This window comes from Prevotella sp. 885, assembly GCF_002265625.1.
Taxonomy (GTDB): Bacteria; Bacteroidota; Bacteroidia; order Bacteroidales; family Bacteroidaceae; genus Prevotella.
This window is the reverse complement of record NZ_NOVE01000004.1, coordinates 57672-115342: the sequence shown is the minus strand read 5'-3', so window position 1 is coordinate 115342 and position 57671 is coordinate 57672. Positions and strand designations below refer to the sequence as shown.

General features: G+C 50.2%; 34 protein-coding genes, 2 tRNA genes and 3 pseudogenes (2 of these 39 cut by a window edge). 14 read left to right on the top strand and 25 right to left on the bottom strand.

Features of this window, described 5'->3' with window-relative positions; genetic code table 11:
- From CHL74_RS03060 to CHL74_RS03040, 5 genes are all read right to left on the bottom strand, one after another.
- A tRNA-Leu gene (locus CHL74_RS03060) sits at nt 1–49 on the bottom strand; it reaches 36 nt to the left of the window's first position.
- Between the two features lie 16 nt (nt 50–65).
- Nucleotides 66–141: transfer RNA gene (locus CHL74_RS03055), tRNA-Gly, on the bottom strand.
- Between the two features lie 218 nt (nt 142–359).
- Nucleotides 360–2234 (bottom strand): Omp28-related outer membrane protein, encoded by a 1875-nt coding sequence (locus CHL74_RS03050; protein WP_094879653.1) that lies wholly within the window; start codon nt 2232–2234, stop codon nt 360–362.
- A gap of 131 nt (nt 2235–2365) precedes the next feature.
- The gene (locus CHL74_RS03045; RefSeq protein WP_141241221.1) at nt 2366–5524 is read right to left on the bottom strand and encodes a fibronectin type III domain-containing protein; all 3159 of its coding nucleotides are present in this window, start codon (nt 5522–5524) and stop codon (nt 2366–2368) included.
- A 38-nt stretch (nt 5525–5562) separates the two neighbouring features.
- Nucleotides 5563–8649: a T9SS-dependent choice-of-anchor J family protein gene (locus CHL74_RS03040; protein WP_141241220.1), complete on the bottom strand. Its 3087-nt coding sequence runs from the start codon at nt 8647–8649 to the stop codon at nt 5563–5565.
- A gap of 265 nt (nt 8650–8914) precedes the next feature.
- Between CHL74_RS03040 and CHL74_RS03035 the strand changes: the two genes are divergently transcribed.
- A complete protein-coding gene (locus CHL74_RS03035) occupies nt 8915–11023 on the top strand; it encodes a hypothetical protein (RefSeq protein WP_141241219.1) in 2109 nt (702 codons plus the stop codon).
- A 122-nt stretch (nt 11024–11145) separates the two neighbouring features.
- Here CHL74_RS03035 and CHL74_RS03030 read toward each other — a convergent pair whose 3' ends face one another.
- Nucleotides 11146–12624, bottom strand: coding sequence for a leucine-rich repeat domain-containing protein (locus CHL74_RS03030; RefSeq protein WP_094879648.1), 1479 nt, complete (start codon nt 12622–12624; stop codon nt 11146–11148).
- Nucleotides 12625–13686: 1062 nt separating this feature from the next.
- On the opposite strand from CHL74_RS03030, the gene CHL74_RS03025 reads away from it, so the two are divergent.
- The 8 genes and pseudogenes from CHL74_RS03025 to CHL74_RS02995 all read left to right on the top strand — a co-directional run bounded on the left by CHL74_RS03025 (nt 13687) and on the right by CHL74_RS02995 (nt 20946).
- Entirely contained in the window at nt 13687–14418 is a 732-nt protein-coding gene (locus CHL74_RS03025) for a hypothetical protein (RefSeq protein WP_141241218.1), read from the top strand.
- Between the two features lie 197 nt (nt 14419–14615).
- A pseudogene (locus tag CHL74_RS03020) lies at nt 14616–14861 on the top strand (transposase); the annotation flags it as partial.
- 446 nt (nt 14862–15307) lie between these two features.
- Complete coding sequence (locus CHL74_RS03015; RefSeq protein WP_094879645.1) at nt 15308–15994, top strand: hypothetical protein; 687 nt, start codon at nt 15308–15310, stop codon at nt 15992–15994.
- 21 nt (nt 15995–16015) lie between these two features.
- Nucleotides 16016–16249, top strand: coding sequence for a hypothetical protein (locus CHL74_RS15500; RefSeq protein ID WP_141241217.1), 234 nt, complete (start codon nt 16016–16018; stop codon nt 16247–16249).
- Nucleotides 16236–16979 (top strand): hypothetical protein, encoded by a 744-nt coding sequence (locus tag CHL74_RS03010; RefSeq protein WP_141241216.1) that lies wholly within the window; start codon nt 16236–16238, stop codon nt 16977–16979. Before CHL74_RS15500 ends, CHL74_RS03010 begins: the two co-directional genes overlap by 14 nt.
- A 468-nt stretch (nt 16980–17447) precedes the next feature.
- Nucleotides 17448–18737, top strand: coding sequence for an ATP-binding protein (locus CHL74_RS03005; protein WP_094879643.1), 1290 nt, complete (start codon nt 17448–17450; stop codon nt 18735–18737).
- A gap of 71 nt (nt 18738–18808) precedes the next feature.
- Nucleotides 18809–20083, top strand: a complete 1275-nt coding sequence (locus CHL74_RS03000; protein WP_094879642.1) for a glycosyltransferase family 4 protein — start codon at nt 18809–18811, stop codon at nt 20081–20083.
- 62 nt (nt 20084–20145) lie between these two features.
- Nucleotides 20146–20946 carry a glycosyltransferase family 2 protein gene (locus CHL74_RS02995; protein ID WP_094879641.1) on the top strand — a complete coding sequence of 267 codons (801 nt, stop codon included), beginning with the start codon at nt 20146–20148 and terminating at the stop codon, nt 20944–20946.
- A 204-nt stretch (nt 20947–21150) separates the two neighbouring features.
- Here CHL74_RS02995 and CHL74_RS02990 read toward each other — a convergent pair whose 3' ends face one another.
- The 12 genes and pseudogenes from CHL74_RS02990 to CHL74_RS02935 form a co-directional block, all read right to left on the bottom strand.
- Complete coding sequence (locus CHL74_RS02990) at nt 21151–21954, bottom strand: LicD family protein (RefSeq protein WP_094879640.1); 804 nt, start codon at nt 21952–21954, stop codon at nt 21151–21153.
- Between the two features lie 16 nt (nt 21955–21970).
- Nucleotides 21971–23341, bottom strand: coding sequence for a 2-C-methyl-D-erythritol 4-phosphate cytidylyltransferase (gene ispD / locus CHL74_RS02985; protein WP_094879639.1), 1371 nt, complete (start codon nt 23339–23341; stop codon nt 21971–21973).
- A 66-nt stretch (nt 23342–23407) separates the two neighbouring features.
- The gene (locus CHL74_RS02980; protein ID WP_094879638.1) at nt 23408–23980 is read right to left on the bottom strand and encodes a chromate transporter; all 573 of its coding nucleotides are present in this window, start codon (nt 23978–23980) and stop codon (nt 23408–23410) included.
- Nucleotides 23981–24036: 56 nt separating this feature from the next.
- Nucleotides 24037–25044, bottom strand: a complete 1008-nt coding sequence (locus CHL74_RS02975; RefSeq protein ID WP_094879637.1) for a DUF4369 domain-containing protein — start codon at nt 25042–25044, stop codon at nt 24037–24039.
- Between the two features lie 126 nt (nt 25045–25170).
- Nucleotides 25171–26844 (bottom strand): tetratricopeptide repeat protein, encoded by a 1674-nt coding sequence (locus tag CHL74_RS02970; RefSeq protein ID WP_094879636.1) that lies wholly within the window; start codon nt 26842–26844, stop codon nt 25171–25173.
- Between the two features lie 300 nt (nt 26845–27144).
- Entirely contained in the window at nt 27145–28857 is a 1713-nt protein-coding gene (locus CHL74_RS02965) for a hypothetical protein (RefSeq protein WP_094879635.1), read from the bottom strand.
- A gap of 31 nt (nt 28858–28888) precedes the next feature.
- On the bottom strand, nt 28889–30427 hold the full coding sequence (locus tag CHL74_RS02960; protein ID WP_094879634.1) for an alpha-L-fucosidase: 1539 nt from the start codon (nt 30425–30427) through the stop codon (nt 28889–28891).
- Between the two features lie 103 nt (nt 30428–30530).
- Nucleotides 30531–31430 carry an Rpn family recombination-promoting nuclease/putative transposase gene (locus tag CHL74_RS02955; RefSeq protein WP_094879633.1) on the bottom strand — a complete coding sequence of 300 codons (900 nt, stop codon included), beginning with the start codon at nt 31428–31430 and terminating at the stop codon, nt 30531–30533.
- A 1108-nt stretch (nt 31431–32538) separates the two neighbouring features.
- Nucleotides 32539–34113, bottom strand: coding sequence for a S41 family peptidase (locus tag CHL74_RS02950; protein ID WP_094879632.1), 1575 nt, complete (start codon nt 34111–34113; stop codon nt 32539–32541).
- Nucleotides 34114–34254: 141 nt separating this feature from the next.
- Nucleotides 34255–36204: a DNA topoisomerase IV subunit B gene (locus tag CHL74_RS02945; protein WP_094879631.1), complete on the bottom strand. Its 1950-nt coding sequence runs from the start codon at nt 36202–36204 to the stop codon at nt 34255–34257.
- 33 nt (nt 36205–36237) lie between these two features.
- Nucleotides 36238–37391: pseudogene (locus CHL74_RS02940) on the bottom strand (N-acetyltransferase).
- A gap of 202 nt (nt 37392–37593) precedes the next feature.
- Nucleotides 37594–38919: a class I SAM-dependent methyltransferase gene (locus tag CHL74_RS02935; RefSeq protein ID WP_094879630.1), complete on the bottom strand. Its 1326-nt coding sequence runs from the start codon at nt 38917–38919 to the stop codon at nt 37594–37596.
- Nucleotides 38920–39185: 266 nt separating this feature from the next.
- On the opposite strand from CHL74_RS02935, the gene CHL74_RS02930 reads away from it, so the two are divergent.
- Nucleotides 39186–40103 (top strand): phosphate acyltransferase, encoded by a 918-nt coding sequence (locus CHL74_RS02930; protein WP_094879629.1) that lies wholly within the window; start codon nt 39186–39188, stop codon nt 40101–40103.
- A 61-nt stretch (nt 40104–40164) separates the two neighbouring features.
- Entirely contained in the window at nt 40165–41226 is a 1062-nt protein-coding gene (gene buk, locus CHL74_RS02925) for a butyrate kinase (RefSeq protein WP_094879628.1), read from the top strand.
- A 150-nt stretch (nt 41227–41376) separates the two neighbouring features.
- On the opposite strand, the gene CHL74_RS02920 is transcribed toward buk, so the two are convergent.
- The 7 genes and pseudogenes from CHL74_RS02920 to CHL74_RS02890 form a co-directional block, all read right to left on the bottom strand.
- On the bottom strand, nt 41377–41718 hold the full coding sequence (locus CHL74_RS02920; protein ID WP_176452154.1) for a HigA family addiction module antitoxin: 342 nt from the start codon (nt 41716–41718) through the stop codon (nt 41377–41379).
- Between the two features lie 7 nt (nt 41719–41725).
- Nucleotides 41726–42040, bottom strand: a complete 315-nt coding sequence (locus tag CHL74_RS02915; RefSeq protein WP_094879626.1) for a type II toxin-antitoxin system RelE/ParE family toxin — start codon at nt 42038–42040, stop codon at nt 41726–41728.
- A 148-nt stretch (nt 42041–42188) separates the two neighbouring features.
- Nucleotides 42189–47843, bottom strand: coding sequence for an Ig-like domain-containing protein (locus CHL74_RS02910; protein ID WP_441339033.1), 5655 nt, complete (start codon nt 47841–47843; stop codon nt 42189–42191).
- Nucleotides 47844–48233: 390 nt separating this feature from the next.
- A pseudogene (locus CHL74_RS02905) lies at nt 48234–50002 on the bottom strand (S8 family serine peptidase); the annotation flags it as partial.
- Between the two features lie 316 nt (nt 50003–50318).
- Nucleotides 50319–52430, bottom strand: coding sequence for a S46 family peptidase (locus tag CHL74_RS02900; protein ID WP_094879623.1), 2112 nt, complete (start codon nt 52428–52430; stop codon nt 50319–50321).
- A 77-nt stretch (nt 52431–52507) separates the two neighbouring features.
- Nucleotides 52508–53998 (bottom strand): oligosaccharide flippase family protein, encoded by a 1491-nt coding sequence (locus CHL74_RS02895; RefSeq protein WP_094879622.1) that lies wholly within the window; start codon nt 53996–53998, stop codon nt 52508–52510.
- A gap of 21 nt (nt 53999–54019) precedes the next feature.
- A complete protein-coding gene (locus CHL74_RS02890) occupies nt 54020–55252 on the bottom strand; it encodes a nucleoside recognition domain-containing protein (protein WP_094879621.1) in 1233 nt (410 codons plus the stop codon).
- Nucleotides 55253–55348: 96 nt separating this feature from the next.
- On the opposite strand from CHL74_RS02890, the gene coaD reads away from it, so the two are divergent.
- The 3 genes from coaD to CHL74_RS02875 form a co-directional block, all read left to right on the top strand.
- Nucleotides 55349–55789, top strand: coding sequence for a pantetheine-phosphate adenylyltransferase (gene coaD, locus CHL74_RS02885; protein WP_094879620.1), 441 nt, complete (start codon nt 55349–55351; stop codon nt 55787–55789).
- 41 nt (nt 55790–55830) lie between these two features.
- Nucleotides 55831–56247 carry an rRNA maturation RNase YbeY gene (ybeY, locus tag CHL74_RS02880; protein ID WP_094879619.1) on the top strand — a complete coding sequence of 139 codons (417 nt, stop codon included), beginning with the start codon at nt 55831–55833 and terminating at the stop codon, nt 56245–56247.
- 303 nt (nt 56248–56550) lie between these two features.
- Nucleotides 56551–57671, top strand: partial view of an ATP-binding protein gene (locus tag CHL74_RS02875; protein ID WP_094879618.1) — the 5' portion only. The gene runs 169 nt beyond the window's last position; only the first 1121 of its 1290 coding nucleotides appear in the window; its start codon is at nt 56551–56553; its stop codon lies beyond the right edge, outside the window.

Here is a 57671-nt window from a genome sequence, read left to right as displayed (position 1 = left end):
GGCCAAGGGATTTTAAGTCCCTCGTGTCTACCAATTCCACCATTGCGGCGCCTGTTTCTTTAAATTGGAGCGGCAAACGGGACTTGAACCCGCGACCCCAACCTTGGCAAGGTTGTGCTCTACCAACTGAGCTATTGCCGCATATCTCGCTTTATTGCGGATGCAAAGTTAATAAAATTTTCAGAAGTGAGAAAGTTTTTAGGGCAGTAAGAGAGGATTTTTTAATAAAAAAGTTGAGAGTTGAGGGTTGAGAATTGAGAGTTATGATATGTCCTTTAAATAACATATATCTATAATATGATAATCATTGGTTATCATAACTCTCAACTTTCAACTCTCAACTCTCAACTAAATAAGCTTTACTTCACGCACAGCTTCTGTGTGGCTTCTGTCTTGCCGTTGGTCATGCGAACGATGTAGAGACCTGGGGCGAGGTTGGCGTTTGCCACTGCGCGACCAGACACGTCGTATACGCCCTCAACGCTGAAGCCTGAACCTGCAACGAGAACCTTGCCGTCCTGGCAATATGCCATAGGCTGGGCTGCGTCCTTAACGTCGGTGATGGCTGTAGCAGCATTTACGAAAGCCTGACCAGAGTTGTAGACCTGGCACTCCTTCTCGTTTGTGCTGTAGTTGCTGATGAAGGCAACCACGCGCATCTTGTCAGCGTTCCATCCCTCCTTGAGAGGAATCTGGTAAGTGCGGCTGTATTCGAGAGCGGTAAGGTCGAGTGACTCGCCCCATGCTGTATTGACGAGAGAACGGAGTACGCCGTCCTGGATGTATTCGTCACGACCTTCCTGCGTGGTGCTCTTGATGCCGTCCTCTACGAGCCATACAGTAAGACGGAGATCGGTCTGCTGCTGCAGTACGGTAGTGGTGGAAACGCCGCTTACGGTGGCGTCGAGCGACTTGCCGTCAGCCGACTTCTTAACGTCAACCTTCACGTTTACGAAGGCAGGGATGCTCTGTGCGCCACCTACCATGCCGGTAACGTCGCCAGATGTAGCGATGAAGTAAACCGGACCCGGGTCTTCCTGACCTACGAAGATACGACGGTCAGCGCATACGCCAGGCACGAACGGACGGGCAGAACCGAAGAGCTTGTCATACTCGGTCTCGCCTTCAGCAGTAAACTGGTCGGGTACTCCCTTGTAAGGACGGTGGTGCTTCACCCAAATAACGTCATTACGGTCAGCAATCTCCTTAGCGTAAAGCTCGTCAGCGGCAGGTGCTTCCTTATAATACTCGGCAGTGAACTGCTCGAAAAGTACGTTGTGCTTATACACCTTACCTCCCTCTGCATAAACAAAGACGGTATGAGTCTGAGCATTGTCAGCCATATCGGGGTCGTCCTTGCCATTCACCTTAGTGATGGTGAGCGTAACGTCTGCAGTGCCAAGGTCGGGGAATGAGAGACCAGCAATCTCCACGTCAGCAACCTCGCTACTTGCAATCTCGAAGTCGTCGTCGGTGTCAGCCTCGCTTACCACCTGACCGTTCACAGTGGCCTGAATGTGCAAAGACGTGATAGGCTCGCTACCGTAGTTGCGTACACGGAGAGTGGGCTTCCAAAGACCGTTCTTCTGCTCGATGTAGTCCTCTGTGGAGATGACCTTCTCGAGAGCGACGTCACAGTCAGGAGCGTTGCCGGTAAGGATGCCACGAACGCGGAAGTTGGCAGGCACCTGAGCGGGATTGAGCTTATACCACAGACCGTCAGCACCATACCAGTTGCGATCCGGCTCGCTTTCTATAGAGTTGTCGTACGTGATGGTGTTCATGCTTTCCTTCTCACCGATGAGCACCTCGTAGCCTACATAGAGGTCCTCAGTGCCCTTGATGGTGTAAGGGATCTCCAGTTGGCAGCGGTTCCATCCCTCTTCCCATTCCGTTGTGGACGATGCAGCCACCACAGCGTCCGGATTCTCGATATCGGTGGATACGAACACGCGTACAGACGAACCCTGCTTGGGCTCCACTCCGAAGTCGACATACTTGATCTGACATCCCTTATACTTCTTGGTGACGCTCGGTGTGAAGTGGGCGGCTGCGTGCACCTGATGAGCAGCGATGTCGTCTTTATCACGCTGCACCTGCATGGTCTGTCCCCACTGAGTCTTACACCATCCAAGGATGAAGTTGTTCTCCTTAGCCTGCTGCTGAGCCATCAGTCCGGTAAGCGGAGCTGCGGCAAGTGCTGCGGCAAGAGCGATTTTTCTAAATGATTTCATTGTTGCTTTATGATTTTGTTATTAGAGTCACTTTACGTAAAGAGAGGGATGGCCAAACGTAAGCCATAAGGAAGCGAAATCCCGCTGACTGCATTTTGCCACCCCTCCAGAGAGTGATAATTTATATCTAATTACTTAACTACAATCTTCTTTCCACCCTGGATGTAGATGCCAGCCTTGAGCAGCTTGGTGCTGTTGCCGACATACTGTCCGTTGAGGTTATATACAGGAGCATTCTCGTTATTCTCCTCAGATACGTTGATATCCTTAATGCCTACATACTTGTCGAATGCCATGTAGAGCACCGGAACCTGATCCTCTGCCCAGCAGTTGGTGCCGTTGTACGGAGTGTTCTGCGACTCGTGCATAGAGCGGTATGTACCTCCCTCTGCGTTGAATGTGCGCCATAAGCAACCGAACATTGCAGGACGTGTACCAGAACGGAATGTCACGATACAGAGGCTCTGAGTGTTGTCATACTCGAACGGTGTGTCAAGGTCGAACGAAATGATGTTCTTCTGACCAGGTACGAAGTAGTTGATGCCGTCGTAAACGAGAGTCATGTCGTCGGTAGAGATAGGACCGTCCTCGCACTCGCGCTCCTTAGTATTCTTCATATAGATCTGGATGCTCTGCTCCTCAGAAGTCTCGTCGAAGTTAGCGTCATACTCGAAGCCGATACGCATGAGCTTAGAACCCGGAGTGGCATTGATTTCCTCAGGATAGTAAAGCATGAGCGACTGGTCGTTGCTGCCGTAGCACTCGAACGGAGCGTGTGTGTTGACCCACTCTGTAGCAGGATCAGTAACCACGTTTGTCCAAGGAGTAGAAGCAGTAGCCTCACATGTTACGCTTACGGTGTTGGTCTTGTTGTTGCCCAACTCCTGGTCGCCTTCCATTTCCACAGTAGCGAAGATATCGAATGTACCCTCGAGAGTCGGAGTATACTTCATCTCTACGCTTACAATATCACCAGCAGCAATCTCCGGCACCCACTTGTTGTAGCCGATCTGTGTAAGACCGTTGCCGGTATCGAGCATTACACGTACCACGTAGCTATTCTCCTCAATCTTGTTCTTGCCGAGGTTAGCCACCTTAACAGTTGCCTTGTTCTCGTAGTCAGTAACAGCATCAGAAGATGCAGACAAAGAAACAGCAGCGATGTCGTTGTCGAAGATCTCCGAAACATTCAGATTATACAAGCAGAATACGTCAGCGTCCTCTGTCTTTACGTTGAAGCCGAAATGATAAACGCCGTCCTCTGTCGGAGTGAATGTATCGGTGTAAGTGCGCTTGTTGTAGTTGGTCTCTGAGTACATACACTCATGTGAGCCGATGGTCTGCACCACCTTATCCTTAGAAGCCTCTGTTGCGATGGCAGAATAATAGCTGAACTCTACCTTCGGATAACGATCCTCAACGGTGTAAGTGAAGCGATATGTCTTGCCCTTCTTCAGATTGAGCTTCGGAGAGAATGCCCAAGAGTCAGTCTCGCGAGAAGATGATGTCCAGAGAGTGTAGCCCTGGTAATCCAGCGGACCAGTGTAAGAGAAGTTAGCGCCGCTCTTACCAGCATCTTCTACAGTCCAGCGGTTAGCCTCGTTCTCCTCGAAGAGGTTGAACTTCTGCGGAGTGTCCCATCCGAGACCTGCGCGAACCTTCTCAGTAGTGGCTACGCCACCCTTACCACCTTCTTCGGTGTAAGCCTGTACCTGATAGTAGTAGTTGTCATCACCAGTGATGGTCTCGTCAACTAATGAGGTCTTGCCAGTATTAGCCACGCGCTTGTTGTCGGGCTGACGTGTTACGATATACTTAATGCTTGCCGGGTTTACATAACCGTTGTTTGCACCGATGTTAGGAGCTGTCCATTCCACCTTGATGCTCTGTTCGCCGAGCTTTGTAGCCTTAATGTCCACCGGAGCAGCGGGAGCGTCATTGCCGCTGAAGCAACGTACGCTGTCAGGCATACCGATTTCGCCGGCTACACGGCAAGGAACAACGTAGTATGTATTGATGCCGTTCAGAGGAGCTGCGTCCTCCCACTCCATCGTCTCGCCCTTCTTGCCAGCAGCAGGAAGTGTGGCGAGAAGCTCTGCGTTGTCGGCAGAAAGAAGCTCGGCTGTTGTGTTGGCCCCCTTAGCGTCAGCCTTCTTGCGGTAAACGCGTACCTCAGCGAGGTCAGAAAGTTCTGTGCGGTTCCAAGCGAGTGTCGGGTTGGTCCATGACACGGTGTTCTTGCTTACAGAGTTGTCAGCAGGGACGGCTGCGATGGAAGTAACGCGGCCGGCTGCCTCGCGGCTGTCTGCTGTAAGATAAGGAATGTACATACCGTTGAGCATTGTGCCGGTGGCAACACCACCCATATACTCAAGCTCGCATGACTTCTTCATCTCTGTGGGAACACGGAAGAGATAAGCATAAGCGTTAGGATAAGTTACGGCATACCAGTAGAGGTCGCCCGTAGAATAGTCGAATGCCATAGAACCGAATGTACCCTGGATGATCGGGTTCTTCTCTTTGAGGAGTTCCATAACAGACTCCACCTCGTAGTCCTGATTGAACTTAACGAGCTCTGTGCCCACTGCATTGAAATTCTTGTCTGCCTTTGCTCTTACAGCCCACATTGTGCCGTCGTAGTCGAAGCAGAAGTTGAAGTAGATGAAGTCGAGTGTTGTAACGAGTTCAAAGTTGCCGTTCTCGTCCACTGTATAGAGGTCAGTGTATGCCTGGTCTGTGTTCTCGAGGTTCTGACCGAAGACGTATGTCTGTCCGTCAGCGGGGTTGTATGCCATATCATACTGACTCTGCCACTCGCCGTTTTTTGCAGCGTTGGTCCAGTCACGCCATACACGTATCGAGTCGGTCACCTCACCGCTCTTCACGTCGATGGTACCATAGAAGTCAGGATACTCTGTGAGAGTGTAGATACGTGTGAAGAGAGCGTGATACTTCTCACCGTCAAAGGCACCACAGCGCATACCAAGAATCTGCTGGTCATCTGTGGGGTGATACACGTAAACCTTCTCCATTGAGTTGTAGGCGTCCTTCACCGGGAACTTCACCCATCCACGTTTCTTACTGGGGTCAGCTGTCTGACCGGCATAAGCTACGACGCCCTTCGACTTGTCGTCGATGCTACTTGTAGCATGCCATGGGTTTTCTGACTGTGCCGCTACCGGAGGAGCGACTGGAGCCTTAAACGCAGGAAACACGTTTGTCTTCTGTGCGGACGCCGGGAGCGCTGTCATTGCCGCAAGCAGAAAAGCTGATGCGTAAAATCTTTTCATGCGATTATTAATATTTAGTTGTTAGTAATAATTATTCTTTACTTTACTATCTTCTTCACTACGGTGTTCTGTCCCTTGCTTGCCTTCACGATGTAAGTGCCGTGGGGCAGCATGGATGTGCCGATGGCTGATGTGGCGCTTACGCTTACCACTGCAGCACCGTTGATGGTGAACACCTCAGCGCGATCTACCGGCTGTGAGAACACAATCTGCGAACCGTCGAAGCTTATCTTCACAGCGTCGTCAGCGTTGGCAAAGCCGATGCCTGACGTATTGTCGATGTAAGAGAAGAGCATGTACGGCATGTATTCGGCTGTGAATATCTCGTCCTGCGGAGCCTCTTCCTTGCTTCCACGATAGAACGCATAGCGGTTCTTGCCGGTGGTGTAAGAGAGGTGCCATACGGGCAGGTCGGCAGAAGGCATCACGTCGCCCTCGATGTCGATGTTGAAGCGGATGTTGACGTTGCCGCCAGCATAATGATATGGCTTGTCAAGCTTGACGTAGAAGTCCTCGTTGTCGCCGGCTCCCTGTACGGTAAGCTCGCCGTCGAACACCTTGGTCCATCCGTTCAGCTCGAACACGCCCATGATGCTACCCTCCTTGCGGATGAGGTTGTCCAGCTGTGTCTGCTTCATGAATATCTTAGCGGGGAAGGTGTAGGCGCCGTCCGTCTTGCCGTTGAACGCGAACTGCAGTCCGGTGATGTCGATGTCCTTCTTCTGCATCTCCTTCTCAAGGAAGAGAGCCTGTGCCTCCCAGTGCTTGTCGTTCATATAGAAAGCTCCGAGCCATCCCTCTGTCTCGTCCTTGTTGACGGTTATCCAACGGTCGGCATGTGCGGGAGCCACCTTCACGTCCAGTGTGGTCTGTGCTGTGTTGTCAGCAGGATAGGTGTCGCCGTCAAGCACCACGCGTGCCGTAACATTCACCTCGCCCTCTGCAGTGGGAGTCCACTCCACGGGCACGTCCATTGTCTCGTCCTTGCCTACCGGCTTGCTGGCAGTCTCAGCCAGCACCTCGCCCGTCTCGGCATTGATAATCTGTGCCTTGTATGACGATACGGCAGCCTTGCCCTCGTTGCGCACGCTTACTGTGAAGATATGGCTGACGCCACAGTTTACAGTGGCAGAACCGGTGAAATCGGTTACGCTGAGGTCCTTGTCGCTGTATTCTCTTATCGAGACATCCTTCAGGAAGATGCGTCCGTGCTTGTGCTCTGACTTGGCGTGGAAGGCTATGTAGCCTTCGCCGTTCTGCGGCTTGAATACGTCCTTGCCGTAAAGATAATATCCCGAAGCTGTATGGAACTCGCCGAGATCCTTCAGCACGGTGGTCATGGCAGAAGGTGTCTGCTCTGTGCCGTAGCGCACGTCCATCTTCTCCTTCACTTCCTGGAACGACTCGGTCACCCAGTTGGTGGAGTAATATGTATAGCGAAGCTGATATTCCTTGTTGCCGTCGAAGAGCAATGAGGGCGAGAAGAGCCAGTCGTCGGCGTCCTCTGTCTCGCTGCGGTCATAGAATGCCACGTTGTCATAAGGCTCGAAAGCCCATGTATGTCCGTCGTTGTTGTTGTCCACCGAGGTCCACACGCCGAAATCGTCCTTCGTGTTGAGCGGCGAGACGAACGGTATGCCGTATGAAGGACCGAAAGCCACTACGTTTGACTGTGTCGAACCACCCTTGCCCTGCGCATTCTTCGCAGTGACGATGTACGAATAGCCGGCGTGCTCAAGAGCCTCGTCAGTTACGGAGCACTGCTTGAGCGACGTTGCTACGGTCTTGTTGTCGGGCATGCGCACCACGTCGTACGAAAGGGAAGCCTTGTCGAATGTGCCGCCGTTAAGACCTTCCGTAGGAGCTGTCCATGTTATGGTGGCGTTCTTTCCGCTTGCCTTCAGCGTGACGTTCTGCGGAGCTGCGGGCACGTCATAGCCCACGAAGGTACGGCTCTCGCGATAGATGCCATCGCCTGAAGCGTTGGCTGGCACCACCTTATATATATATGAGCCGCTGGGCACGTTCTTGTCTGTCCATGTGGCAGCCTCACCGGGCTTTGCGTCAGAGATGGTGGTTACGAGGGAAGAATTGCGATAGACCTTCAATGAGGAAAGGGAAGAAAGCGATTCTCCACGATAGTCCTTTGAAGGATTGGTCCATGAGAGGCGCACCTCGTTGGCACCCTCCGATGTGGGAGCTGCAGCAAGCGATCCTACGTACGAAGGAGCGTTGTCAGCCACGTACTGATAAGGAATGGCCATGCCGAGAATCTGCGGATTGCCCTTTATCAGTTTCTTTGACAGCATCTTGCCTGTCTTGGTGTCAAGCTCCACGAGGTACGAATTGTCGTCCATAGCCTGAGCCACCCACCAGAGACGATGTGTGGTCTTGTCGAACTCCATCGACTGCGAATAGTCGGCAACGAGCAGATTCAGCTCCTCTGCGCCTACCTTCACTGCTGTGGGCTGCGAAGCCGTAGCCTCGTCAATCTTCATAAGATAAGACGTTCCGTCGAAGGAATAAGAGACGCCGTAAAGCCATCCGTTGTCGGCGGCAAGCGTCATGAGCGCCGTACCCTTGATGGAGCCGAGGCGCTTCAGAGCGTATGTCGTGTTGTCCACCTCATAGAGGTCGGTGGTCTTTGCGTTCGTGTCATAGTGCATCGCGAAGATGCGGTTGGTCTTCGGGTCGTATGTCATCTCATCGATGATGAGGTGCGATCCGTCGTCCACGTAGTTCCACTTCATCTCATATTCGCCTGTCTTTGGGTCTACAAGGCAGATGCCCTCCGGCATAAACACGTTGGCGTAATAGGTGACGCGGTAAGCCACCATCTTGTCGCCCACCATCGTACCAGCCGTAAACACTGACGACTCGCCGGCTATCATGCCGTACGACTTTGTCATCGTGTAAGAGTCAGGGGCGTTGGTGGCGAAGTGCATCACGCCGTAGTCGCGCAGACGCGTGTCGAAGCGCAGGTATCCGTAGATGTCAGCCTCGCCGTCAGCGATGTCATAGACATAAGGTGCCTGTTCTGATGTTGTGGTCTGTGCAGCAACGAAGGTGCCGGCAAAAGGTGTAGCCATGGCAAGAGCCAAGGATAGTAGAATCTTGTTGTACATATCTTCCGATTTGTTTTTTAAAGATAGGATATGATGTCGTGGAAATATAGATTATAAAAATGTTAGTCTTGCTGTTTGCTTACAGCATTAATTTTGTGCAAAGATACATTTTTATATCGAATTATTATTTCAAAATGCAAGTTTTTTTGTACATTTGCAATGTTTTCTATTACTTGTGGTGCTGTTTGCGCATACAATTCGCAAATAGGTTACACTTAGATACTGAACATACATTAATAATCATATTAACATAAACCATTCGTATATGAAACACTTTACTCACTGTATGGTTGTGGCAGGCATGATAGCCCTCGCCACACCGGTAGCCGCCCAGCAGATGGCTACCCAGCTTTTGCCCCGTACCACTGTTGTGTCTCAGGCAAAGGCAGCCGCCGCAGGCTCTTTTGTTAAAAACGCTGCACCGGCCCCCCAGAAAGCCATTAGCATCAATCCTTCTGACTATGGCGAGGTGGTGAGCATCATCAGTGAGGACTTCTCAAAGATGACCACCGGCAGTGAGGCTGAGCCTGACGAGGACACCGACATCAGCTACCAGAATGACGACAACGCATGGATAAACATGTCGGGCGACTATACGAAAGAGTTCGGATGGGGCTCACACGGCGCTTATCCCGCAGGCGGATGTCTCTACATCAACAGCGGCCAGGTCAACACTCCGCTTCTCGACCTTACCGGCAACGACGGCATCTTCTTCGTGAAGTTCCGCGCACGCACATTCGAGGAGGACGCAGAGTCTAACTACACCGTCATCGAGGGTGCCGAGACCAACGGCATGACAGCCACATGGCGCTTCCTCGAAAACTATCAGGTGGAGAAGATTGACAATACATGGCGCGAGTATGAGTTTATGTTCCATGACGGCGGTCCCACAACGCTCATCAACATCTGCCCGCAGGACGCTGCCATCCTCATCGACGACATCGAGGTTTATCAGGTGAAGCAGTACGTCGGCACACCGGCTGGTCACAAACACCGCTTCTACACCGGCAAGACTTTCAATCTCAGCTGGGACGCAGTGGACGGAGCCGACAGCTACCTGCTTAACGTTTACACCGTGAAGGGCGACGGCGTTACGCCTAACGACTACATCGTGGAGAACAAGAAGGTGACGGGAACCGAATTTGTGGTTGACAACGCTGACTCGGGCGACACATATTATTATACTGTTCAGGGCATGAAGGGCGACAAGGTTTCTATGCCGAGCACACCGGTGAAGATTATGGACGTGGAGGCTCCGACGCTTGCCGACGAATGCCCCACTAACGGCGACACATACACAGCCTCTTGGAACGAGGTGCCGACAGCCGAGCGCTACAACTACGTGGCTGCAGCAAAGAACGTGGCTAAGGAGGACGGCAAGATGACCGTCACACATCTCTGGATGCCGGGATCGACATACGGCGAGGGTTCGGAGATTCCAGTGGAATTCACTAAGGACAATCCCGATGACCATTCTGCAGACCGTGGCTATCCGCAGATGAACGGTCAGGCAGGATGGCGTGCCACACACTATGCTGTATATAAGGACGCACTCGTGCTCGACGCTTTCTGGATGACCCAGGCTAAGGAAGACGACGGACTCATCTCACCGGAGTTCGACCTCAGCAAGGACGGCGGCAAGATCAACATCGAAATGACAGCAGCAGCCGAGCCGTGTACATACTATGACGAGAATGGCACCGCTCAAACGGCATACACACGTTGCGCCGTGGCTCTTTTCTCTTACGACAAGAGTGTGGACGACTTCGTACAGACCGAGCTTGTATACGTGCAGGATCTCAGCAACGACTGGCAGACAAGGACTGTGGAGCTGACCAAGGGTACAGACCGCAGCATAATCGGATTCTACGGCACCTACACATGGACAAACCTCTACATCAAGGAGCTGAAGATCACGCAGAACTATAAGGCTGGCGAGTTCTTCTACGACCCGTTCTATTACGGCAACTTCCTCGAGGGCACATCTGTGGACGTGACTGTTCCGTATCGTCTCAAGGGCATGGACATCTATCACCGCGCACAGTCTGTAAGAGTGAAGCAGGCTGCCCAGAGCGAATACGAGAGAACATCTTACCTCGAGAGCAAGATGTCTGACTATAAGCTCGTCATGGCAGAGGCTCGCCCCACCGGCATCAACAATGCTGACATTTCGTTCAGCGGAGCAACTGTCCGCATGGAGGGCGACCGTCTCGTGGTCAACAATCCCGCCAAGGCTCCCGTTTACGTCTACACAGCAGCTGGTGCTGTAGTGGCAAGTGACATGAGTGGCGCCGAGACCGCAAGCTTCAGCGTTCCTGCCAATGCCACATACATCGTGAAGGTGGGCAAGCAGAGCGTAAAGGTTACATTATAATATAGGCTAAACAGAATTAGCATAACATAAAGAAACAGATGTAAGGACCGTTGCTGTTGAGCATGGTTCTTACATCTGTTTCTTTTTTTGTTTTCTACTAAGTTACTATAATCTGATTGTGTCTAACGAGTAAATATTATCTTCTTTCCGTTTTTAATATACACCTGTCCTTTTTGCGGAGTTATCACTTTTCTGCCATTCAAATCATAAATACGGCTCTTGGAATCAGTGTGCTCCGTGGTGACATTACGTATTGCTGTCGGGAAATCATCTGTCTCTATAAAATTAGTGAAATAATTCCATCCCCAAGCCTTACGGTATTTTTCAGCAGTACCCATCGGAACATAAACCGGAATGTCATTGGGAGTACTTGAATTAGAATCAGAATTGTATTCACCAAATGGAGATTCCCCCGGATGATGAGTGCATTCCTCGCATACTGGAGGTTCTTCAGCCATACAATAGATGCGTTTTAATTCTGGTATATCGCAAAAGCTCTCTTGCCCCAACTGTTTCAATGTAGCAGGAAAGACAATCTGTTCCACCGAGTCACAACCACAAAAGGCCTCCCATTCTATCACTTCAAGTCCGTCTGGCAATTCTATTTTCTTTAATGATTCGCATCGGTCAAAGGCATCATGACCAATTGTTTTTACAGAGGATGGTATGTTTACCTCTTGTAAATTCCAACAACTGCTTGCAAAACTGTCAGGTATCTTTTCCAATCCTTCTGGCAAATGTATCTTTTTCAAAGGATAATTCTGCTGAAAAGTGGTTGAACCGGATATGATCTGACATGAGTTCGGGATCCATACCTCCTTTAGACGGCAAGCATAAAAAGCTGCATCACCAATCTTTTCCAGCCCCTCCGGTAAAATGATAGACGAAATCCTTGACCTGAAAAAACATCCGACACCGATTTCTTTGATGGTAGACGGCAACACTACTTGCCCTTTCAAGCTACTGCAATTATAGAAAACCAATTGTCCAAACCTTTCAAAACCTTCAGGAAACACCAGAGGATCAGTCTTGAGACTTACACAATCCGAGAATGCGTCTGATCCCAAATACTGTAAGGATGAGGGTATGTTTATCTCTTCAAGATTGACGCAGTAAGAGAATGCCATTTCTTCAATTCGCTTGACTCCATCCGGCAGGATGATTCTCCTTAGATGGATAGTGTTTATAAATTCCAAACTTGGGTCCAACTGTTCTTTTTGATGCCAAAAGGCTTTCTCTGGAATAATGCCATTTTCTATCTCGGCATTTTCAAGATTTATGACTGAAAGTCTTCCGTTTAAGGAAGCATCCCAAAGCGTGTGAATATCTGCATCATCCACAGTTCCTCTGACCACCAAGGAGTCTACATTATAAATGTTGTCCCCCAAGACATCTGCCAAATCTCCAGCATGAGACGTTATATCCAAACTCTGAAAGTCTTGGTTGTCATCAGTGGTTTTAGGGGCTTTAATTGAATAGCCATAAGTAGGACGATTAAATATCGCAGTCTGTTGCTTACCTATTAAAGTTGTATCAACCTTCTGACCATATACAGAAGACAAGCAGCCAAGAACACTTAGTAAAAGTAACACATGTTTCATACCACTAAATGTTAAAAGTTAATATTATAGTTAATAAACACATTGAATCCCCTTGTGGATTTTAGATTTCAAATATACACCAAATTATCGTATTTAACAAACAATAGCCACGAAAGTTTTTTTTGTGCAAACATTTTAACAGTTATTACAAGCGTGTACGCTAACAACGTAACTGTCAGGGTAATACGCACCGAGGCTGATACAAACCCAGAAGGTTATGGCGTCCCGCCGTAGCCACGCACCCACGAATGCAAACAGATTGAGTATGAGCTGCAGGTTCCGCGGAGCGGGACCTATATCATGAAACCCACTGCAAGCTGCGAAGCAGCGCAGCTGTGGGTACGTGCGACACCTCCACCCCATATAGTTCCCCGAAGGGGGACTGACGCATCCCGTATGATGTTGAGGAAAGTCGGTCCCGCTTTGCGGAACCAAGAGAGGGAGATGGTGATGCTTATCCCACAGCTGCGCTCCTTCGGAGCTTGCAGTGGGTTTCTGACGGATACGTGTCCCCTCGGGACACAACGCTGATTGATGTTCTGCTATGAGAGGCTGCGTGGCTACGGCGAGACGCCATCCGACACAATATTTGCATTTCTGATGCTCAATACTATGAGTTGAGCGCACAACAAAATCTTTGGTGCGAAATTCTCGAGTTTTGAGCGGTTAGAGGCAACATATTCATACACAGCATGTTATGCGGTTTTCTTACGAAGCATTATAAAATCAGGCTCTCAAACGAGCCACTTTTGTATGCAATAGCGCCACTTTTACACTCCAATAGTGCCACTATTAGCATGCAATAGTGCCACTTTTACTGTCTAATAGTGGCACTATTGGAGTGTAAAAGTGGCGCTATTGTTAAGCATGGGTGCAGTTTTCACAGCAAAACACCGTAAAAACAGCAAACCGGAACTCTAGAATCAATTTTTATTTTGTAACATGTTTTTACTCTTTAGACAATATTTGCATGGTGGACAGGAAGAGTTTTCAGACAAGAAAACTTGTTTTGCATTACTTTAAACACTATCTTTGCAAAAACAACCTTTAAAGACTTTGCGTATGAAAAAGCATTTACTCATTATCATGCTTCTCTCGCTCTCCACATTGCTCAGTGCGCAGGAAGCAAAGAAGTTTCTGACTGAAGGAAAGGTATGGAAGTGTGTCACCAGCAACTACAGTCCGCTGCATGACGAGGGCGACACGCCCTTCACGGTGAAGGTGGTGGGCGACACCATCTGCGACGGTAGAACGATGAAGAAGCTGCACATAGAATACGAAGAAGGCGTTAAGGGATTCTACTCGCGCAACGTTGCCGCATACGAGGAGGGCGGAAGGTTGCATGCCTACGACAGCAGCAACGAGGTTGGTCCAGACATTCTCCTCATTGACATGAACCTCAAGGTGGGCGACCCGATTTTGGACGGTTGCCGTCACGTAAGCGCCGTGGACACCATCTGCGTGGACGGCATAGCAAGGAAGCGCATCACGATCGGCAATGATGCACAGTCTGCGATTATATGGGTGGAGGGCATAGGATCGAACGTCGACTTATGGTTCACCTCAATAGCCGTACACATCGGCGAATACTCGATGCTAATGGAGTGTTACGACAACGGCAAGAAGGTGTTCTCCAATACCGACTTCTCTCTCCCTGCCACCAGCAGCATCAACCAGCCGACCGCCGACCCCCTCAAAAACGGCAAAGCCTACGACCTCTCCGGACGACGCATTAATCCTGCAAAGCACCACGGGGTGTATATAAGGAATGGGGTGAAGAGGATTGCGAAGTAGGCAGGGCTTTGACAAAAACCTTACTCCACAGTCCGCTTATGGGCGCAAATCCTATCGGATTTAAATAAAAGGCTTTACATTAGGTTTTACGAGAACCAGTTCTCGACAACCTAATGTAAAGCCTTTTATTTGTGCACAGCACGCGCCCATAATCGGAAAAAACAAAGAAAAACACAAACTTTAATTCTGTGATTAACAAGGCAAATTGTAGGAGAGGGTGTGCATTCTATGACAGAATGATGCTGCGCAAGAGATACATTATCAAAACCATTAACGACATGCTGAAGAATACGGCACAGATTGTACATTCACGCCATATATCTGTAAGCAACTTTATCATGAACCTTATTTCAGCCTTGGGAGCATATTGTTTCTTTGATAACAAGCCAAAGGCATTGCAAGGATACTGCATCGAAGACACGAAGCAACTTACATTGTTCTAAGGACAGAATAATCTCTTTCGATTCTTTATATATAGCCCATGTCTGATGGCATGGGAAGAGAATTCATGTATCTGTCTTAACATGCAACTAATCGCTATTTTATCCCGAATTGGGGTAATAATGTTCAATCGCATCTCGAACACTGATATCTTCAATTAAAGCTGTGGTATAAATTATTTCTTCCAAAACAACACTTCCATATTTGTTTTGACTAATAATTTAGACATGATTTTCTTGTTGCTTAAACAAATTTTCATTATATTTGCAGTCGAAAGTCTAACAAACTAAATTTGTTGTAGGTGAAGAAAACAGTCTTCGATTTGTGATGATATTAATAGGACGGTCATATTATATCCAGACCTTACTGGTAAAAAGGCGTACCTTCTAAGAAGCACGATAGATTTCCAAGATAAATTGATTTTTTGTTTAATAATAGATTGACAATTATGAAAGGAAAAGTTTTAATTTTATCTTTATTCATGAGCTTTCTGTTTGTTAGTTTGATTTCTTGTAATCAACAAGAAACTATGCCTATTGCCAATAGCGTTAGAACTGAAACAGTTCATGAGTCAAATGCACTAATTGACGTGAAGGATAGCATATCTTTGCTTAATCAGCAATTAGGTCAGAATCAGTCAAGAAGTTTCTTTGGTAGACTCTTTAAATCAATTTTTAAAGTGGTCGTTTCTGATTGTGTGGGTGCTTTTAATGGTTTGATAAACGGCAATAATGTTTGGAATTCAGCAGTTTCGTCTTCATCTAAGGCTGCGACAACAGAAGCAAAGCCATATCTAAAAGATTTAGAAGATATGATTTCAACAAGAGCGCAATTATCAAATACCCCCATAACGTCTCTTATTAATACGGATGTGAAAATGGACGATTTGATATTAAATGAAGATAAATCAAATTTGACGTTGGCAGATAGTTTAGGCTATTTCCACAATAAAATAATACAAGATGCCTATATAGAGAATAATGATATTAATTATTGGGCAAATCTTGATGACAAGGGATTGGTTTTAAAAATAAACGAAGAAGTGCAGAAGTTCGTTCCTGTGAAAATTAATGGTGATAATGATATTGAATCTACTGCGACTTTTTGTAGTTTTGTAGGAACTACATTGTCATAAGCTAATACTGCACAAGAGTTTTTGGATTTAACAAAGAAGAATTATCCTAATTTATCCAATTCTATAGATGTTCTTTCTTTGTATCTAAATGGTATGGAGAGTGTCTCTACACAGGAAGAATGGGATAAATATTGTAAAGATTTAGTTCGCATTATTTCTAATTCCAATCTTGATGATAGCCAAAAGGAATCCTTGAAGGCTGGTGTTGTTGTAGGTTATGCAAGTTCTAAACTTTGGAAAGATGGAAAAGATTAATTTTTTAGTTTTGGCTTTGCTCCTTTTTGCCTTTGGCAATTCAAAGGCGCAAGTAATCAATAATAAAGCAGACTCAAACAGAGTTTGTTTGTTTGATGTGCTTGAAAACAAGCAGTATGATGCTAATTCTGAAAAGATTTCCATTGTAACTGCTTTGGAAGAAACTACGCAGTTGATAAAAGGCACAGAAGCTTACAAACGTACCGCTCTTGTTGTTTATACAATTTCAGATTCCAACGGGAAGAGAGACGTAAAACGAAAAGTGTTGGATGAGGAAAAATGGCAGAATGATTCTTTTATGCAGGAGCATAAAAAGAATGTTGCCAATTTGATAGGGACTCCTTTAACACTTACTTTCGTATCTCGTAATTCTAATAAAAAAGGATGCTATCCTTGTAAAAAATCAATCGTTGATGACTCTACGATTTATACAATCAATGAGTTTAATGAGAAAATGGGTGATTATCATGTCCTCAGTTTTAAGTTAAACTTTACTGGAATTACAGAAGAATTGCATTTTGCTTCCCGAGCTTCAAAGTTGTACCTAAATGACTTAAAGCAAGTAAATACAACATGGATGATAAATGCCTATGTTGGGAAGAAATCCTATGGCTGCAATGTTTTGAAGGAAAAACTAAGCATACTCAATGTTTATTATGTAACTCCAAAAGAAGCTAAAAGTATATATAAGTCTAAGAACTTGACTTTGACAAAAATACTTAGGAAATAGTATGTGAATTCAATAAGCAAGTGCAAAATTACAAAATGTTTTTATAAAATCACGAGGGTGTGGTCAAAACTAAAAAAATAGCGAGAAAAGGCAAATCGTAGGAGGAGGGCATTCCTGCCCGCAGCTCCTACGATTACCCTTTTCTTCTAATTTTTTTTGAATCCCTTTACTGTGTAACCTTGTGTTTTTTATGTTTTTCTTTTGTTGGCACAGTGATGCTTCGGCATCACTGTGCCAACAAAAGGCTTGTGGATAAAGGTTTTTGTCAAAGCCCTGCCTAACGCAATAGCAGAACCTTTAGGAAACATTTCTTGCACGTTCACACTTTTTAGTCGCACTTTTTGTGGAACTTCACACTTTTTAGTCGCACTTTTTGCGGAACTTCACACTTTTTAGTCGCACTTTTTGTTGTCATAAGAATAAAAACCTTATCTTTGCAATACGGAACATTAAGAATATCAGAAAGTTATGAGACGAAAAGCGATAGAAGAACTGTATAGATGGAAAGCGAGCGCTGACCGAAAGCCCCTCATCGTGCAAGGAGCACGTCAGGTGGGCAAGACATGGCTTATGAAAGAGTTTGCCAAAGAAGCCTACAAGAAGTGCGCTTACGTTAACTTTGAGGACAACGATATGTTGCGTCAACTTTTCGAACACGACTTCGACATACAACGTATCATCAACAGCATCCAATGGACAACGGGCGTGACTATTGACACCGACACATTGATTGTCCTTGACGAAATACAGGAAGCGCCGCGCGGAATAACCGCACTGAAATACTTTAAGGAGAAAGCCCCTGAATATCATGTCATGGCAGCCAGTTCGCTTCTGGGCATAGCCATGCACCACAACGACTCGTTCCCCGTCGGCAAGGTGGACTTCATGTATCTTTATCCTCTCTCGTTCTTCGAGTTTCTGGAAGCGGTCGGCGAGAAGCGGATGGTAGACCTTCTGATGTCGAAGGACTGGCAGACCATAACTATGTTCCGCGCCAAGTTTGAGGAACGTCTGCGCCAGTATTACTTTGTAGGAGGAATGCCTGCCGTGGTGGCGGCTTTTGCTGAGGACGGCAATCTGGAAAGAGTGCGAACCCTACAGAACGGAATATTGGATTCGTACGAGCGCGACTTCTCGAAGCATGCTCCGGCAATAGAGGTGCCGAGGATTCGTATGGTATGGCAGTCTATTCCTGCACAGCTGTCAAAGGAAAACCGAAAATTCATCTATGGCGTAGTGAAGGAAGGAGCACGAGCCAAGGACTTCGAACTTGCCATAGAATGGCTGAAGGACGCAGGACTGATATATAAGGTCAACAGATGCAAGAAGGGACAAATGCCGTTGGCGGCTTACGAAGACTTCGCCGCATTCAAGATTTTCATGTCTGACATCGGACTGATGGGAGCCATGAGCAAGTTGCCGCCACAAAGTCTGATAAACGGCAATGCTCTATTCACGGATTTCAAGGGAGCACTGACAGAACAGTATGTGATGCAACAACTAAAGACCAGCTCGAAGCTGTCCGTTTACTACTGGTCTGCCGATTCTTCACGTGGCGAGATTGACTTTCTCGTCCAGCGCGACAGCGACATAATACCCATAGAAGTAAAGGCGGAAGAAAACCTGCAAGCCAAGAGTCTGCGCTCGTTCATAGATAAGAACCCGGAGCTGCATGGTGTCCGTCTGTCCATGTCGCCGTATCGCGAACAAGACTGGATGACCAATTATCCGCTTTATTCAATACTGGCGATAATGTAAAAATAGCAAAAACTGCCCGATGTCCAATTATTTACATTATCTTTGTAATCTAATAAAAAACATAATAGCAAATGAGAGTACTTATCGTAAACACAAGCGAGAAGACGGGCGGGGCGGCTGTGGCTGCCAACCGCCTCATGGAAGCGCTGAACAACAACGGCGTGAAGGCGAAAATGCTGGTGGGTGAGAAACAGACCGACACGCTCACAGTGGTGCCGCTACCCCACCAACGACTGCGCCGCTTCCACTTTCTCTGGGAACGGCTGAGCATCTTCTGCCGACTGTACTTCTCAAGAAAGCATCTCTTCGAAATAGATACAGCCTCTTCCGGTACGGACATTACGGGACTGCCGGAGTTTAAGGAGGCTGACATCATACATCTCAACTGGATTAACCAAGGCATGCTCTCGCTCAGCGACATACGCAAGATTGTGCAGAGCGGAAAGCCGGTGGTGTGGACCATGCACGACCTATGGACGGCTACGGGTATCTGCCATTACGCCCGCACGTGTCCCTACTTCCGCTCGGGATGTCATAACTGTCATCTGCTGCCAGGTGGCGGTTCGATGAACGACCTCTCGAAGAAGATATGGGACAAGAAGAAACGGCTATACCACTCTTCCAACATCCACTTCGTGACGTGCAGCAGATGGCTGGAAGACCAGGCTAAGCAGAGCGCTCTGATGACCGGACAGCGCATCACGTCCATCCCCAACACCATCGACACGCGCGTGTTCTGCCCGACAGACCGCAAGGAGGCTCGTCTCCGGGCTGGTCTGCCCGCCGAAGGACGCATCATCCTCTTCGTGTCGCAGCGAGTGACGGACGAAAGAAAGGGCGCCGCCTTCTTCATTGACGCCATCAATATGCTCGCTGACAAGGACCCGGAGTTCGCCAAAAACACATCGGTGGCGATGCTCGGAGGTGCAGCAGAGGAGATATGCGAGCGCCTGAAGGTTCGCTCATTCCCGCTCGGCTACGTCAGCGACGAGCACACCATCGTAAGCATATACAACTCTGCCGACGTATACGTGCTGCCGTCGTTGGAGGACAATCTGCCCAACACCATAATGGAGTCGATGGCATGCGGCGTGCCAAGCGTGGCGTTCCGCGTGGGAGGCATACCGGAAATGATAGAGCATCGCCGCACCGGCTATCTCGCAAAGTTCAAGGACACAGCCGACCTCGCAGAAGGAATACGCTGGACGCTGAACGAAGCCGACCAGCAAAGCCTCCACAAAGCCTGCCTACACAAGGTGGCGCACGACTACTCGCAGCAAAGCGTAGCTATGAGATACATCGAGGTGTATAACGAAATGATAGCACTGAAGAGATACATTGTATAATTTCCAATGGCTTAAATAGGCCCAGAAAGGCCCAGTTAGGCTCAGCCTCAATCAAAAAAATCATGATAAAATTCAGCATAATAACTTGCACGTGGAATGCCGCGGAGGTGGTGGAGCGCACTCTTGAGAGCGTTCTGTCCCAGTCGTGGGCGCAGATAGAGCACGTGATAATTGACGGGGCTTCCAAAGACAATACCCTGCAACTCGTGGAAGCCTACCGAAAACGGAATGCAGAGGAAGAAACAGAACACGACATCGTGGTGGTCAGCGAACCTGACCGCGGTCTTTACGACGCTATGAACAAGGGACTGAAGTATGCCAACGGCGACTACGTGGTGTTCCTCAACGCCGGTGACGTGTTCCCCAACGAGAACACACTGGAGAACATCTCCAACGACGTGAACGAGCGATCGGACGGAAAGCTGCCCGGTGTGCTCTACGGCGACACCAACATCGTGGACAACAAGGGCACACTGCTCCATCCCAGACGACTGGCACCGCCGGAGAATCTGACATGGCGCTCGTTTAAGCACGGCATGCTGGTCTGCCATCAGGCTTTCTATGCCCGCACGGACATCGCCAAGGCGGAGCCATACAACCTGCGCTACCGCTTCTCTGCCGACGTAGACTGGTGTATACGTGTGATGAAGCGTGCAGAGAAAAACAACCTGCCCCTCCTCCGTCTGCCGGAAGTGGTGGCTAACTATCTGGACGGCGGCATGACCAACAAGAATCACCGCGCATCGCTGATAGAACGCTTCAAGGTAATGAGACACCACTACGGACTCTTCACTACCCTCGCCATGCACGCATGGTTTGTGTTTAGGGCGATGAAGGGGAAAAGGGAAGCCCAGAATTCATAGCATACAAGGCAAACATAGGACGCCATAGCATACAGTACAAACATAGGAGGCTATGGCGTCCCGCCATAGCCACGCACCCACGAACAACCAAACTGCTGTATAAGATGGTTGGTATATTGATATGGGAGGCTGCGTGGCTACGGCGAGGACGCCATAGCCTCCTATGTTTGCCTTGTATGCTTAAATATCAGTTCAAAAAAACGTTTATTCTTTCATCAATTCCGGCAGAATAAACACGGCATGCACCTTTTGTTTTTCATTTGGCGGAATAGCCATATAGTCGCGATAAAGGTCGCGGAGGTAAGCGTCGGTGTCATGCGGAGCCGAGAACGTCTTACCCTCGAAGGTTATTGTGGAGAGAGGGAAAAGCTGGTCGCGGCGGTGCATGATGCCATAACCGTTGTTGATGAGGACGTTGGAGAAGAAGGTGCCCGTCTTGCGAGTGGCAAACGCCAACTTCCACATCAACTTATAATACATGTATTTCGCACCGAAATAGAACAGCTCCATTACGGCTCGCCATGAATAGCGATGGGAATGATGAAGGATGGAGTAACACTTCGACATTCCCTTGCCATATTTCTTGCAGAACTTCTTCGACACGTTGGGATAGTCAATCATCGGGAAGATGTCCACGAACAGTCCCTTGCTGTAGTTGAGCGAGAAGTCCTCATTGCCTTCCACATAGAAGGAGTTGAGGTCGCGCACCTTCACAATAGGCTCTCTCGTGTCCTCCGTCTCGGGAGTCTGCAAGCGCAGACCCTCACGCAGTTCTTTCGGAGCAATCTCCACAAAGCGCTGCATGTCCTCAAGAGGCATGGCAATGTCGATGTCGTCGTCCCAAGGGATGAAGCCGCCGTGACGCACCGCACCAAGCAGCGAGCCACCGTCCAGCCAGTAGCGGATGGAGTGTTTGCGGCAGATGCGGTCAATTTCCTCCAGAATGGAGAGCTGCTTCAGCTGCGCACGTCGCAACTGCGTAAGCTTAAACTGTTCGAGATTATCCATAGATTTCACACAATTATCAGTTTTCAACCTTTCTTCTCACGTCAATCACCTGACCCGTACAGTCTGATGCGAGGGTGCGAAGCGTTGCCTCTGCCACACGTTCGGGCATGAGGAGCGTGTCGTCCGGCTCGATGCCGAAGTTCTTCTGACGCATCGGAGTCTTGGTACGTTCAGGGTTGATGCAGTTTATCTTGATGCCGTCGCCGTCCCATTCCTGCGCTACAGCCTGTACGAAGTTTACGATGGCAGCCTTTGTGGAAGAATAGATGCTGTAAAAAGCTCGACCACGTGTGTATGAACTGGAGGTGAAGAAGACGAGCTTGCCCTCGGTCTGCTTCAGGTAAGGATGAGCCTCAAGCGCCACGTTCACCGTTCCGAGATAATTGGTCTGTACGGCAGCCTGGATGGTGGCGTAGTCCATAGTGGTGAGCGGTTCCTTGTTGAGCACGCCAGCTGTGCAGATAACATAGTCGATGCGTCCTGCCTGCTCGTGCGCCTCGGTAAGTGCACGTGCCACGTCCTCACGCTGTCCCACGTCGATGCGGTTCTCGGAACGCGAGTAAGAGAATACGCGGGCGCCGCTCTGCTCCAGCATTTCCACGATGTTCTTACCGATGCCGTAACTGCCTCCGAATACCACAGCCACCTTGTCACGGAAGATATCGCCGACGTGCGATATGTCCTGCGGCTCCGTATTCTTCAGTTGGAAAAGCTTGTCGAGCATGTATGTGTCCTCGCGATAGGTGAGCTTCATGTTGCTCTCCTCGCCTCTAACCACGAAGACAGGCTCGTCAGAATACTTGCGCACTACGCCACAGTCGTCCGTTGTCTTAAACTGCGGGTCCTTGAGGGCACGCTCGTAAGCGTCGGCTATGAGCTGACGGTCGAACGCTTGCGGAGTCTGTCCGCGGCGAAGCTTCGAGCGGTCGGGAATGGAAGAGATATAGCCTTTGTCGTCCACCTCGATGATGGTGTCGGCAGAAGGGATGGCAACGTCGATGGCACGATGGTCCTTAAGCGCGTCGATGACGTCGTTAAGGATGCGCTGGCTGACAAGCGGGCGCACGGCATCGTGGAAGACGAGGTTGACGTCCTCGTCCTGATAGGCGCGGATGGCAGACAACGACGAGTCGTAACGCTCCTTACCGCCCTTAAGAATCTTCTTCACCTTGCGCCACTTGTTTCGCAAGACGATATTCTCGAAGTCGCTGATGAGCATCGGATTAGACACGATGGCAATCTCGTCAATGCGCGGATTACGCTCAAAGACGTCGACAGTGTGCTCCACTACCATCTTACCAGCCACCTTGAAGAACTGCTTTGGTGTGGACATGCCGAGACGTTCTCCTACGCCACCGGCAAGTATAACGGCTATGTTTCTTTTCATTGTATAGGATTTTGGGATGTAAAGTATATATAGTTCGGGATGTAAAGTTACACAATTATTTTGTGATTAGTATACTGCAAGACCGACAAGTCCGCAACCTATCATCACAAGTATGGGGTTGGCTTTCAGTTTTCGCGTCAGGAAGAAGGCGGCAGCGAAGAGTGCTACGCTTACGCCGAAGCGCAGATGGTCGGTCTGCCACGAGCCGAAGTTGTCGGCGTTCATGAGCAGAAGGGCTGCAGCGGCAATCAGTCCGATGATAGCAGGGCGCAGTCCTGAGAAGACGCTCTTCACCACGGGCGAGTCCTTATGCGTAAGAAGATAACGCGAGATGATAATCATGATGATGAAAGGCAGCCAGATTATTGACAGCGAAGCAATGACGGAGCCTGCCACAGCAAGCCATTGAGGATAGCCTTGATTGAGCACAGCCACGTAGCCGGCGTAGGTGGCGGCGTTGATGCCTATCGGTCCCGGCGTGGACTGGCTGATGGCTACGATGTCAGTAAACTCGGAATTGGTGAGCCATGCGTTCTTCACCACCACCTCGTTGTGGATGAGTGAGAGCATTGCATAGCCTCCACCGAAATTGAATGTGCCTATCTTTGTAAAGATGATAAAGAGCTTCAGGAATATCATTATATATGCTTTTTAGGCTGAGTGGTACGGTTTGAAGCCGTACATCCTACATTAAATTAATTCAAGCGACTGCTCAACTCTTCATTGCTGAGCGACACTCCCGTTATCTTTCCGTTCTGAATAAGGATATTGTCAGGAACGGAGGAGAATCCGAGCTTCTTGAAGAGCGTGCCGTCCACCATATTACCGTCGCAGACTGTGGGACAAGAGATGTTGTTCTGCTCCATTGTCTTCTTGCAAGTCTCCACCGAGGGATCGAGACAGATGCTCACGATGAGCGGCTTTTCGGCTTTGCCCTGCTGGTTCTGCAAGAGCATACGCAGCATACTAAGGCTGTTAAAGTTCCACGATGCCCATGCCACAACCACGGCATTGGGGGCAGCAAGGAGCTGTTTGGAAGATATAAAGGAGCCGTCAATGGTGGATGTGCGGAACTGCGGGAGGTTGGAGCCGACGTTTATAATGGCTCTTCCGCTTATCATTCCTTGCAGACGATGGACGTAACCGTTGTCAGGCTGTGCCGCTTCGATACGCTTGAGAAGCTCGGCAGCAGTACGGAGGTCCGGTCGGACATTGGCGATGAAGTAGCGACGGACGAGATACGGGCTGACAAGCGAGGCGGGATGGTCCTCCACGAACTGACGCGCATACTTGGCTTGCTCCAACGGCGAGGCGCTATGTATCTGCTCGCGGAAGGAGTTCATCAGTTCATTGTCCTTCGTTCCCTTCACGGTCATCTCCTTAAGGTGTGACGCGTCGCCCTTTATGTCCACCGACTTGCCGGGCTGCGCAAATACGGGCTGCTCGGTGAAGTTGGGGAAGACAATCATCAGAGTCTTCGGACTCGTACACTCCACGTTGTACGTGAAGCGTCCAGCCTGCACCTTTATGGTGTCGAGAGCCTTCTCGCCTCCCTCAAGACTGTAGACATAAAACTCGCCCTGATTGAGATTGAGCAAGCGGCCGTCTATCTTGAAGTGGTTGCCGTCCGTACCGCACGACGCAAGAGCAGCGATGGCGGCAACAGCTATAAGGGTAAAAAGGGCGTGTGTGATGGTCTTCATTTCGCTTTAATATATAAAAAGAAAGGACAAGCAGACAAGGGAGAGGCATTTCGCTTATCTCCTTGTCTGCTCGTCCTCTGTGTCTGTTATTGTTTTACTTTGCGGTTGTCCGCAAGAGTGATGTCATTACTTGAGAAGCTGCAACTCGAGGTCGTTCTCAGCATACTGCTTGAGAGACGGATCCTTCTGGAGAGCCTCCTTGAGGTATGAAGAAGCAGCAAACTTGTTGCCACGGCGTGCAGCAACTACAGCGTGCAGATAGTCTGTCATAGCGTTAGGATTCTCCACGCGGTCGAGAGTCTTGGCAGCAGCGTCATAGTTCTTGTTGAGGAGCTGTGCGAGAGCTGCTGTGTTGCTGTTCACCTTAGCGAAAGCCTTCTCAGCCTGAGCGTAGTCGCCCTTAGCGATGGCGAGAGTACCGATGGCCTGGTTTACAGACTCTGAACCTGAAGACTTGGCGATGGCACGCTCTGCGTCCTGTACGTTACCGTCGATGAGAGAGAGCAGACCGAGGTTGGCCTGAGCCTCCGGAGTGTTGGCACCGAGGCTTGCAGCCTTCTGCGCATACTCACGAGCCTTGGCTGTGTCGCCCTTAGCGAGAGCGAGAGCAGCGAGGTTGTTGTAAGCACGGTAGTCGTTAGGATATGTCTCTGCTGTCTTCTTGTAGATCTCCTCCTGCTTAGCTACCGGCTCGTCGAGTGTAGCAGAATAGAGAAGCTCGTCAGCGCTGAGCTTAGAAGCGTCCTCGCTGTACTGTGCCTTGATCTGCTCGTCTGAGCGACCGATTGTCTCATAGTTGATGATGAGACGTGAACGACGAAGCTCGGGGAGGATGCCGTCAGCGAGCTCACGGAAGCCGGCTGACATGTTGCGGATCTGCTGCTCACGCTCCTGCGGATCCTCGTACATAGAGAGCACGCGGAGGATTACCTCCTTGTCCTGGAGGTTGCTGGCTGCAACGAGCTTCTGGAAGCCGTCCCAGTCCTGAGCTGTATAGTGAGCGTCGATGTCAGCGTTCACCTTGGTCTGCTTCAGAGTGTTCTTAACATACTTCTCTGACTGATTCTTACGGTTGCCTGCGAGCTTATCGTTAAACTTGACGCCACCCTCAGGTGAAGCGTAAGCCTGGATTTCTACGTTCTGTACGTTGAAGCCCTCACGGTCAGCATTGATCTTCTTGAGCATCTCCACGAACTCCTTCACTGAGTTGTTCTTGAGCTCGCTCTTGCGGATGTTAGCCTGGTTGATGAGGAACTTGATGTTAGCCTCCTGCTTCTTCTCGTTAACGCGCTGGAATGTATCGGGAGCGATGCATCCGTTCTCAGAAGCGAGAGTCTTGCGATAAAGCTCAGATGTAGCGATAACGCCGTTAGCCACCTTCACTGCAGGTACCTTCTGCTGCTTCTTGCCGATGCGAGCGTCGAAAGTAAGATACATCTCGCTCTTCTGCATTTCGGGAACATAATCGAAAGCAGTCTTCATGGTGTAGCGTCCGCCCACCTTGTATGATATGGTCTGGTCGTTGCCCATTACCTTCTCGCCCTGGAATGTGGCGCTCTGGCCTTTAGCCACCTGACCGTCTGCATAGCGCAGCTCCGGTGTTACGGTAACGACAGCCTTCTTCTTCATGTACTTCTCAGGGAATGTGCCGTTAATGGTAGCGGGCACCTGTCCTGCCTGTGTCTCCAGCGGATTAGGAACTACTGTGAAGTTGTCTGCTGACAGAGGTCCAAGCTTAGAGCACGATGTCATCAACAGCAAAGAAGCTGCTGAGAGGAATAATAAGTTCTTTTTCTGCATTGTTAAAATAATTGTTATAAATAAAGATATGTTTGTTACAAATTACGTTCGTTGCGCAATATCACACTGCACAAGCTCTCATATACCATACAAAGTTAATGAAAGAAAAAGAGACAAGCGTCCTTTTCGCCGTTTTTTAAATATTTTTTGATAAATAACATCGTAAAGGAAAGAAATATAAGCAAACTTAGGAAAAAGATATGAAAAAATAAAGAAAAAGCAAACCGTAGGAGCTGCAGGCTTACTTGCACGCCACTCCTACGGTTTGCCATTAATTCGTAATTCCTAATTTCTAATTCACTACGGCACCATCACTTTCTTGCCGTTGGCAACGTACACTCCCTTGTGGAGCGGGATGATGCGGCTGCCGTCAACCTTGCCGTGAAAGACGGTCTGTCCGGCAGCGTCCACTACGCTCAGCTCCTGCGGCGCTGCTGCCTTGGCAAGGAGCTTGCCCTTTACCGTCTCGAGAGTGAGAGCCTCGTCAGCCTTTGCCGTTGTAACGGCTGTGGTGCTCTTGAAGTAAGGCACGAAGCGAATGTCGCCGTCAACGAGCTTGGCAGGTACTGTGTACTCGCCATTGGTGAACTGCGACGCCTTAACCGTCACTTCCTCCCACTGAAGATTCTCGCATACCGTGGCAGGTCCTTCGAGGTTATATCCATGACGAATCTTCACATAATCGAACTCGAATCCGGGTGCAGGCGAAGCCTTGATGGTGAATGCCTTATTGAACGGAGTGGTCTGACCCGTCACGGCATTGCCGTTGGCGAGGAGGATGTCACCGTTCAGACCGCCACCGTTGGCCTCCGTAGCTCTGAAGAGATTGACGTTGTCGGCATGCACGTTGATGCGCACGTCTACGATGGCACCGCCGTTATTGGTTATCATATTGGAAGAGCTGGTGTTGCCGCCCGGATCCACGCAGTCCCAGTCCACCTTATAGCGCATACGATAGAAGCCCGGATTGAGGTCTGCGGGGATGTCGAATGCCGGCGGCGTCACCTGAGGCTCGCCGCTGACGTAATTGCCGGCACTGTTATAGTTCTTAAAGTATGAGTATGCCATGAGGTCGCCCATGTCTGTTATGCCGCTGTCATCGTACGACACGTTGAACGCGCCGTCGTTGCCCTTGTCCAGATAAACGTATCCGCACATCCAACTGCCCTTCCATGTGAAACTTGGCGTGATTTCGTCACCCGGCTTTGCAAGCAGACAGTTGTCCATCTTGTTGACGTAGAGCGTACCAACAGACGACTGGTTGACATCAACCGTCTGCGCTCCGTGGCTGCTCGTAAGACCAATGGTGCTGAGATAACGGTCTGTACCACGTGTGTGCTTGGTGTTGTCCTCATAGTTGATGGGATAAACCTTCGTTGAGAAGAACGGATCGCGCTGTGAGCTGAGAACGATGTTATCCACATAAACGGCGTAGTCTTCGGTAAGGTTATGAGGCGAGTTGCGGTCTACAACGACAAGGAGGTTGTGGATAGTGATGCCGTTGGCGCCGGAAACGGGGAATACGATGTCCACCCACTTGCCAGCCTGCACCTTGCTGGACGGCGTGCTCCAGAACTGCTCCGTCTTCTTCGACTGCCATGGGCGGTCGTCGCGGTTGCCGAGTCCGATGAGCATCACATTGCCGTCCTTAGGCGAATACATCATCACGTGTACGTACTGCGTCTTCTTCGTCAAGGCGAACGGCTCCTTCAGCTCCACAAGGGCGCCAAACGTGTTGCTACCGTAGCGTGAGCGCTGTACGCCCAGAATCTTCGACGATTCGTTAGGCGCGAATCCCAGCTGTTCGTCCTCCTGGTTGAGGAAATTGCTGACCACCTGGCAGTTGCCCGTAAGCTTACCGGTGCGGAAAGGCGACTGCTCCCAGGTGTCGTATACACCGACCGATGCGTATGAGTCGGCGTTCTCGAAGTCGCACAGAGTCTTGTCCTGCTGTGCTGCGATGGTCATCGGGAAGATTATTCCCACCATGCATATATATTTCTTTAAGTTCATGATTTGTTAGCTTGATTGAGTTATGTAAGGATTAGTAGACGGAAAGGGTGTGGATAAGCGGACAAGCCTTGCTGTCGTTGATGGTGATGCGCACAGCCTTTGCCTTGTAGCCCGTGCCGTAGCTTGAAGCAGTCATGCCGTTAAGCGGAATGATGCGCTTGTAGCCGATGGTTGTGGTCTTGACGTTAGAGGCACGCTGCGTGAAGTTTACGCCGTCCTCGCTTGTCTCCACGGTGAAGCTCTTCACGCGCTGTCCGAGGCGGATATACTCCATGAGCGACACGTAACGCACGATCTGCGCCTCATCCCATGTGAGTGTGATGGTGGCAGAGGTGGTGCCGTCGTTGGGTGCCCAATATGTGTCCTTCTCGCTGTCAATCATGTTCGTGGCCTCATAGTTGCGGTTTGCTCCAGCGTCGCGAGTCTCGCTCACCTTGATGTTTGCCTTCAGCGCAAGGTCGGTGCCGAGACGGTCTGTGAGCAGCTTGCCCAGCTCAGCCATGCGGTTGACCGTTGCCTGCGGCAGTTCGCCGCTGCGGTCCGGCGGAAGGTTGAGGATGAGGGTGGCGTTGCGGCCTACTGTCTCCAGATACATCTGGAAAAGACGCTCGGCGGAGAGCACCTGCTCGTACGACTTCCAGAACCAACCGCCCGTGGTGGCCTTTGCGTCACTCTCGCCCGGATGCCATTTCCATCCGTTCTCGTCGCCGCTTTCAGCATCGCCCATAGCCCAGTTGGTCTCGCCGGCGTGACCTTCCTCGTTGCCAATCCAGCGTGCCTCGCCGCCTACGCCCCACATAACGGCATCGGGGAGGAGGTTATGGATGGAGTCGCGGAGGTTGGGGATGTCATAATATGTCTGCGCGTCATCGATGGTGCGCTTGGATGTGCTGGTCTTGCTGCCGTAGCCACCTGCGTGGTCGCCACCCGTTGCACCGTCAAACCACATCTCAAACTGTTCGTTGCCATACTTGGCAAGCTCCACGCATTGCGGAAGGAACACCTTCTTGGCATAGTTGTCCGTATAGCCGCCCTTGCCGTCCGGCTCGCCCCAGTACTTGCTCGACATGTCCCACGGCGAGATATAGAAGCCATACTTCATGCCCAACTGACGGGCAGCGTCAGCAAAGTCCTTCGGTACGTTGGTCTTCTTGGCATTCTCGCTGGAAGAGGAGGTTACGCAATGGTCGGTGGTGGCTGTAGGCCAGAGGCAGAAACCGTCATGGTGCTTCACCACGGCAATGCCGCCCTTCATACCTGCCGACTGTGCTGCCTTGAGCCACTGCATAGGATTGGGCACCTTGGGGGGCGCAAACGTCGACTCGCTCTCAAGACCGCTACCCCACTCTTCTCCAGTGTAGGTGTCCATGCCGTAATGGAAGAAAGCATAAAATTCGGTTTCGTTCCACTTCACCTGACGCTCGCTCGGAACGGGAAAGACGGGAAGAGGCGTGTTGTCGGGATCGTTGAGCGACTGCTCGACAAGCTTAAACTGGCCCTGTGCTTGCGACGTGGCTGGCATCATAGCAGCCATGCACAAAGCAGAGAGCAATACTGTGATTTTCTTCATTGCTTTAGCTTTAGTAGAATATATATATAATTAAATTTAGATGTTCAGTAAAAAAGGGATATAATGCAGATGCAAAGTTACTCATTTCTTTAGGATTAAGGCATTATCCAAGCAGTTTTTCCAGTTCGTTCTTATCCATACCCGTCATTGACGCAATAGTCTCAATATCCATTCCTTTAGCATACATTGTTTTTGCCACCATTGCTATTCCTTCCGCTCTTCCTGCCTCTATTCCCTCTTCTCTGCCTTCAGCACGGCCCTCCGCCCTGCCTTCTTCCTTCGCTGTATCCAATGAGTTCTTAATGTCGCGATATGCTTTAAGGCTATCCTCATATTCGCGCAACTCTGTAGGAGTGAAGCGGGCTATAGCCGCAGCATCAAACAGCTTGGTGAATATTTTTTCGCGTAGAGCAACAGGGCGGTTGTCAAGGCGCGACAGATTCTTGAGCACGTACATCCACTTGTCAGACAATGACGTAAGCTCTTCATCGGTCTTGTCAAATCGTCCTACTTCTACATACTTAAACATCAGTTTGGCGTTAAACACCTTATTGGTCTTCGTATCCATCAAGGCAATAGTATGGATTGTGTCTGAACTGTCGAAAGCCTCATCGCTCATCTTATAATTGAGCAAAGCAACAACATACACCTTCTTCAGACAGAAGTTCCAGTCTGAGCCTTTAGGAGCCTGTTCTCTGATAGGAAAGGTTGAATAGAAAAGCGAACGGTCTTTGAAGAATGTCTGATAGGCATTCTGCATCTCCACAATAAACTTCTCGCCTTTCTCGTTCTCACAATAAACGTCAAATATGGCCTTGCGCTCTGCATACACATCACCCACATTCTCACTATTGAGATACTTCACGTCCTTTATCACTTCCTCACCATCAAAGAGTGAGTTGAGGAAGTTGATAAGCAACTCCTTATTGGGGTCTGTGCCGAAGATTCGCTTAAAGCCGAAATCAGTCAACAAACTGATATATCGTTCTTCTGATTGTCTCATAACTAATTGTATTATAGCGTTAGGCAAAGATACAGCAATAAATCAGAATATTCAAGATTTTACACAAAAAAAATACGGCACCACTCTCGCCGAGCAACGCCGTAAAGCCTATGTTTAACTAAAAATCCTTTTTCGTAATTGAATGAAGAATCTCACGAATCCTCATTGGTTACCTGTTAAACAATCGTTCAATTTACCTTAAACCTAATAACTAAAAACCTAAATCTATTACTACTAACCTAAACAATCTATTAACCTTTTGACACTGCAAAATTACTATCTTCTCACCACCCTACAAAACATTTTCATTGAAAAGTTATACACCATATGCTTTTATTGATATATATCAATAGTGTGTGCTCGAACACACAAAATATTTAAACAAAATTAAAGGTTTAGAACTTAGAATATGTAAGCTACAAGGCGTTTTTGCTTACAGATAATAGGAAGGGAAGCGGACATCATGCCGACAGCACAATATTTGCATTTCTAATGCTCAATACTCCTCGTTCAGCGCACTAAGAAATCCTTGGTGCGAAATTTTCGAGTTTTAAGCGTGCAGCGACATCATGCTGACGCACAGCTGATTATACAACTGAGAGGCGAAGTGTGCAATGAATAACTGAGCTAAACAAGCCTCATAGGGTTGCAATAGTGCCACTTTTACACTCCAATAGCGCAACTTTTATCATATAAAAGAGCCACTTTTGCACTCTAATAGTGGCACTATTGGAGTGCAAAAGTGGCTGTATTGATAAATCAGGGTGTCTCAAACGCTGTAAAACCCCACAAAAACAGCAAGAAAAATCTCTAAAACCGATTTTTATTTTGTAACACATTCTTACCGTTTGTACGATATTTGTCTTGTGACAAGAAGACAGGTTGGTTTAGACAAGAAGACATGAAGACATGATTTTTTTAGACAGTAAGACAAGAAAACATGTTCTTTTTAGATTCCATAGCTCCTATGTAAGCTGCGGCTGCTACAGTTTGTACCGTGAGAAAAACATGTCTGCATGTCTAAAAACCCTGTCTGCATGTCTTCATGTCTAAAAAATCATGTCTGCATGTCTTCTTGTCTAAAAAATCATGTCTGCATGTCAAATCATCAGAACTTATTCCATTCCTTGATGGTTTCCACCGCACGGCGGACGATGCGGTTCTCCTCGTTCATGATGCGATAATACTCGTTCATGTCCCAGATGTCTCGGGCAACGAGCGCCTTCAGCTGCTGACGGAGCATGGGCATTGTCTTCTCCAACTCTGCATCGTCCTTCGGCTTGACGTTCGCCTTGGCAGTCTCAGCCATGATGCTGTCCGTAACGTAGGCAGGAATCTGGAAGTTGGCGTTGAAGCCATCGAAGGAGGCATATTTCTGGCGAAGCTCCTTGCGATGCTCATCGGTGTAACGCAGAGTGGCGTTGATGACCAATGATCGGGCTACGAGAGCACGATGAAGAGCCGTAAACTGTGTGGTGTCCAACGGCACGAAGTCGTCAGGCATAATGCCACCGCCTCCGTAAACCGTGCGATGACGGCGAAGCGTCTGGCACTTCAGCGAATCGGCGAAGCGAATGGAGTCGGCAGAATAAAGCTCGCCGTGCTTGAATCGCTTCTCGATATCATGGGCATAGTCCTCACGGTCACCCTTCTCGTATGGCTTCTGGATGCATCGTCCGGCAGGAGTGTAGTAATGCGCAATGGTAAGACGAATCATCGAACCGTCCTCAAACTCTATCGGACGCTGCACCAATCCCTTTCCGAAGGAGCGGCGACCGATGACCGTGGCGCGGTCGTGGTCCTGCATGGCTCCCGTGACAATCTCTGCTGCCGAGGCAGAATACTCATTTATGAGGACGCAGAGCTTCAGATCCTGCAGCTTGCCGCCTCCGTCCGCCTTATATTCCATGCGATTCTGCGCCTTGCCCTCTGTATATACAATAAGGTCACCCTTGCGTAGCAACTCGTTGGCTATGTCGACGGCAGCCTTCAGATATCCTCCTCCGTTGTCCTGGAGGTCGAGGATAAGGCTCTTCATGCCGGCACGCTTCAGGGAGTCGGTGGCTGTGACAAACTCGCCGTACGTCGTGGCACCGAACGATCCGATGCGGATGTAGCCCACGTGCGGACGAATCATATAATATGCGTCCAGCGTGTAGACGGGTATCTTGGCGCGGGCGACGGTGAAATGGAGCATCTCCTTCACGCCACGGCGCATGACACCAAGGCTGACCTTCGTGCCGCGCTTGCCGCGCAGACGGCGCATGATGTCAGAACGCTCCATCTTCACACCGGCTATGGTGGTGTCGTTGACGGTGATGATGCGGTCGCCGGCGAGGATGCCCACCTTCTCGGACGGACCCTTCGATACGGGCTGGATGACGAGGAGCGTGTCGCTCACCATATTAAACTGGATGCCGATACCGTCAAACGATCCCTGCAGAGGTTCGTTGAGAGCCTTCGTCTCCTTGGCTGTGGTGTATGAAGAATGGGGGTCGAGTCCCTTGAGCATGCCGCGTATGGCGTCCTCCACGAGCTTGTCCTCATTAAGCGTGTCGACGTAAAGACGATTGATGGCAAGCTCGGCAATCTGCAGTTTACGCAGCGGATTGTCGTGCTGTGCCGAGGCAATGGCTACCACAAGCAGTGGTAGCATAAGAAGAATGTATTTCAGTCGTTTCATTTTTTATTTTATAATACGCTCAGACGCGGAAACAACGAATTTATCGAATTTACGAATTAAAACATATTATAAAATCTCAATCAACAATTCGTCAATTCGTTTAAATTCGTTGTTTCGCCGTCTAAGGCATATCTTTGTCATTTACTTAATAATTTCCTCTTCCGGCAAGTCCTCCTCCACGACAAGATTGTCGATGATGAAGTTCTGTCGTTCCATGGTGTTCTTTCCCATGTAGTATTCGAGGAGCTTCTGCACCTGGTCTGTCTTGTGCAACGTCACCTGCTCGAGCCTCATATCGGGTCCGATGAAGTGAGCGAACTCGTCGGGCGAAATCTCACCAAGACCTTTAAATCGGGTTATCTCTGGGTCAGGACCGAGGTCGCGGATGGCCTGTTGGCGCTCCTCCTCGCTGTAGCTGTAACGTGTGATGAAGTCACTCTTGCGCTCCTTGCCCGTGAGACGTGCGTCAGCCTCAGCCACCACCTTCTTGTTCTTTATCTTCGTGCGTCGGTTGCGGACGCGGAAGAGCGGTGTCTGGAGCACGTAGACGTGTCCTTTCTTTATCAGGTCGGGGAAGAACTGGAGGAAGAAGGTGATGATGAGGAGGCGGATGTGCATGCCGTCGACATCGGCATCGGTCGCAACAATCACCTTATTGTAACGCAATGTGTCGAGTCCGTCCTCGATGTCGAGGGCTGCCTGGAGCAGATTGAACTCCTCATTCTCGTATACCACCTTCTTGGTCAGTCCGTACGAGTTGAGCGGCTTGCCTCGCAGGGAGAACACAGCCTGCGTGTTGACGTCGCGACTCTTCGTTATTGAACCGCTGGCTGAATCGCCCTCGGTGATGAATATGGCAGAGTCTTCCTTGCGGTCGTTCTTGGCATCGGAGTAATGGATGCGGCAGTCACGCAACTTGCGGTTGTGCAGGTTGGCTTTCTTGGCTCGCTCACGCGCTATCTTCGTGACACCAGCCATTGCCTTTCGCTCCTTCTCGCTGCTTGAGATCTTCTGCTGCATCACCTCTGCCACATCGGCATGGATGTGCAGATAGTTGTCCACCTCCTGCTTGATGAAGTCGCCCACATACTTGTTGATGCTCTCTCCGCCCGGAGCCATCTGCAAAGATCCGAGCTTAATCTTGGTCTGCGACTCGAACATCGGCTCCTCCACGTTGATGGCAATGGCAGCCACGAGGCCGTTACGGATGTCCGTAAACTCGTAGTTCTTCGAGAAAAACTCCTTTATGGTGCGTGCGATGTGCTCCTTGAAGGCGCTCTGATGGGTGCCGCCCTGCGTGGTGTGCTGTCCGTTGACGAAGGAATGATATTCCTCGCCGTACTGGTCGGTATGCGTAAAGGCTATCTCGATGTCCTCGCCCTTCATGTGTATGATGGGATAGAGCGGTTCGGTGGTCATCGTGTCTGTGAGCAAGTCGGCAAGTCCGTTGCGCGACATGATGCGCCTACCGTTATACATGATGGTCAGACCGGAGTTGAGATAGGTGTAGTTGCGGAGCATCGTCTCCACGAAATCGTCATGGAACGAGTAGCCGACGAAGAGTGTAGGGTCAGGCTGGAAGAAGATGTACGTTCCGTTCTCGTCCTCCGTAGGCTCCGTGACGTCGCTCTTCAGCACGCCACGCTCAAAGACGAGCGCCCTCACCGTGCCGTCACGGTAAGAGCGTACCTCGAAGCGGGAGCTGAGCGCATTGACCGCCTTTACGCCCACACCGTTCAGACCCACGCTCTTCTTGAACGCCTTCGAGTCGTATTTTCCTCCGGTGTTGAGCATGCTGACCGCCTCAACGAGCTTGCCCTGCGGGATGCCGCGTCCGTAGTCGCGGACAGAAACGCTCTTGCGTTCCTCCACGTCCACTTCGATGCGCTTTCCGGCGTTCATCTTAAACTCGTCGATGGAGTTGTCCACCACCTCCTTCAGCAGGACGTAGATGCCGTCCTCAGGCAGGTTGCCGTCGCCGAGTCGTCCGATGTACATACCCGGACGCGTGCGGACATGCTCCATGTCGGAGAGGTGTCGGATGTTGTCGTCGGTATATTGTACTGTTGGTTTCTGGATTTCTTCTTCCATATCTGTTTGTTAGTTGTCGGGATGTTGATGTTCTTACTGGATGGGTTTCTTATAGCAGCGTCTTCTCTTGTGGCACTCACGCTCGAGATACTGCCACTGTCCCTGCACCTTCTCGTTTGTCTCCATCTCGACATGCGTCTCGCCCCACTCGAAGCCATACTTCTGATATCTTGGGATGAGGTCGTAAAAGAGGAGAGCGTTGGCGCCCTTTGAGCGATATTCGGGCAGAACGCCGACGAGAAGCAGGTCCACAACCTTGGTCTTGTGCTGCTTCAAGGCACGGAGGATGTGAATCCATCCGAAGGGGAAGAGGCGCCGCGGCGGCACTTCTGGAGCGCTCTGGTCAGCGACGGCAGCGTGATGCCCACACCGATGAGCTTATGGTCGGGCGTGTTCCAGTCCTCGATGAGCGAAACGAGACTGAGGTCAATCATCGGCAGATACATCTTGACGTACTGGTCGATCTGGCGCTGTGTAAGCGTAGAATATCCATAAAGGTCCTTGAACGTGGCGTTGATGACGTCGAAGATGCGCTGTCCGTATCCGTTTTCGCCGAAAATCTCGTCCTTTTTGAGTTTCTTGATGTGGAGATTATATCGCTTCTGAATCATCTCCGCCACCTTGGCGTACTTCTCCGGCATCTTCTCGGGCACGTAGAGCTTATACTCCACGTAGTCGTTGTCTTTCACCCAGCCGCCCATGCGCTCCATGTGCTCAGGGTAATAGGCGTAGTTGTAGGCTGTGGCCTGTGTGCCAAGCTCCTCAAATCCCTTGATAAGCATTCCCTCAGGGTCCATGTCGGTGAATCCGAGCGGGCCTACAATCTCGGTCATTCCCTTGGAACGTCCGTAGTCTTCCACCGCCTTGAGCAGAGCCGTGGATACCTCAATGTCGTCCACGAAGTCAATCCATCCGAAGCGGACAGCCTTTATCTGCCACTTCTCGTTGGCGCTGTTGTTGATGATGGCAGCCACACGGCCTACCACCTTGCCGTCACGGTAGGCGATGAAGTATTCTGCCTCGCAGAAGTCGAATGCTGCGTTCTTGTCCTTGCGGAGCGTGTTCACCTCGTCAGTGTAGAGGTTAGGCGCATCATAGGGATTGCCTTCATAGAGGTCGTAATGGAACTCGATGAACGTTCTCAAGTCGCGTCGCGACTCCACTTTCTTGATTTCTATTGCTGACATGCTGTTTTCTTCTTTTTTGTTGATATATCGCTCCGGCATGCTTGGGGCGTTTCGGAGCCGTATCACTTTCTTTTATAAAGTCTTATGAAATGTCTTAATTTGCAAATATACTGAAAAATGAGCAAACTGACGAACCTTTGTCTTAGATTTGTTGTTATTCAGGCTGTTTTAGACTGTTAAGCCCGTTTTTCTCTGCTTTATGTCACTCCTTATGCGTTATGAGAAGCACATGCTCGCCGCCGTCTGTGGTGGTGGCGAAGATGTAGGTGTTGCCGCCGTCTTTCAGCTTCAGCTTCTTGCGCAATACAGCCACGGTCATGGGGAAATTTCGCACGGTGATGTTGGCATTTGTGACATTGCGCAGCGCCTCTTTCAGCTGTCGTTTGTTGAAGGACGTGACGGTGTCTACGGCAAACCGTCTGCCGGGGAAGCCCTGGATGAGCTGCTCGGAGGTGAAGAGGTGGCTGTTGTCGCTTATCTGGCGGGCACCGAACGTAAGCTCCAACTCTCGGAAACATCCCGCTTTCATGACCGAAGCGTTAGGCTCATAGAGGTAAGAAGGGGTGTGGTCGGCGCTGAGAAGGGGCGACAACGCTGCGCTCTGCGACATGAAATGGTCTTGCTGCGACGCTGCATCAGTAGGCTGCTGTATGTCTATCGCATAACCACCGTCTGATGTATAGCGGAAGGAGAAGGATGACGAGGGGAGGTCGGCGCATCTTACGACTACGTAATCGTGCTTGGCAGCTTGCGTATTGTCGGCCTTATGCGCATCTCCGCGCTTCATGTCGAGGGTAAGCAGCAGTTCCTTGCACTCTCCGTCCACAGACACTATGTCTACGTCGGTGACAAGAGGATGGAGGTCAGAGACGGCTTTGTGCCAGTCGAGCATAGGCGAAAGCTTTATCATCACGAAGCGTGCCTTGCGACGGAGGTCAGGAAGCAGTTCCATCACGTCCGGCGTGCAGTCAGAAATGGCAAAGGTTCGTGCTCCGTGGGCATCACGGCGTGCAGGGTCGATGAATATAAGGGTCTGAGGGTCGATGGTACGTAGCTGCTCCACGGCATCGCCGCACACCACTGTGGCGTTGTCGGCACCGAGCACCTTGAGGTTATGCTCAACGACTTGGCACAGTTCGGCGTTGCGCTCAGTGTATTGCGCACGGCGGAAGTGGCGCGAAACGAAATAGAAATCAACGCCGAAACCGCCCGTAAGGTCCGTCATGGAATCCCCGTAGCCTTTGTCCGAAGCATCTTCCTCGCCCTTAAACGAATCTAAAAGCCGATGAACAGCCTCAGCCTTATACAGCGCCGTAGCCTCCGAAGAGCATTGCTCCATGGAGAGGTGTGGCGGATAGACGATGTCTTGGTTGGCAGCGAAGGACGGCAACTTGCGTCTTGCCGCCTGCCATCCCTGTATCTGCGAGAGGGCATAGGGCATGTCTACGTCCGGGAAGCGCGATGCCTGAAGAGCAAGCTGGCGAGGATCGTCGGTGTGATGGGCAACGATAAATTCGGCTGTTGTCATGAAAGATGTTATTCGTTGATTGATAATTGTTTTGCGGGTGCAAAGTTACTACTTTTTAATATGTCTGAGAGATATAAATGATGTATTTTGTGTTCGATATGTAAGATTGAGATTGCAAAATACATATATAAATAAAAATACAAAGAAAAATCCTGCTATTTTTTTTGCCAATTACGGTTCCTTTGCTACCTTTGCCAAAGATTGCACAATGAACGGTCATTTGCGCAATTTCCATGACAAGACTCTTATACACTTAAACAAAAAATATGGAACCTATCTTTAACTTAAAATCCTTGCCCGAGCGTCTGCGTTCGCTTGGAAAACGCGTTACAGTAGCTGTAGCATGTCCTGCTGACTCACACACTGAAGAAGTGGTGGAGCGTAGCATCCGTGAAGAAATCGCCGACTTTATCCTTGTCGCTGTGGCAGGTAAAGAGGCAGTGGCTAAGCGCCTTCTCGCCGATTATCCCGAACACGTGGTAATCATTGACGCTGAAGACGATGACGACGCTGCCCGTAAAGCTGTGTGGGAAGTACACGAGGGACGTGCCCAGGTATTGATGAAAGGTACCATTAACACCGACAACCTCCTGCGTGCAGTGCTCAACAAGGAGCGTGGCATCCTCATCAAGGGCAGTGTGCTGACACACATCGCCATCGCAGAGACTCCGCAGATTCCGCACCTCCTCTTCTTCTCTGACGCAGCAGTTATCCCCTACCCCACATACGAGCAGTTTGACGCCATCGTGGGATACATCACCGACACATTCCGTAGCATCACCGGCAAGGCTGTTCCACGCGTTGCCCTCACACACTGCACGGAGAAGGTAAGCGAGAAGTTCCCGCTCACACTCAGCTATGAGCAGATCAAGGCTGACGCCGCCAACAAGAAGTACGGCGAGGTGGAGATTGCAGGACCGATGGACGTAAAGACTGCTTGCGACGCAGAGAGTGGTGCTCTGAAAGGCATCAGCTCGCCGGTTGTAGGCAATGCCGACATCCTCGTTATGCCTGACATCGAGGCAGGCAACACCTTCTATAAGACACTCACACTCTTCGGTGGCGCCACAATCGCCGGTATGTTGGCTGGTACGACTGTTCCGGTAGTGGTTACGTCACGTGCCGACTCGGCTGACTCGAAGTTCTACAGTCTGGCTGCCGCTTGTCTGAAGGCTTTGAGATAAATCCTCACACAGCAAACCCCTTTGAATAACCCCAAACAATAAAAGAAAAACATAATCAACAATGAAAAGAATATTTGTCATCAATCCTGGCTGTACATCCACAAAGGTGGCAGTATACGAGGACGAAAATCCCGTTTGGACCTCCGACGGCTTACATGACCCAGCAGAAATAGATAAGTTCTCTACCATCAACGAGCAGTATGAATATCGCAAGGACTTCGTGCTCAACCTTCTTAAGGAGGCTGGCATTCCCTTGAAGTTTGACGCTGTCATCGGTCGTGGCGGTCTGCTGAAGCCGCTTCAGGGTGGCGTTTATGCCATCAACGAGCTGATGAAGAAGGACCTCTGGAACGCCAAGCACCAGCACGTATGCAACCTCGGTTCGCTCATTGCTGACGAGATAGCACACGAGTGCCACTGTCCTGCTTTCATGGCTGACCCCGTGGTGGTGGACGAGATGATGACACGTGCACGCTATACTGGTCTGCCATTCATGAAGCGCGAGTCAATCTTCCACGCTCTTAACGCTAAGGCTGCCTCACGCCGTTACGCCCGCTCCATTGGCAAGCGTTACGAGGAGCTCAACCTTGTGGTGGCTCACCTCGGTGGCGGCATCTGCGTATCAGCTCATCATAACGGTAAGGTTATCGACGTAAACAACGCCTTGAACGGTGAGGGTCCGATAGCTCCCGAGCGCTCTGGCACACTGCCCGCAGACCAGCTCGTTCGTCTTTGCTTCTCTGGCAAGTACACACAGCACGAGGTGATGAAGATGCTCTCAGGCAACGCCGGTTGTCAGGCTCTCCTCGGCATGAAGGACATGAGAGAGATAGAGCGTCACGCTCTGGCTGGCGAGCAACCGTTCGCTGAAGTGCTGGAGGCAATGCTCTATACCGTATCAAAGCAGATTGGCGCAATGGCTGTGGCTCTCTGGGGCAAGGCAGACGCCATCATCCTCACGGGTGGTATTGCACACAGCAAGTACTGCGTGGAGGAAATCAAGAAGCAGGTGGAGTTCCTCGCTCCCGTCGTGGTGCTCCCCGGCGAAGGCGAAATGCGCTCGCTCGCATTCAACGCTCTCGGCGCTCTCAACGGAGAACTGCCCATCCAGGAGTACGTGTAAGGAATTAGGAGTTAGGAGTTAGGAATTAGGAGTTGGGAATTTACAATTGGAAATTACAACCTCTGAAATAAACTTCTGATTCAGGAATAAAACAATAGGAGTTGTTCAGGATTAGGCATGACCTAATTCAGAACAACTCCTAATTCGTTATTACAGTACAGCAGCGATTCGCCGTACATTAGCAAGTTTCTCCATAAATGCACCATCCTTACGTACCTTCTGGATATTATACCACATCTGCATTTTCAATAAAGGCTCAGCATTTACTCCAAGCGCAGCCTCAAACAATAATGCTGTTTTCTCTGTAAGCGGTCGACGTTCATTGAGAATTTCATTAAGCGCAGAATAGGCTATACCCATGTCTTTAGCTAACTGACACTGAGAAATACCACGATACTCAATTTCGTCCTTGAGTATTGCTCCTGGGTGCGTTGGGATAGCAGGAGTGATATTGTTAGCCACCATATCAGGCGAAATATTTGCTGTGCTCATAATTATATTATTTATAATGATTTGACAACTCTGTTATATTACATATTGTGGCAATGGTCTTGCCATCTTCTATTTCTTCTTCAAACTCAATCCGATATTGATCATTTACTCTCACAGAAGAGAGTCCTTCCTTATTACCCGACAAATGCTCATAATTCAAAGAGTTATACTTAGTGAGACCAAGAACATTGTCCTCGTTAACCATAAGATCAATAACTCTTATATATCTTTTTATTATCTGAGGTTGAAAGCGATGTTTCTTATCTGCCTTGCCTTTCTCGTAAAGATCACGTAAGTATATTTCTTTGAAATTTATTTCCATTGAGTTAGTTTTTATATGATTGCAAAGATAAATAAAATAATTATTCTTCACAAATTTAGTGAAGAATATATACAAAAAACTCCTCCCTCTCTGTCTTTCCTAATTGAGAAAGACGGGGAGGGAGGAGTTTTTATTTATCTGCTATTGCTTATTTCACCACGAACTTGACGTCGTACTGCTTGCCGTCGGCTACGACAGAAGCGATGTAGACACCAGGTGCGGCTGCGGAAGCGAGCTTCACTGTGGTTACTGAACCAGCCTTGACGTTAGAAGCATCTGCCTCACCTACGAGCATACCGCCGTTGGTAAGGATGGTGATCTTGGCTTCGGTTGCGTCCATGCCCAACTTGACGTAAACGACGTCGCCATCAGCAACGGCTGCAATCATTCCGTCGCCAAGTGAGATGGCATCGATGCCAGAGGCAGGAACCACTGCAAGCGAGATGGTCTGCTCTGTAGAAACATTCTCAGAGTCGGTGGCAACGATGTTAAGCTTGGTGTAACCGAGGCGGTTTCCACTTACTACGAAGCCGTTGGCAGAGCCATAAACCTGAGCGATCGACTCGTCAGCAGTTGTCACCTTATACGTCATCTCGTCACCGTCAGGATCGTTGAAGAGCGTGTTGTAATATACAACCTGCGAAACAGTGCCCTTGCCGACTGTCATTTCCTTCTCACCGATAAACTCAGGAGCACGGTTGGTGAAGACAACGGAGTAGTCGACAGTTTTGGTGCCGGCGTTGCCGTTCGCGTCAGTGGCGTTAATCTCGAACTTGTGCGGTCCGACATTCTCCTTGCCATACTCAGGATTGAGGCCAACAGTCATCTTCAGAGTCTTGCCTGCAGCAACGTTGAGCGTTCCGTCAGTAAGAGTGATACCCTCCTGAGTGCCGTTCTCGTTGCAGTATTCAGCCACTGTAGCGAAACCGCTCTGGTCGTTCACGCTTACTGTGAAGGCGTCGCCGTCAAGGTCGTTTACAGTTACTGGTACGTTAGTGGTGATGCCCTGCTTGGCTGCTACGACAGCCTCAGTAGCCTCAACAACCGGTGCACCGTTCTTGTCCATGAAGATGTGATAGTTGTACGTCTTGTTGGCAGGATCGTTGGTGCGAATTACGAGAGTGGCCTTGTTGTTGCGTGTGAAGTAAGCACTCTTGGCGTTGACGCTGAACTTCAGCGGCAGCGTTCCCTTAGCCTTCACCTCACCGGCGGTATTCTCGTTGAGCAACTTAATCCACGGCTCGCCCTCTGTGCGCTGAACGCAGGTCATGAAGTAGCCGAAAGCACCAGTTGACTGCGCGCCGTCATAGATTTCCTCGATGTCCACCCATCCGCCGAGAGCCTTAAGATGAGCCATGTAACGTCCAGGTTCCATGTCGCCGTCCTTAGAAGCCATGAGAGCAGATGACTTATATCCGGCAGGATACTTCATCACTACATAGAAGGTATCGGTAGGATTGATGTATACCGGCTTGTCGAAGGTGAGCATGTAAGGCTTACCCTGATAACCCATCTCGCCCGGTTCTTCCGAGTCGACATGCAGCTTGCCGTGTCCTACGGTGCGCTCCGTTGCCGTAACGTCATTGCCGAGGATGATGCTTGCCTCGATGTCCACGTTCTCCAATGTGCCGACAGTGCCGACAAAGTAGAGGTCGGTGACGTTGAAGCCTTCAGCCGGTGCCTCATAACGTGTAGCAGCATAGAAGTTCTCGTCGAGTGCCTTGTCGCCACTACCCATAAGGGCAGCGATGGCGCTGGTAACCGGATTGAGAACCGGATGATAGAGTACGGGATACTCGAAGTCGGTCGGGACATCATAGAAGAACTTCTGGTCGTCCTTCACCACCTTGTTCATACCCATCGCCTTTCTTGCCTTCTTGCCATTGATAGGCTGGCATCCGTTCTCCAGATAGGTCTTCACCTCTGCGAGAGACGGCTTGGCAATGACGTTGTATGCCGAGAACGGCAGTTCTTCGTCGTAGTCGTTGTATTCCACAACAGCGTCGCGTCCAGAAGGACTGAGCTGAAGGTCGTACGTAAGTTTGTATCCACCGTTGTTCTTCATGTTGGCAGAAACCTCGCCGACATAATCGTCAGATACGTTAAAGATGCGAATCTCGTTCTTGTCGAATGCGAGAACCGGTGCCTCTGTGATGTTCAGCTTCACGTTTGTGGTCTTCGTGTCGACGTCGAGTCCCTCCACGTTGAAGGTCATCGTATAGTCCTTCTGGTGTACCTTAGATACATTATAGAGTCCGATGCGGAACTTCAGCGGTTCCTTACCCACTACGAGCGGTTCCATCATGCCTGAATCGTACGGCATCCATACCTTCTGGACGTCGCTTGCAGCGAGCGGACCGGGATCGGCACCGCCACCATTCTCATTAGGAATGTATACCTCAAGCTTAGCCTCAGGCATTGCATACGGGTCAGACTCGTCTGCCATGAACATGTCTGAATTAACGTCAGTGACAGAGAATGCGCGTGTTCCCTTGTTAACGACAGAGAACTCGTAGTAAGGCTGCGACATTGCAGCAGCGTCAACGGGCTGCTCTATGACGAGAGTTTCCGGGAATTCGGCGTCAGCCTCACCGGTGATGTCCATCGTGACGGGCACGCTGACATTCTCGTTCTGCGGGTCGTTGGTCTTGATGTTGAGCGCATATTCGTATGTGTCGGCAAGCTGGTCTGCCAACAGCGTTACGGGCATATTGACGCTCTCACCAGGAGCTACAGAATAGTTCTTGTAAGGCATAAACTCTACGGCATTGCCGGAGTTGATATACATGTCTGAAGGATTGATACCACGAGTCTCTGAGTGGTCCATGATGCCGCAGAGTCCGAAGACACCGAGCTGGAATCCCTCAGGCGAAACGAGATACTGGAACTTGAATGTTCCGTCCTTGCGCATGATGAGCTGGAAGTTCATTCCTGACATCATCGTGTTGCCATAGTTCTTGAATGTTACCACGCAGTTGTCGTCATTGGCCTTATAGTAAACGCCGTCTGACGAAGGAGTATTCATAGAGTGGTTGCCCCAGAACGGACAGATGATATTGCTGTAGAAGGTCTCTGTGGTAGGCAGACTTGCCGGCGGTTCGGGGAACTGCTTGTAGTCTTCCACGGGAGCATCGAACGATACAAAGCCTGTATTGTAGATATACATCTCCTTATACTTCTTGCCATAGAACGGGAACTCGAACGGAAGCTCCACCTTCTTGAAGTCTGTCTTGTCGATGTAGTACGAGTAAGGCATGTGTTCGGTGTAGTCGTCCACGATGTCAATCCACTCGAACGGTACGTCAAAGCCGTCGCTCTTGGCGCGGAAGATATAGTCCACACTTGACTTGCCCTCTTCCTCGATGAGGTCCATCGGGCGATACCATGTCTCGGGCTGCGGTGCGAAGGTAAGTGTTTCGTCGCCGTTGTTGGCAATGGCGATGTCGTCACGTGTTACGTTAACGCCGTACGGAGTGGTACTTTCGACGGTCTCGGGAGTGATGTTCCATACCGGAGCACCGATAACCTCACCCTTAAGGTTCACGCTTGTGGTCTTGCCGTCCCAGTAGCTGATGACGAGCACGTCACTCACGTTACCCTTATTCTCTGTGGGCAGCGTCACGGCGATGTCCTTGCTCTGACCTGCGGGAACATTAAATCCTGACTTGATGTCGTCAGCAACAGTGAACTTGCCAGACTTGACAGCCACCTTTCTTACCTTGAGGACATTCTTACCGTTGTTAGAAAGAACCACAGTGCGCTTCTGCTGCGAAGTGCGGAATACCTTACCGAAGTCCACTTCCGTTGCGTCCACAGCTGCCTCAGCCTTAAGGTTAAGGCCGGTAATGTTGGCCTTGAGAGCGATATTGGCGCTCGGGGTCAACGGGTCGTTGGTTACGACGGTGAGATAGTTGGTCAGTTCGCCTGCATAGAGGTCGTCACCGGCAGCGAGTGTTACGGTGATGTCCTGGCTTTCTCCGTTACCGATATATCCGTCCGTGCTTGACAGACTCTTGATCATCGACTTGGAAGGAGCCACAATCTTGATGGCGCTACCCGTCTTGATGTCGTAGTAAGGAGCGTCTACGCCTGAATTCTGGCTGTGTACCATAGCAGCGTCGGTGAATACGCATGCGTCCTTTGCAGCGATATCGCTGACACCGACGAAGTTGTTGCCACCGCTACCGAACACGCCAGCCGGTGTATAGTCGTCATAATAAACCTCCACACTTCCGTCCGGGCAGAGAGCCATGTGGAAGCTCAGTGTGGTAACCTCGCCAGCACCGTTGGTGGCAGGCGTAACCACATCCTTGAAGATGACGTAGAACTTGCCGTCCTTACGTCCGCAAGTAACCTTGGAGTTGGCTCCCATATCCATCCAGCCTGAGTTGGTATAGGCAGATACGTAGCCGAGTCCGTCAACACAGTCGCCGGTGGGCACCATACAAGAGATGCGGCCCTCCATAGGCAACATTGACAAACCACCGTATGAAGATACGTAAACCTCCTCATACTCCTTGCCGTAAAACGGGAACTTGAAGCCGAGCTTCACTGCCGACGACTGCCAGTTGTTGGTGGTGAACTGTGATGTGAGGTCCATAGGATCAGAAAGCTCCGGTACCGGCTCGTAGCGGAACGAGTTGTCGCCAGCCACGTTCGACTTGATGGTGTAGCCGAACTTGTGTACGCGGTTCGTGCTTCCGTCTATCTTCTTTGAAGAATACTTCGGGAAGACATACTGGAGAGGATAGTTGCCGGTGTTCTTGATGGTCACCACAGCTGTCTTCTCGCTTCCGCCTACCTTGAGATTGCCGAGATCATACTCATTTTTCGCTATCTCCATCTTGGCAGGCATCGAAGCCACACCGCGAACTATGAACGAATAAGTCTGTCCGCTCTTGTCCTTGAGTGTAATGGTGCTTGATACGTTGCCTTCCTTAGTAGGCTTGAATGTCACGGGCAGCAGACCTGAGGCACGTGCCGCAACGTTCATCATACCCTTGCTAACGTCAAACTGGTCTGAAGACGATGTGACGTCGCCCGATGAAGCCTGAATGTATCCCCACTTACCGCCGAATACGCCGTATCCGCTGTTGGTGAGTTCCACTCTGATGGTCTTCTCCTGACCTACGAGGAGGCTACCGAAGTCGACAAGCTGCTGGCTGTGAAGCTCAGGCTTGTTGCCCTTTACGGTCATCGTGAGTGCCACCTGGCTCTTCGAGTCAGTTGCCTCATTGGTCTTCAGATGGAGGTTGAAGTTATACGTACCGTTGACAAGCTTCTGTCCGTCGTTACGCATTGTTACCGTCTGGCTCTCGCCCGGACGAACTTCACCGCTGATAGGCTCCGGCGAGAGCACTGCGCTCCAGTCGGGGTTCTGGCTGATACACTGCACAGCCCAAGTAAGCTGGTCAGACACTGCCTCAAAGCTTGAGCCCTTGAGCACCTCGCTGAGCTGTGTCCATGTGTTGCCGTTGTCAGAGCTGTAGAAGCTGTACTGTGCTATGTCCTTCTGGTCAGACTTGCCTGCACCGAGCGGATTCTTTGCTCCTGCCGGGAACTTGGCAACCACCCAGAAGCTCGAGCCAGGTGCAAAGTAGATCTGCTCCTGAAGGTTCAGTTTCCAGTTGTAAGCCCAGAAGTCGTAGGGAACGGTCTGGATAAGGCTTGCCGTAGAGATGGAGCGTGCTCCGTCGTAGATGGCTATCTCCGGATTTGTTCCGTTATGTCCCTGGAATCGCAGACCGGTAAGGTTGAATCCGTTAGGATACTTACGCTTATCCACATAGAAATACTGTGCCATGGCGTTCGGAAGCTTGAGGTCCGACTCGCCTATGTAGCTGTAAAGCACCTTCGAATAAGTAAGCGTGTCAGGCCAGTCTGCTGCGTAATAGTCAGACGAAGCAATGGTGTTGGCCTTTGCAAGCATCGGGCTTACTGTGCCTGAGAATTTCACCATCTGACCCGGCTGCGGCTTCTCGTTGCGTGCGCTCGTAGAGATGGAGACGCGCTTTGTGGCTGCCTCAAGCTCGTACTTGAGCACACCCTCGCCGGCGTTCTTCACGTTGAAGCTTGTCTCGCCAACCAATGACTTGCTGGCGTCCACTGCCATTGAGAGCGAAGTCTTGTCAAGCTCCACCTTAGGTCCGGCGTTTGTCGTAGCCGACTTAATCGGCGACACTGCCGAAGCCTTACCCCAACGGTTGTAGGCAACGATGGCAAAGTAATACTTAGTGGTGGCTTTCAGACCGTTAAGCTCGTAAGCCATCTTGTCGCCGGAATACTTAAACTTGGTATCCACCGACACTGAAGGAAGCGAGTTGAGGTTGTCCGAAGCGCTGAACTCCTCCGTGCTATAATATATAACATGGTGGTCGATGCTCTTCTCCTCGCTCTCGGGGATGGTCCACTCGATGAGGGCATTGTCATGCGACGGCGTTACGGTGAAGTCAGCCACAGCGTCAGGCGTGCTGCCTTCCTTGCCCTGCAATGCCTTATAAGCATCGATATATCCTGAACCCATCAGTCCTACGTAGTCGGGGTTCTGCGTATACATATCGTTCACGGATGTGGTAAGGAGCGTGCGCAGCGTCTCATTGGAGAACTGCTTGTTGCCATACTTCGAGAGGATGAGCGCGGCAATACCCGAAACGTGCGGACATGCCATTGACGTTCCCTCGTTATATCCGTATGTGCTGCCCGGAAGAGTGGAGAGCACGCCATACTGCTGTCCGCTGTCCATAAGACCTCCGGGGGCAGTCACGTCCACCCATGCGCCACGGTTGGAATAATAAGCCACGCTTCCGTCGGAAGCAACGCGCCTACTGCCACAGCTTCGTCGAGGCAACCGGGATAGAAGTCGCCTTCCTCGCCGTTGTTACCGGCTGCAAATATACAAAGACCGCCGTTCATCTTCTCGCCGCCACCGTTGGCGGTGAAGTAACGCACAGCCTCAGAAACAGCCACGTCCTCGTCGCCAGCCATACCCATACCCCAAGAGCACTGGGCTATGCTGGCGCCACGGTCGGCAGCATATACAAGGGCAGCGCCGAAGTCAGCCACTGCCGAACTGCTTGCACGTGAGTCGAACACCTGACAAACCATCATCTTCACACCGCCGGTACCGTCCGAGCCACCAGCCACACCACCGACACCGATGCCGTTGTTGTTCGTGGCGCCCACCGTACCTGCCACGTGCGTGCCGTGGGTATGAGCGTTGATATTGGCAGAATTGATTACGAAGTTATATCCATAGATGTCGTCCACGAATCCGTCGCCGTCATCGTCCACGCCTGGCTTGCCGTTAAGCTCAGCCTCGTTTATCCATAGATTGTCCTTTAGGTCGGGATGGTCAATCTGGAAGCCACCGTCGATAATGGCGACGATGACGTCCTTCGATCCGGTCACGCCCGATTCCCATGCCGGGAAAAGGTTGATGTCGGCACCAGCCTTCGTTCCGTAGATGTGTCCGTCGTTGTAATAATGCCACTGGTCGGGCAGCAACGGGTCGTTAAACGGCATTGTGGATGCCGCTCTCTGCGCCCTCGCAATGGTCGATGGCGACACCGGCAGGTAGTTCTGGTCATCAGGAATGCTGTAGACCGGTATGCGCTGTGCATACTGTACGCCGAGCGTCGAACGATAAAGGTTACGAGCTTGCGCCGGTGTCATCGCCTCATTGTTGTAGGTGATGTCATACCAGAGGTCGAGGCCGAACGCCTTGTGTTTTTCCTCGTCTTTACCCGCATATGGGAAGACGCGCTTCATGCTCACTGCACCAAGCTTCGACGCCGTGACGTCGAGCTGCTTGACACCCGTCTTTACATAGCGTGCACCTGCCTTGAGCTTACCGTCGGTAGGGAGCTTTGCGGCTTCCACGAGTGACGCCACCTCCCTCTGGAGCTTGACGCGCACCACGCCCTCCGCAAACTCCGTCTTGCCTTTAGCAAGCGGCTGCGCCATCGCCTCGCCGCCCGACATCGTCAGAAGTGCAAGACAAAGAGTGGTCAGTTTTTTCTGCATAGTGTTATACTTTAATGTTATTAGATAATAATGTTATTCTTCAGTGCTATTAGAAAACAAAGATTGAGATAAGCAAAGGTAATAAATTATATTAAAGAACAAGAAAAAATACTACGAATTTCTATAAATACACTAAAATATCTTACAAACTATAAAATATTAAGATATAAGTAGTGACAAATAAATATATTAAAAAAGGTGTATCAAAACGCCGTCACACGTTCTGATACACCTTTATTATATATAGGCTGTATGCTTACTTAAGGCCCAACTCCTTGATGAGGCGGTCTGCATTGCCCCACTTGTCCATGAGGTAAATCATGTAGCGGACGTCCACGCCGATGCAGCGTGCCAGACGCTTGTCAAACCAGATGTCGCTTGAGAGCGAATCCCAGTTGCCGTCGAAAGCCAGACCGATGAGGCGTCCCTTGCCGTCGAACATAGGCGAACCTGAGTTGCCGCCGGTGATATCGTTGTTGGTGAGGAAGCAGAGCTGCATCTTGCCAGTGGTCTTGTCGGCGTACTTGCCGAAGTCGTTGGCAGAGAGAAGCTTCTTCATGATAGGCTCAGCCTGGTAGTCGATGGTGCCCTTCTCGCCTGACTCCATCTTGCGAACGATGGATGCAGCGTCGGTGTAATAGCCTGAAGGCTCGCCGTTGAGCAGATAGCCGCCCACCTGACCGTAAGAAAGACGCATTGTGAAGTTGGCGTCAGAGTAGTGGGGAAGCTCCTGCTCGTAGCGCACCTTGGCGTCGCAAAGATACTTCTCCTGCTCCTCGATGGCGTCATAAACGCTGCTCATAACGCCGTAGCACTTGTCGTACACAGCCTTCACAGCCTTGGCATACTGATAGCCGGGGTCCTTGGCGAGAGCCTTCTCTGTCAGCGTAATCTTCTTGCCGGACTTCATGATAACGGAGTTCTTGTAGAGATAGTCAACGTACTTGCGGCTGTCACCTGCGAACTTTCCCTCAATGGTCTTATAGAACTCAGGCAGTTCTTCCTTCTTTACATACTGACGATAGTTGTCAATCAGCGCTGCCATTACGTCCTTGTCGAGAGCCTCATCCCACTCGTCGCTGTTGTCTGTGAAGGTGTAGTAGGTCTTCTTCTTGCTGTCCTTCGGCATCATGCCGATGAGCGTAAGCGCACGTGTATTAAACTCGCTGGTTCTTGCGAATGTCTCGCGCCATACTGTAGCGAGCTTGTCAGCGTCGAAGCGTGTGGCGTAAAGCTCTTTCATCTTCTGGAAGTCGAGCTTGCCCTTGAGGTAGCCGGTCCACTTCTGGAATTCCTCGATGCGGTCCTCGAAGTCAGCCTTCTGGCGAACGATGCCCACAGAATCGATACACTTGTTCATACCCAGTGAGTTCTTCCAGTAGTTGGAGCTCTGAGCGTACTTCGAGTCATACTTGATACGTACACCCTCGTCGGCACGCATGTGCTTGATCATCACCTCCTGCTTCACGCCGCGTATCTGAGCGCGGGGAGCGTTCTCGGCGTCACGCATCTCGCGGATGCCGTAGCTTGAGAGATAGCGCTCCGTGCTGCCAGGATAACCGATGGTCATAGCGAAGTCGCCTTCCTTATATCCGTCCATCGACACCTGAGCCCAATGCTTCGGGTGGTAGGGCACGTTCTGCTTGTTGTATGCAGCCGGACCGTTGGTGTTGGGGTCGGCGTAGATACGGAATACAGAGTAGTCGCAGGTCTGGCGCGGCCACATCCAGTTGTCGGTCTCGCCGCCAAACTTACCCATCGACTTAGGTACGGTGAAGACAAGACGGAGGTCGCGGAATACGCGGTATGTGGTGGCGTAATACTTATTGCCCTCATAGAAGGGCTTGATTTCGAGTTCAAGACTCGGGTCCTTTGCGTGTACAGCCTTAATCATCTCGTTCTCCACGTCGTTGAGAAGCTTCTCGCGCTCCTTGCGGTCCATTGAGTTGATGCCACGCTTCTCCAGTTCGGGAGTGATGTCCTGCTGGTCCACCATGAAGCTCACAAACATGTTCTTGCTGGGGAGTTCCTCCTCGAACGACTTGGCATAGAAACCATTGAGCATGTAGTCGTGCTCCACTGTTGAGTTGGCACGGATGGCCTCGAAGCCGCAGTGGTGGTTGGTGAACACCAGACCGTCGGGCGATACCACTACGCCTGAGCAGAAGCCAGAGAAGTTTACGACAGCATTCTTGATGGCGTCATCGCTCTTGTAGAGCTGGTCGTAAGAGGGCGAGAAGCCGTAGCTCTTCATCTGCTCATACACCGCCTGCGGCAGGTTGTAGAGCGTCCACATGCCTTCGTCGGCATGAGCGGCAGCCGAGGAGAGCATAAGGGCTGCAGCCATAAGGAGGTTTTTCTTTTTCATGTAATCTTGATTTGGTTTGTTGTTGGTATTTATTGATTTATATGTTTCGCGATATTATATAGATAATGTATATACGTCTACTTTCTGAAATACTTTCCCACTACGGGCAGACTCTTCAGCGGCAGGTCGTGATAGACGATGTGTGCCACGAACGCCAGCACCAGTATAGTGTTTACGGCGAGGGCGAAGAGCTTGGGCAGGTGACCGTTGGAGTAGTTCATGCAGAAATAGAAGAGGACTGCTATAGCCACGTACACGCCTATCGACTTGAGCGGATAAGCGATGGGATACTTCTTCTGACCTACGAGATATGACAGCACCATTGCCGTGCCGTAGCCAGCCACGCCGCCCCATGCGCAAGCCATGTAGCTGTAACGCGGAACGAAGATGACGTTGACGGCGACGAGCACCACGCAGCCGGCTGCGGAGAACCATGCACCGTAGATGGTCTTGTCGATGAGCTTATACCAGAACGAGAGGTTGAAGTAGATGCCCATCATTATCTCGGCTGCCATGACGATAGGCACGACACGCAGACCGGGCCAGTAGCTCTCGTTGGGGATGATGTAGCGCAGCACGTCGAGGTAAGCGATGACCACGAGGAAGGCAAGGAGAGTGAAGATGATGAAGAACTTCATGGCCTTGGCGTAAGTCTCGCGGTTGTCCTTGTCTTTCGACTTGCCGAAGACGAAAGGCTCGTAGGCATAGCGGAACGCCTGCGTAATCATAGCCATAATCATGGCTATCTTTGTGGCAGCGCCATAGATGCCGAGCTGTGTCTTCTCGTCCGTTCCTTCATAGAGGTAGGGGAAGATAATCTTATCGAGAGTCTGGTTAAGGATGCCGGCGATGCCAAGCACGAGGAGCGGCCAGGCATAACGGAGCATGCGGCGCCACAACTTAACGTCGAAGCGCCAGCGAAATCCGGTCAGCTCCTTCCAGAAGCATGCAAGAACCACGGCGGTGCAGACGAGGTTTATATAGAACACCATACCCACGTCCACGGTGAAGTGCTCGTCGTAGAGTCCGAAGGGATTGAGGCGAAGAGCTGGCAATACCAGGAGGTAGAGCAGGTTGAGGACGATGTTGAGGATGATGTTGATAAGCTGCAGGACAGCGAACTTGAGCGCCTTCTTCTGATAACGCAGATAAGCGAAGGGAATGCACTTGAATGCGTCAATGGCAACGCAGACAAACATCACCGCCACCCATGACTGATGGTCAGGATATTTCATGAACGTGGCTATCTGGGGCAGGAAAGCGAAGACCAGCGCTATGAAGAGCACAGCTGTGGCTCCGACAGACATGAGCACCGTGGAATAGACAGTCTGAGGGTTCTCCTCCGTCTTATTGACATAGCGGAAGAAGGTGGTCTCCATGCCGTAAGTGAGGACGACAAGGAGGAGCGCCGTATAGGCGTAGATGTTGGTGACGACGCCGTACTGTCCGCCCGCTGCGGCAAAGGCTGTTGTCTGAATGGGCACAAGCAGGTAGTTGATGAAGCGACCCGCAATGCTGCTAAGACCGTAAATGGCGGTGTCCTTAGCAAGTGATTTGAGATTTGCCATATATTTTGTTTTGTTTATTGTCTATCCGAAGAACATATAGCAGATTGCGATGGCTGCCACCACTCCTGCAAGGTCTGCCAGCAGACCGCATGCCACGGCGTGACGGGTGTAGCGAACGCCTACGCTGCCGAAGTAGACGGCGAGGATGTAGAAGGTGGTGTCGGTGGAGCCTTGGAAAATGCAGGAGAGACGTCCCACAAATGAGTCGGCACCGTATGTGGTCATGGCGTCCACCATCATTCCGCGGGCACCGCTTCCTGAGAGAGGCTTCATAAGAGCTGTCGGCAGCGCACCCACGAAGTCAGTATTGCCGCCGAGCGTGGCGACAATCCACTTGATGCCGTCAATGAGCATGTCCATGGCACCCGACGCACGGAACACGCCGATGCCCACAAGGATGGCTACGAGGTAGGGGATGATGCGCACGGCGGTGGTGAATCCGTCCTTCGCACCTTCGATGAAAGCGTCATATACGTTGACGCGGTGGCGCATTCCGGCAAGAATGAACACCACGATGATGGTCATCAGCAGGATGTTAGCCACGCTGGTGCTCACGACGTTCATCTGCGACTTGTCCATCTGCGAGAAGCCCCAGATGATGGCAGCCACCACTGCGCACATTCCGCCGAGCGTGAGGAGCATGGTGCGGTTGATGAGATTGATGCGCTGATAGAGCGAGGTGACGATGATGCCAGCCAACGTGGAGAAGAAGGTGGCAAGCAGGATGGGCACGAAGATGTCCGTGGGCTGTGCTGCTCCCATCTGCGCACGATAAACCATTATGGAGACCGGTATGAGGGTAAGTCCCGATGTGTTGAGCACGAGGAACATGATCATCGGATTGGTGGCGGTGTCTTTCTTGGGGTTAAGCTCCTGCAGCTGCTCCATCGCCTTCAGTCCGAGCGGCGTGGCAGCATTGTCCAGTCCGAGCATGTTGGCGGCTACGTTCATGAAGATGCTGCCCGTAACGGGATGACCCTTGGGAATATCGGGGAACAGACGGGTGAAAACGGGCGACAGCACACGCGCCACGACGTTCACCACCCCACCCTTCTCGCCTATCTTCATAATGCCGAGCCACAACGAGAGGACACCGGTCAGACCGAGCGAAATCTCGAAAGCCGTCTTCGACGTGTCGAACGTGGAGTTCATTATAGCCGGAAAAACCTCCGTGTCGCCCATGAATATCAGTCGCACCAAGGCGATGACAAAAGCAACGAGGAAGAAGGCTATCCAGATGTAGTTTAGAACCATAAATTGGATGTTTTGATATTTATAATGAATGCAAATTTACCTATTATTTTGTAATAACTCAAATAAAAGTATTACTTTTGCATATATTCGAACAATATGGAGAGAACAGGAATATTCGTTGGGTCGTTCGACCCGTTCACCATCGGTCACGCCTCAGTGGTAAGGCGTGCCCTGCCCCTCTTCGACCGCCTTGTGATAGGTGTCGGGGTGAATGCCGGCAAGCGATATATGACCAGCACGGAGGACCGTGTGGCTGCCATAAGCCGTCTGTATGCCGACGACAGCCGCGTGACGGTGGAGGCTTACACGGGGCTGACCGTAGACTTCGCCGAGCGACACGGCGCCAAGTTCATCGTGAAGGGAGTGCGCTCCGTGCGCGACTTCGAGTTTGAGCGCGAGCAGGCTGACATCAACCGCCGTCTGACCGGCGTGGAGACCGTCCTGCTGTATGCCGAACCGGGCATGGACAGCATCTCGTCCACCGTGGTAAGGGAGCTGACCAGCTATGGCAGGGACTGCACGGAGTTTCTGCCTTGAGAACAAAAAACATAAGAGAAAACATACAATACCGAACAGATATGATCACATACAACGTAGATGGCGTGAAGATGCCAAAGATAAAGAAGCGTGAGACGACAGCGTGGATTCGCGCCGTCGCCGCATCATACAACCTTAAAGTGGGTGAGGTGGGATATATGTTCGTGGACGACGAGAAGATTCTGGAAGTAAACAACGAGTATCTCGGCCACGACTATTACACCGACGTCATCACCTTCGACTACGACGAACCGGGAATAATAAGTGGCGACATCGTCATCTCTCTCGATACAGTACGCACCAACGCCGAGAAGTTCGGCAAGACTTACGACGAAGAACTAAGAAGAGTGATTATCCACGGCATCCTGCATCTCTGCGGCATCAACGACAAGGGACCGGGCGAACGCGAGATTATGGAGGCAGCGGAGAACAAGGCGCTGGCGATGATTAAAGATTAGCAATGGCTCGTAGGAGAAATGGCTAACCGTAGGAGGAATCCTACAGTTTGCCTTTTCTCTCAATTTCTTTAGTCTTGATTCTGCACACCAATTGGTGTGCGCTTTCTTTTCAATTGACAAACACATTCACCTTAATTGATATGAGCCTTCGTATCAATTGATATGATTTTCAGAAAAACACAAAGTTCGGTCGGAAAAGTGTACATTTGTCTCAAAAGTTCGGTCGGAAAAATGTTGTTTTTCTTGAAAGTTCGGCAGGAAAAGTGTACCTTTGCAACAGAAACCACTCAATTTCAATGAATTATGTATAGAAACGTCATTACTCAATTAAAACGATGGAAAAACAAGGAGAATCGTAAACCTCTTGTTTTGTCTGGTGCTCGTCAGGTTGGCAAGACGTTTATGTTAACTGAATTTGGCAAACAAGAATTTGAGAATGTAGCTTACATAAATTGTGACGACAATGATATGGCAAAAGACCTATTCCTGCAAGACTATGATATGCAGCGTATTCTTCTTGCCATAGGTGCTATTACACGCCAAAATATCATACCAGGCAAAACCCTTATTATTCTTGATGAGATACAAGAATTGAGAAGAGGTCTGACTGCTCTTAAGTATTTCTGTGAGAAAGCCCCACAGTATCATGTTGCAGTGGCAGGCTCTTTATTGGGTATAACCATGCATCAGGGAGAATCTTTCCCGGTTGGTAAAGTTGACATACTCAATATATACCCAATGACATTTGATGAATTTATGTTGGCAAAGGGTAGGAAGCAAATGGTTGAAATTCTGAAAAGCAAGGATTGGAATACCATCAAACTACTTCGATCAGAATACATCAAGCTGCTCCGAGAATATTATTTCGTTGGAGGTATGCCCGAAGCAGTAAAAACCTTTATAGAAACTAACGATTCTTTGAAGGTAAGAGAGGTACAGAAGAATATTCTCTATACATATCAGAAGGATATATCTAAGCACGTTCCTACTTCAGAGGCCAATCGAATCAATATGGTTTGGCAGTCAATGCCTTCCCAACTGGTAAAAGAGAACAAGAAGTTTATTTACGGTGTGGCTAAGCCGGGAGGTAGAGCCAAAGATTTTGAAACTGCTATACAATGGCTAATGGATGCCGGATTGGTTTATAAAGCAGAGAGGGTGACTGAGCCTAAAATGCCATTGAAATTTTATGTGGATATCAGTAGTTTCAAGCTTTTTCTGCTTGATTGTGGTTTGCTTGGAGCCATGAGCGAAATTCCTGCCGAAAAACTATTGGTTGCTGATAATGGTATGGAAGAGTCGAAAGGTGCATTTACTGAGAATTATCTTATGAGTCAATTGGTTGCTACTAATGATACCTCTGTTTTCTATTATAGCAATAACGCTAAGCTGGAGATTGACTTTTTAATTCAGCATGGATGCGA

Bases quoted from the DNA above. Each gene is read 5' to 3' on its own strand.
- CHL74_RS02990 (WP_094879640.1), bottom strand. From the start codon at position 21,954: ATGGATAATCTCGAACAGTTTAAGCTTACGCAGTTGCGACGTGCGCAG.
- CHL74_RS02900 (WP_094879623.1), bottom strand. From the start codon at position 52,430: ATGAAAAAGAAAAACCTCCTTATGGCTGCAGCCCTTATGCTCTCCTCG.
- ispD (WP_094879639.1), bottom strand. From the start codon at position 23,341: ATGAAAAGAAACATAGCCGTTATACTTGCCGGTGGCGTAGGAGAACGT.
- CHL74_RS03030 (WP_094879648.1), bottom strand. From the start codon at position 12,624: ATGAAACATGTGTTACTTTTACTAAGTGTTCTTGGCTGCTTGTCTTCT.
- buk (WP_094879628.1), top strand. From the start codon at position 40,165: ATGAAAAGAATATTTGTCATCAATCCTGGCTGTACATCCACAAAGGTG.
- CHL74_RS03010 (WP_141241216.1), top strand. From the start codon at position 16,236: ATGGAAAAGATTAATTTTTTAGTTTTGGCTTTGCTCCTTTTTGCCTTT.
- ybeY (WP_094879619.1), top strand. From the start codon at position 55,831: ATGATCACATACAACGTAGATGGCGTGAAGATGCCAAAGATAAAGAAG.
- CHL74_RS02930 (WP_094879629.1), top strand. From the start codon at position 39,186: ATGGAACCTATCTTTAACTTAAAATCCTTGCCCGAGCGTCTGCGTTCG.
- CHL74_RS03025 (WP_141241218.1), top strand. From the start codon at position 13,687: ATGAAAAAGCATTTACTCATTATCATGCTTCTCTCGCTCTCCACATTG.
- CHL74_RS03040 (WP_141241220.1), bottom strand. From the start codon at position 8,649: ATGTACAACAAGATTCTACTATCCTTGGCTCTTGCCATGGCTACACCT.
- CHL74_RS02945 (WP_094879631.1), bottom strand. From the start codon at position 36,204: ATGGAAGAAGAAATCCAGAAACCAACAGTACAATATACCGACGACAAC.
- CHL74_RS02950 (WP_094879632.1), bottom strand. From the start codon at position 34,113: ATGAAACGACTGAAATACATTCTTCTTATGCTACCACTGCTTGTGGTA.
- CHL74_RS02955 (WP_094879633.1), bottom strand. From the start codon at position 31,430: ATGAGACAATCAGAAGAACGATATATCAGTTTGTTGACTGATTTCGGC.
- CHL74_RS02915 (WP_094879626.1), bottom strand. From the start codon at position 42,040: ATGGAAATAAATTTCAAAGAAATATACTTACGTGATCTTTACGAGAAA.
- CHL74_RS03015 (WP_094879645.1), top strand. From the start codon at position 15,308: ATGAAAGGAAAAGTTTTAATTTTATCTTTATTCATGAGCTTTCTGTTT.
- CHL74_RS02890 (WP_094879621.1), bottom strand. From the start codon at position 55,252: ATGGTTCTAAACTACATCTGGATAGCCTTCTTCCTCGTTGCTTTTGTC.
- CHL74_RS02935 (WP_094879630.1), bottom strand. From the start codon at position 38,919: ATGACAACAGCCGAATTTATCGTTGCCCATCACACCGACGATCCTCGC.
- CHL74_RS03045 (WP_141241221.1), bottom strand. From the start codon at position 5,524: ATGAAAAGATTTTACGCATCAGCTTTTCTGCTTGCGGCAATGACAGCG.
- CHL74_RS02920 (WP_176452154.1), bottom strand. From the start codon at position 41,718: ATGAGCACAGCAAATATTTCGCCTGATATGGTGGCTAACAATATCACT.
- CHL74_RS02910 (WP_441339033.1), bottom strand. From the start codon at position 47,843: ATGGCACAGTATTTCTATGTGGATAAGCGTAAGTATCCTAACGGATTC.
- CHL74_RS03000 (WP_094879642.1), top strand. From the start codon at position 18,809: ATGAGAGTACTTATCGTAAACACAAGCGAGAAGACGGGCGGGGCGGCT.
- CHL74_RS02965 (WP_094879635.1), bottom strand. From the start codon at position 28,857: ATGAACTTAAAGAAATATATATGCATGGTGGGAATAATCTTCCCGATG.
- CHL74_RS02980 (WP_094879638.1), bottom strand. From the start codon at position 23,980: ATGATATTCCTGAAGCTCTTTATCATCTTTACAAAGATAGGCACATTC.
- CHL74_RS02960 (WP_094879634.1), bottom strand. From the start codon at position 30,427: ATGAAGAAAATCACAGTATTGCTCTCTGCTTTGTGCATGGCTGCTATG.
- coaD (WP_094879620.1), top strand. From the start codon at position 55,349: ATGGAGAGAACAGGAATATTCGTTGGGTCGTTCGACCCGTTCACCATC.
- CHL74_RS02975 (WP_094879637.1), bottom strand. From the start codon at position 25,044: ATGAAGACCATCACACACGCCCTTTTTACCCTTATAGCTGTTGCCGCC.
- CHL74_RS03035 (WP_141241219.1), top strand. From the start codon at position 8,915: ATGAAACACTTTACTCACTGTATGGTTGTGGCAGGCATGATAGCCCTC.
- CHL74_RS02970 (WP_094879636.1), bottom strand. From the start codon at position 26,844: ATGCAGAAAAAGAACTTATTATTCCTCTCAGCAGCTTCTTTGCTGTTG.
- CHL74_RS02895 (WP_094879622.1), bottom strand. From the start codon at position 53,998: ATGGCAAATCTCAAATCACTTGCTAAGGACACCGCCATTTACGGTCTT.
- CHL74_RS03005 (WP_094879643.1), top strand. From the start codon at position 17,448: ATGAGACGAAAAGCGATAGAAGAACTGTATAGATGGAAAGCGAGCGCT.
- CHL74_RS03050 (WP_094879653.1), bottom strand. From the start codon at position 2,234: ATGAAATCATTTAGAAAAATCGCTCTTGCCGCAGCACTTGCCGCAGCT.
- CHL74_RS02995 (WP_094879641.1), top strand. From the start codon at position 20,146: ATGATAAAATTCAGCATAATAACTTGCACGTGGAATGCCGCGGAGGTG.